Below are 42,164 nucleotides of genomic sequence, written 5' to 3'. Positions count from 1 at the left end.
CGGCGGAGACCACCACGGTGTGGGACACCCCGGGGGTGTTGTCCACGAAATTGGTGATCAGCCAGTTCAGGTTCTGTGCGGCCTGGCTCATCTGATTCAACTCAACGCTCCTGATGCTCTGCGCCGTTGCCGTCGGTCCGGCCACCGAAACTATCGAATCCGCCCTGCTGGGCACCATGCTGGAAGCCCGACGGGTTGGTCTGCTCGGCCCCGGCGCGGCGACCCTGCTGGATGCCGCGGCGCAGGTTGGTGAGCCGGCCGCGGACCTCCTCGGGTGCCCGGGAGACCTGCGGACCGGTCATCGGCGAGGCCTCGGCGGTACCGGAGACCAGGTTGGCCTGCGGGGTCCGCCGGGGGAGACCGGACATGGTGACACCGTTGGTCGAGGGCTCGCGGACCTGCTCGGCCCGGCGCCAGCGCTCGTCGTTCGCGGACGGGCGCCACGGGGCGTCGCCGGGGCCGGGCTGCGGCTGCTGCGGGGGCTGCTGCTGGCCCTGCGGGGCCTGCTGTCCCTGCGGTGCCTGCGGAGCCTGCTGTCCCTGCTGGGGCTGGGGCTGGCGGGCCTGCGGGGCCTGGCCCTGCTGCTGGAGCTCCGGGGCGGAGGTGCCGGGCCGGCGCGGCTGGTACGTCCGCTGCCGCGCCTGCTGCTGGCCCTGCTGGCCGGCGTCCTGCGGCTGCCACGGCTGGTCGGCCGCGCCCTGGGACGGACCGGTCGGCAGCGCCATCGGCTCCGGACGGACCGGCTCCTGACGGACCTGCTCGGGGCGCACCTGCTCCGGACGCGCCGGGTTCGGCACGTTCGGCAGCACCGGCTCCACCAGACCGAGGCCCAGCGGGTCGCGCGGGTCGATCTGGCTGGCCTCGAAACGGGGCCGGGCGAGCTGCTGGGTGCTCTCCAGCGGGGCCGGCTCGGCCGCGGGCAGCGGCTGGGGCTGCTGCTGCGGGGGCAGCTGCGGCTGGCGGTCGCGCTGCGGCATGTCCGGTCCCGGGCGCTGCGGGCGGCGCTGGCCCTGCGGCCCGGGGCGGCCCTGCGGCGCACCCGGGCCCTGCGGACCGGGCTGGCCCTGCGGACCGCCCTGGCCCTGCGGGACCGGCCGGCGCTGCGGCAGCCCGTCCTGCGGACGGTTGCCCGGGCGGGCGCCCTGCTGCGGCGCACCCGGCCGACCCGGCCGGCCGTGCTGCGGCTGCTCGCCGGTGCGGGGGCCCGGAGCGCCCTCGAACTCGCCGTTCGGGCGCGGACGCTCCTGGCCGGGGCGGCCCTGGGCGGGCGGCTGCTGGCCGCGGCGGGGCAGGCCGCCGGGGCCGCCCTGGGCCGGGCCCTGGCCGTTGCCGCCGCGCTGCGGCAGGCCGCCCTGCGGGGCCTGCTGGGGCTGCTGGGACTGCGGGGCCTGCTGGGCCGGGCCCTGGCGGTTGGCGCCGCGCTGGGGCAGGCCGCCCTGCGGGGCCTGCTGGGGCTGCTGCCCCTGGCCCTGCGGGATCGGGTTCTCGCGCAGCGACTGACCGGCCTGGCGGGTCGGCAGACCGCCCGCGCGGCCGCCGGGCGCACCCGGGCCAGCCGGCGCACCGGGGCCACCCGGCGCGGCCGGACCGCCCTGACCGAGCTGCGGGCGGCCGCCCTGCGGGGCGCCGGCCTGGCCCTGGCCGAGCGCGGCCGGGCCGCCCTGGCCGGGCGGCACCTGGCGCTGCTGGCGCGGCGTCGGGGCGACCCCGCGCTGCTGCTTGGCCTGCGCGGAGCCGGGGCGGGCGGCGCCGCGGCGGTCGGCGGAGGTGGTGACGTCCACCGGGAGCATGACGAGCGCGGTGGTGCCACCGGAGTCGCTGGGGCGCAGCTGGATGCGGATGCCGTGTCGCAGGGACAGGCGGCCGACCACGAAGAGGCCCATGCGGCGGGAGACGGAGACGTCCACCGTCGGCGGGTTGGCGAGGCGCTCGTTGATGTCCGCGAGGTCGTCGGGGCTCAGGCCGATGCCGGTGTCGTGGATCTCGACCAGCACGCGGCCGTCGGGCAGCGCGTGGCCGGTGACCCGGACGCGGGTCTGCGGGCTGGAGAACGAGGTGGCGTTCTCGAGCAGCTCGGCGAGGAGGTGGACGAGGTCGTTGACGACGCGGCCGGCGACCTCGGCCGACGGCACGGTGGCGAGCTCGATGCGCTCGTACTGCTCCACCTCGGAGGCGGCGGCGCGGAGCACGTCGACCAGCGGGACGGGCCTGGTCCAGCGGCGGCCCGGGTCCTCACCGGCGAGGACGAGGAGGTTTTCGCCGTTGCGGCGCATACGGGTCGCGAGGTGGTCCAGCTTGAAGAGGTTGGCCAGCTGGTCCGGGTCCGCCTCGCGGCTCTCCAGCTCGGAGATGAGCGACAGCTGGCGCTGGATGAGGCCCTGGCTGCGGCGGGAGAGGTTGGTGAACATCGCGTTGATGTTGCCTCGCAGGAGGGCCTGCTCGGCGGCGAGGCGGACGGCCTCGCTGTGCACCATGTCGAACGCGTGCGCCACGTGGCCGATCTCGTCGGTCGAGTCGACGGCGACCGGCTCGACCGTGGTGTCGACGTCGTGCGGGTCGCTCTCGGAGAGGGTCTTGACCAGCTCGGGCAGGCGGCGCTCGGCGACGTCCTCGGCCGCGGCCTGCAGGCGGGTCAGCGAGCGCACCATCGAGCGGGCGATCAGACCGGCGCCACCGAGGGCGACGAGCAGCACGAGGGCGACGGCGGCACCGATGATGATGGCCTCGGTGTCGGCCTGGGACTGCAGGTCCTGGGCCTTTCCGTCGAGGTCCTCGATGAGCTTGGACTCGATCCGGCGCTCGGCGGTGATCTTGGCGCTGGCCTTCTCGTACCAGTCCTTGTAGGTCACCGGGTCGGTCTGGTGGATACCGCTCTGCTGGAGGATCGAGCGCGCGTAGCGGTCGGCGTCGGCGACCACCGAGTTGTAGCTGAGCTGGCCGCGCAGGTTGTCCAGGTCGTGGGCGGTGTAGATGTTGTTGAAGCTGGTGAGCGCGTTGTCGTAGGAGGCGCGCAGGCGGATGCCGAAGGACTCGTCGCTCAGGCTGAGGTCGGGGCCCTTGGGGTTGGCGAGCGCGGCGCTGATCAGGGCGCGCTGCTGCGAGGTGGCGTTCTTGGCGAGCGAGAACTGCTGGAGCGCCCGGGTCGCGACGACCAGGTCCTTGTTGTTCGACGCGAGCGCGATGTCCTGGGTGATGGAGAGCAGGTCGCGGATGATCACGTCGTAGGCGGTGATCGTCGACTGGATGTTCTGGTTGTTCTGGTACGGCGTGTTGCGCGCGTCGGAGATCGAGTTCAGGTCCTTGCGGATCTGGAAGAGCAGCGCCTTGCCGCCGGAGAGCTCGAGGTTCTCGAACTTGTCCGAGGACGCGGTGAAGGTGCGGCTGAGGTCGTCCGTCTCCTTGCGGGCGGTGACGATGTCGTCGTCGAGCGGGTCGTTGGGGCGCGCGGTGATCGGGCCCGCGCTGATGTCGCGTTCCTTCTGCAGCGCGTCCGCGAGGTTGGTCGCCTTCTTGGCCAGGTCGGAGAGGTTGGCCATCTGGGCGAGTTGCTGCGAGGCCTCCATCGAGGTCTGGATCCGCAGGCCACCGAGGACGAGGGAGACCAGGACGGGGAGGGCGAGCAGCGCGATCAGTCGGGTCCGGATGCGCCAGTTGCGCATCGCGAGCCGGCTCAGACCGGTGGCGCGGCGCCTGGTCAGGGTCGTCCGGAGTTTGTCCCGGGTGGACTTGCGCTCCTGGCCGTCGCCGTCCGGGCGGCCGGGGGCCTCGGGCGCCACCGGCTCGGCCGGGCCGCCGGGGGCCGCCGCCTGCTGGGGGGCTGCCACAGGCTCACGCGACTCCGGGTTTCCCGCGGCGCCGCTACCCCTTTTGAAACGTCCCTGCACTGGCGTCGCAACCTCTGGACCGGGCGTCCCACCGCGTCGCCGCGGCCTGGACGGTGTCGAGTTTCCATCCGCTCCCCGGCCGGTCCGGGTGAGCGGGTCACCGGGGTGGACTTCTCCCTACCCACGGTCCGTGGCATTCCAGCACAGCCGGGGAATCCCAACAAGGGCCGCCAGGGCACACCTCCCGGCGCTACCGACCGCGTGCGCGGTCTCACTGACTGTGCGGTAACCGGACCGGAATACCGCCTTTTTCGGACACTCGCCGGATACATGCCAAGCGAGCCCTAGATCGAAAAGAGTCACAGACCTTCCGGAATGCCCGGAATCTGCCGTATGTCGGGAAATTCCGATGCGGCGATATGTCGGATATCTGCGTTTTGCTCATGAATTTGTGAGCAAAATCACAGCCGTATGTATAGCTTTGGTCACGGTGCCTGTGGAATGAGATCTCGTAACCTGGGCTGTCTCCGGAGCACGGCCCCGATCAGCCTGCCCAGAACCCCTCCGAATCAATCGGAATCACTCAGGCCGGTGCCGATCCGCCGCGATCCCCGGCCGCTACCACGAGGTGCTCTCGATGTCCCTGGCGAAGAAGAAGGCCACCCAGTCCACGCTGTCCTGCGGCTCCACGGCGAACCCGCGCCGCACGACGCTGGCCTCGGTCGCGGACTTCGCCGCGATCCCGGGCGCCCGCAAGCCCGAGGACGTCGTCACGTACGCCACCGAGCTGCCGACCAGCACGGCCAACCCGCGCCGCACCCAGCTGATGGTCGCCCCGGTCGTCGCCGTCCCGCAGGACTGACCGGACCGCGCCGGGACCGGGCGCCGCGGCCACCCCCCGGGGGCGGCCGCGGCGCCCGTTCGCGCTTCCCGGGGCCGCACCCGCGGCTCCCGCCCCGACCGGGCTGAACAGGGGCAAAGCGGTCCGCCGGGGCCGCGCGCGATAGCCTGGACGACGATTGACGGGACCGCGCCCACCACGGGCGGGGCGCCCACCAGCGCCCGGGCGCGCCCCGGGCGGCCGACGAAGCGAGGGGTAGCCCAGCCGTGCGCATTGCCAGGTTTTCCGTCCGGGAAGGGAGCCCTGCCGCCGGCAGCGTCTCCTTCGGCGTCGTGGAGGGCGATCCCTCCCAGCCCGACTCGCTGGTCGTCCACGCGCTGGCCGGCCACCCGTTCGGCCAGCCCCAGCCCACCGGCGAGAGCTACCGCTTCCAGGACGTCCGGCTGCTCAGCCCGATGCTCCCCAACAAGATCGTGGCCGTCGGCCGCAACTACGCGGCGCACGCGGCCGAGCTGGGCCACGACGTCCCGGACCTCCCGCTCACCTTCTTCAAACCGTCGACCTCGGTGATCGGCCCGACCGAGAACATCGCGTACCCGCCGTTCTCCTCGGACGTCCACCACGAGGCCGAACTCGCCGTGGTGATCGGCCGGATGTGCCGCGAGGTGCCGCTGGACCGGGTGCCCGAGGTGATCCTCGGCTACACCTGCGCCAACGACGTCACCGCGCGGGACGTCCAGCAGCGCGAGGGCCAGTGGGCCCGGGCCAAGGGCTTCGACACCTCCTGCCCGCTGGGCCCGTGGATCGAGACCGACGTGGACCCGGCCGACCTGGCCGTCACCTGCACGGTCAACGGCGAGCTCCGGCAGGCCGGCCGCACCTCCCAGATGGTCCGCTCGGTCGCCGAGCTGATCGTCCACGTCTCCGAGGCCATGACGCTGCTGCCCGGCGACGTCATCCTCACCGGCACGCCCGCAGGGGTGGGCCCGCTCAACGTCGGCGACGAGGTCGCCGTCTCCATCGAAGGCATCGGCACTCTCACCAACAAGGTGATCAAGCGTGGCTAACTCAAACCCGGCCGTCCGGGTTCGCTTCTGTCCGTCCCCGACCGGGAACCCGCACGTGGGCCTGGTCCGCACCGCCCTCTTCAACTGGGCCTTCGCCCGCCACAACGGCGGCACGCTGGTCTTCCGGATCGAGGACACCGACTCGGCCCGCGACTCCGAGGAGTCGTACGAGCAGCTGCTGGACGCCATGCGCTGGCTGGGCTTCGACTGGGACGAGGGCCCGGAGGTCGGCGGCCCGCACGAGCCGTACCGCCAGTCCCAGCGGATGGACATCTACGCCGACGTCGCCCGCCGCCTGCACGAGGCCGGCCACGCGTACCACTGCTACTGCAGCACCGAGGAGCTGGACGCCCGCCGCGAGGCCGCCCGCGCGGCCGGCAAGCCCTCCGGCTACGACGGCCACTGCCGCGACCTGACCGACGAGCAGGTCGCGGTCTACAAGCTGGAGAAGCGCGAGCCGATCCTGCGCTTCCGGATGCCCGACCGCACCATCAGCTTCGACGACCTGGTGCGCGGCACGCTCACCTTCGAGCCGGAGAACGTGCCGGACTACGGCATCGTCCGGGCCAACGGCGCGCCGCTGTACACCCTGGTCAACCCGGTGGACGACGCCCTGATGGGCATCACCCACGTGCTGCGCGGCGAGGACCTGCTGTCCTCCACCCCGCGGCAGATCGCGCTGTACGCCGCGCTCGCCGAGATCGGCGTCGGCGACGGCGGCACCCCGCGCTTCGGCCACCTGCCGTACGTCATGGGCGAGGGCAACAAGAAGCTCTCCAAGCGCGACCCGCAGGCCTCGCTCAACCTGTACCGCGAGCGCGGCTTCATCCCCGAGGGCCTGCTCAACTACCTGTCCCTGCTGGGCTGGTCGCTGGCCGAGGACCGGGACCTCTTCGGCGTGGACGAGCTGGTCGCCGCCTTCGACATCGCCAAGGTGAACGCCAACCCGGCCCGCTTCGACCTGAAGAAGTGCGAGGCGATCAACGCCGAGCACGTCCGCCGGCTGGCCCCGGAGGACTTCGTCCGCCGCCTGGTGCCGTACCTGCAGGCCCCCGGCCTGCTGCCGGCCGAGCCGACGGCCGAGCAGCTGGACCTGCTCGCGAAGATCGCGCCGCTCACCCAGGAGCGGATGGTCGTGCTGAGCGAGATCGTGAACATGGCCGGCTTCCTGTTCGTCGAACCGGCCGACTTCACCGTCGACCCGGACGACGCCGCCAAGGCGCTGACCGCCGACTCCCGCCCGGTGCTGGAGGCCAGCGTCAAGGCGCTGGAGGCGCTCGGCGACTTCAGCCCGGAGCCGATCCAGGCCGCGCTGCGCGAGGCGCTGGTGGACGGGCTGGGCATCAAGCCCAAGTTCGCGTTCACCCCGCTGCGGGTGGCCGTCACCGGCCGCCGCGTCTCCCCGCCGCTGTTCGAGTCGATGGAGCTGCTCGGGCGCCCCGAGACGCTGCGCCGGCTGAACGCCGCCCTGGAGGCGCCCCCGGCCGCCTGAGCGGGTCGTGGAGCAGGTCGCGGGCCCGGCTTCGTGCCGGGCCCGCGGCGTACCCGGACGTCACCGGACGGCCGCCCGGCGGCTGCCTGGGGTTATCGATTTTGGAGCCAGGGCAGACGTCGGGTAATGTTCTTTCTGCGCCGCCCGGGAGGGAACGGACGAGGGAGCGAAAGCCCCCCGGCCGGGACGGAACGAGAGGCGCAACGCCTGAGAAGATCCCGACGAGGGTTCAACTCTGGTGGGGTATGGTGTAATTGGCAGCACGAGTGATTCTGGTTCATTTAGTCTAGGTTCGAGTCCTGGTACCCCAGCGCAGTACGCAAGTACCGCAGTACAAATGAAGATCAAGCCCCCGTTGTGTAGCGGCCTAGCACGCTGCCCTCTCACGGCAGTAGCGCCGGTTCGAATCCGGTCGGGGGTACGGATCCCGCAAGGGATCACCTGGAAAGCCCCCGTTGTGTAGCGGCCTAGCACGCTGCCCTCTCACGGCAGTAGCGCCGGTTCGAATCCGGTCGGGGGTACGGATCCCGCAAGGGATCGCCAGGAAGCCCCCGTTGTGTAGCGGCCTAGCACGCTGCCCTCTCACGGCAGTAGCGCCGGTTCGAATCCGGTCGGGGGTACTTCAGAGCAGGAAGCCGGTGGGTCACCCCATCGGCCCTTGCTTTGTGTTGGGGTATGGTGTAATTGGCAGCACGAGTGATTCTGGTTCATTTAGTCTAGGTTCGAGTCCTGGTACCCCAGCCAGAAAAGGAAGGCCCCGGTTCCCGGGGTCTTTTTGCATTTCCGGACGGGGCTCCGCTCCGGACGGGGTTCCGCTCCGGACGGGGTTCCGCAATTCCCCGCGGACCCGGAACGGCCGAAGGGCCCCGCTCCACGAGCGGGGCCCTTCCCGGTGTTCCGGGGTGATCAGCTGCGGCGGAGGGCCTCGGTCAGCCGGTTCGCGGCCTCGATGATGGCCTGGGCGTGCAGCCGGCCCGGGTGGCGGGTCAGCCGCTCGATCGGGCCGGAGACCGAGACGGCGGCCACCACCCGGTTGGAGGGGCCGCGCACGGGGGCGGAGACGGACGCGACGCCCGGCTCCCGCTCGCCGATCGACTGGGCCCAGCCGCGCCGCCGGACGCCGCTGAGGGCGGTGGCGGTGAAGCGGGCGCCCTGGAGGCCGCGGTGCAGCCGCTCGGGCTCCTCCCAGGCCAGCAGGACCTGGGCCGCCGAGCCGGCCTTCATCGGCAGGGTGCTGCCGACCGGGACGGTGTCCCGCAGGCCGGAGAGCCGCTCGGCGGCGGCTACGCAGATCCGCATCTCGCCCTGGCGGCGGTAGAGCTGTGCGCTCTCGCCCGTGACGTCGCGCAGGTGGGTCAGGACCGGGCCCGCGGTGGCGAGCAGCCGGTCCTCGCCCGCCGCGGCGGAGAGTTCGGAGAGACGGGGGCCGAGGATGAAGCGCCCCTGCATGTCCCTGGTGACCAGACGGTGGTGTTCGAGTGCGACGGCGAGTCTGTGGGCCGTGGGGCGCGCCAGACCGGTGGCGGCGACCAGCCCCGCCAACGTGGCGGGGCCCGACTCCAGTGCGCTGAGCACCAGAGCGGCCTTGTCGAGAACGCCGACGCCGCTAGAGTTGTCCATGCCCTAAGACTGCAGTCTCAGTCCGCGAGACGCAAGTTCAATCTTCCGGGAAAAGCGCCACTCTGGATGCAGCAGCCCGGGAGACATCCAGGATGCGGCCTCACCAAGGTGTCCGCATCGTGGACAGCGATCCGGCGTGCAGGTCGCGCGGACCGTGCCCCCTACAGGGTGGCGGCAACTTCGACCTCGACGACACGAGAAGGCCGGCAACGCGGCCGGCTGGAGGGAATCCGATGGGACGGACACTCGCAGAGAAGGTCTGGGACGACCACGTCGTGCGGCGCGCGGAGGGGGAGCCCGACCTGCTCTTCATCGACCTGCACCTGCTCCACGAAGTGACCAGCCCGCAGGCCTTCGACGGGCTGCGGCTGGCCGGGCGGAAGGTCCGCCGCACCGATCTGACGATCGCGACCGAGGACCACAACACCCCCACCCTCGACATCGACAAGCCCATCGCCGACCCGGTCTCGAAGGTCCAGCTGGAGACCCTGCGCCGCAACGCCGCCGAGTTCGGCGTCCGGATCCACTCGCTCGGCGACGTCGAGCAGGGCGTCGTGCACGTGGTCGGCCCCCAGCTGGGCCTGACCCAGCCCGGCATGACCGTGGTCTGCGGCGACTCCCACACCTCCACCCACGGCGCCTTCGGCGCGCTGGCGTTCGGCATCGGCACCAGCCAGGTCGAGCACGTGCTGGCGACCCAGACCCTGCCGCTGGCACCGTTCCGGACGATGGCGATCACCGTCGAGGGCGAGCTGCCCGAGGGCGTCACCGCCAAGGACCTGATCCTGGCCGTCATCGCCAGGATCGGCACCGGCGGCGGCCAGGGGTACGTCCTGGAGTACCGCGGTTCGGCGATCCGGGGCCTGTCCATGGAGGCCCGGATGACCATCTGCAACATGTCGATCGAGGCGGGCGCCCGGGCCGGCATGATCGCCCCGGACGAGACCACCTTCGCCTACCTCAAGGACCGTCCGCACGCCCCGCAGGGCGAGGACTGGGACGCGGCCGTCGCGTACTGGGAGACCCTGGGCACCGACGAGGACGCGGTCTTCGACCACGAGATCTTCATCGACGCCGCCGAGCTGACCCCGTTCGTCACCTGGGGCACCAACCCCGGCCAGGGCGCCCCGCTGGGCTCCCGGGTACCGGACCCGGCCTCCTTCGCCGACCCGCAGGAGCGGACGGCCGCCGAGAACGCCCTGGCCTACATGGGCCTGGAGGCCGGCACCCCGCTGCGCGAGGTCAAGGTCGACGCGGTCTTCGTGGGCTCCTGCACCAACGGGCGGATCGAGGACCTGCGCGCCGCCGCCGCCGTGCTGGAGGGCCGCCGGATCGCGGACGGGGTGCGGATGCTGGTCGTCCCCGGCTCCGTCCGGGTCGCCCTGCAGGCCGTCGAGGAGGGCCTGGACAAGGTGTTCACCGCGGCCGGCGCCGAGTGGCGGCACGCGGGCTGCTCGATGTGCCTGGGCATGAACCCCGACCAGCTCGCCCCCGGCGAGCGCTGCGCCTCCACCTCGAACCGCAACTTCGAGGGCCGGCAGGGCAAGGGCGGCCGCACCCACCTGGTCTCCCCGCAGGTCGCCGCGGCGACCGCCGTCCTGGGCCGCCTGGCCGCCCCTTCCGACCTGACCAGCACCGTGGCTGTGGAGGCCTGAGAACCATGGAGAAGTTCACCACCCACACCGGCCGGGCCGTCCCGCTGCGCCGCTCCAACGTGGACACCGACCAGATCATCCCGGCGCACTGGCTGAAGAAGGTCACCCGCTCCGGCTTCGAGGACGGCCTGTTCGAGGCCTGGCGCAAGGACGAGTCGTTCATCCTCAACCGGCCCGAGCGCCAGGGGGCCACCGTGCTGGTGGCCGGCCCCGAGTTCGGCACCGGCTCCTCCCGCGAGCACGCCGTCTGGGCGCTGCAGAACTACGGCTTCCACGCGGTCATCTCGTCCCGCTTCGCCGACATCTTCCGGGGCAACTCCCTGAAGAACGGCCTGCTGACGGTGGTCCTCCCGCAGGAGACCGTGGAACAGCTCTGGGCGCTCACGGAGAGTGACCATTCGGCCGAGATCACCGTCGACCTGGAGGCCCGCGAAGTGCGCGCCGAAGGCGTCACGGCCTCCTTCGAACTGGACGACAACGTCCGGTGGCGGCTGCTCAACGGGCTGGACGACATCAGCATCACTCTGCAGAACGAGGCCGACATCGCGGCCTTCGAGACCACCCGTCCCGCCTTCAAGCCCCGTACTCTGCCGGTGGCCTGAGATCCCCTCAGAACAAGCATTCTGACGATCCGCCGGATGGCCCGCCTCCCCTTCGGGGGGGCGGGCCATCCGCCGTTCCGGAGCACGAGTTACCGCCGGGGCCCGCCCCGGATTGCCCATTTGGCTTTGCCGGAGAGGGCCCCGCGCAAGTACAACTGCGGGTAGATGGCACAATCAGTACATGCACCGGCACCATGAACCTCCGTACGCGGGCGGCGAACCCGCGGCCCCGGAGTCCGTGGGCCGGGGATCCGAACGCCGAATTGACGATCGGCCGGACGTCACCTCCGCACCAGCTGAGGGGCCGGACGACCAGGAAGTCGCAGCGCTCTACGCGCTTGTGGCCGAGCGGTTGAAGCAAGCTCACGCCCGCGTGCATGCGCTGAACGTGTCTGCCGATGCAAAGACCGCTCTCACCCGTCAACTCCTCATCGTCACCGAGACCGCCAAGCGCGATCTTCCGGAGGCGGCAAGGCGGTTGAGTCGCTTTGTACATGACCTCGACGAGGGGCGCCCGCCCGTCGCCTGAGGTCGCCGACGCGCAAATCCATTGCGACACTAGGGTGATTCGCGCGTTTGGTAATTGAAAGTCCGCAGATACATACCTAACGTGCGAAAAGAACGGATGGAATCATCCGGCGCCCGTTTCCGAAGGGGAAGACGTGAACAAGGCTCAGCTTGTCGAAGCGGTGGCCGAGCAGCTGGGCGGTCGCAAGGCTGCCGCAGAGGCCGTCGACGCAGTGCTCGACACCATGGTCCGCGCCGTTGTGGCCGGTGACCGTGTCTCGGTCACCGGGTTCGGCACCTTCGAGAAGGTGGAGCGCTCCGCGCGCTTCGCCCGCAACCCGCAGACCGGCGAGAAGGTCAAGGTCAAGAAGACCTCGGTGCCCCGCTTCCGTCCCGGCCAGGGCTTCAAGGACCTGGTCAGCGGCAGCAAGAAGCTGCCGAAGGAAGGCCCCTCGGTGAAGAAGGCCCCCAAGGGATCCCTCACCCCGGGCAAGAGCGGCGTCGCCGCCACCCCGGCCGCCAAGCGCGCGGCCACCAAGCGTGCTGCCACGGCCGCGAAGACCACCGCCGCGAAGACCGCCGCCGCTCCGGCCGCGACCAAGAAGGCCGCCGCGAAGAAGGCGACCACCACGGCCGCCGCCAAGAAGACCACGGCCACCGCCGCCAAGACGACGGCCGCCGCGGCGAAGAAGGCGACCGCCACCAAGAAGGCGACCACCGCCGCCGCGAAGAAGACCTCCGCGGCCGCGACCAAGAAGTCGGCCGCCACCGCCGCCAAGAAGGCGACCACCACGGCCGCCGCCAAGAAGACCACCACCGCCGCCGCCAAGAAGGCAACCGCCACGGCCAAGAAGACGGCTCCGGCGAAGAAGACCGCCACCCGCAAGACCACCGCGCGCAAGACCACTGCCAAGTAGTCCCGCCCGGCGGTCCCCGGACGGCCTCCGGCCTTCGGCCCTGAGCCGCGGCACCCCCCTCCGTGACGCACGGGGAACGGGTCGCCGCGGCTCTCTCGGTTTCCGGGCGCTCAGTCGGCAATCCGGGGCGGCCGTCGGCCGGGCCCCGTCGGCCGGGCCGCGGGGCCGCTCAGCCGTCGGCTGGGTCCGGGAAGGTCTGGAGCGTCAGGAAGACCACCCGGCGGGTGCCGCCGTTGCCCTCGGTGCGGATCCGCACCCGCTGGCCGGGGCGCAGCAGCCGCAGGCCGCCGGCGTCGAAGGCGGCCGCGTCGAACGGCACCGGGGTCCCGTCGTCGAGCAGCACGGAGCCGGCCCGGGTGGCGGGGTCGAAGGTGAACGCGGTGGCCTGCATGGCAGCAGCATATCGAGCGGCACCGACAGTCCCGGGGCTTGTCCGTCGATCGGCGCGCCCGCCGGTCGCCGTCAGGCGGGAGCCGCCGGCAGGCCCGGCCCCGGGGCGTGCCCCAGGCGGGCGAAGAGCGGGCCGGTGTGCGGGCCGAGGCCGAGCGCCGCGGCCTCGCCCAGGTCCGTGCCGTTGTCCACGTCGCGGCGCACCGACTCCACGCCCGCCAGGCGCAGTTCGAGCGCCCCGCCGGCCGCGTGCCGGGCCCGGGAGCCGTCCCCGAAGGCGGGGGCGAGCGGACGGCCGGGGGTGCAGGCCAGCAGGGTGGTGCCGAAGCCGGGGGAGTCCGGCAGGAAGGCCCGGCCGTCGGGCGGCACCGCCCCCAGGACCCGGGCCAGTTCGGCCGGGCGCAGGGCCGGCAGGTCCGCCGAGAGGACGGCCAGCGGCGAGCGCGGGGCGAGCGCCCGGGCGGCGGAGGCGCCGTGTGCCAGCGCCGCGTTGAGGCCGCCGCCGGGTTCGTCGGCGACCACCCGTGCGCCGAGCGCCGCCAGCCGGGCGCCGGCCGCGGCGTCCCGCGTGACCACCAGGACGCGGGCGACGCCCGGGGTGGCCAGCGCGGCGGTGACGGTGTCGAGCGCGAAGGACAGTGCGAGGACCGCCCGGTGCGCTCCGGCGTACGGGGCCAGCCGGCTCTTCGCCAGCGCGAGCGGCTTGAGCGGCAGTACGAGCGACCAGCCGGCGGCGGGTGCGGCGGGCGCGACGGGCCCGCTGGGGCGTACGGTGTCCTGGGTCATCGGCGTCATTGTGACGCCGGTCCCGGAGCCCTCGCCAGGCCGTCCGAGCTGTGCGGACGTGCGTTTGATCACGCCTGCCGGGCGCGTTGGCGCGGTCGCTCGACAGCCGGTGAGCAGCCGGGCGACACTGGTCCGCGCCCGCGGCCCGGGCGCCGGTCCACACCGGTGCGCGGCACCGGGAGGCCATGACCGCGGCACCCCACGTGCCGCACGGAAAGAGGAGGAGCCGGGGTGGCCCGCCGCTCGTACGCCAAGTTCGGCAACGCCGACTACGGCATCTGGTACCGCTTCGCGGCCGTGCTGGTGAAGCCGGTGACGACCGCCCTGGTGAAGCCCGACTGGCGGGGCTGGGAGCACCTTCCGAAGGAAGGCGGCTTCATCGCCGCGGTGAACCACAATTCGATCATCGACCCGGTGATCTACGCGCACTGGCAGTACAACAGCGGGCGTCCGCCGCGCATTCTCGGCAAGTCCTCGCTGTTCTCGATTCCCTTCATCGGATTCATGCTGCGCAAGACCGGCCAGATTCCGGTGTTCCGCGAGTCCACCGACGCCGCGCAGGCGTTCCGGGCCGCCATCGACGCCGTCGACAACGGCCAGTGCGTGCAGTTCTACCCGGAGGGAACGCTCACCCGGGACCCGGACCTGTGGCCGATGACCGGCAAGAGCGGCGTCGCCCGGGTCGCGCTGATGACCGGGGCGCCGGTCATCCCCGTCGCGCACTGGGGCGCGCACGAGATCATCCCGCCGTACGGCCGGGCCGGCTACGGGAAGGGCAGGTTCAACCTCTTCCCGCGGCACCGGGTCACGGTGGCCGCCGGGCCCCCGGTGGACCTGAGCCGCTACCAGGGCCAGGAGCTGACCGCCCAGGTGCTCAACGACGCCACCGAGGACATCATGGCGGCGATCACCGAGGTGCTGGCCGGCATCCGCGGCGAGGAGCCGCCCGCCGAGCGCTTCGACATGCGCAAGGCCGCCCGGCAGCGGGCCGCCGCGGCCGTGGCCGAGCGGCGGCGCGCCAAGGGCGGCGACGGCGTCGAGGAGGCCGGCCGGTGACCCGGGTCGCAGTGTTCGGGACGGGGTCCTGGGGGACCGCCTTCGCGATGGTGCTGGCGGACGCGGGCTGCGAGGTGACGCTCTGGGGCCGCCGCTGGGAGCTGGTGGACGCGATCCACACCACCCACGAGAACCCGGACTACCTGCCCGGCGTCCGGCTGCCGTCGTCCATCACGGCCACCGTCGACGCCGCCGCGGCGCTGGCCGGGGCCGACTTCGCGGTGCTCGCGGTGCCCTCGCAGACGGTGCGCGACAACCTGGCCGGCTGGGCGTCCCTGATCGAGCCGCAGACCGTCCTGGTCAGCCTCATGAAGGGCATCGAACTCGGCACCGCCAAGCGGATGAGCGAGGTCATCGCCGAGGTCGCCAAGGTCGGCCCGGAGCGGGTCGCGGTGGTCAGCGGGCCCAACCTGGCGAAGGAGATCGCCAACCGGCAGCCGGCAGCCAGCGTGGTGGCCTGCGTCGACGAGGCGGTCGCCAAGCGGCTCCAGGCGGCCTGCCACACGCCGTACTTCCGCCCGTACACCAACACCGACGTGGTGGGCTGCGAGCTCGGCGGGGCGGTCAAGAACGTCATCGGCCTGGCGGTCGGCATGGCCGCCGGCATGGGCCTCGGCGACAACACCAAGGCGACGCTGATCACCCGGGGGCTGGCCGAGACCACCCGGCTCGGCGAGGTGCTCGGCGCCGACCCGCACACCTTCGCCGGGCTCGCCGGGATGGGCGACCTGGTCGCGACCTGCTCGTCCCCGCTGTCGCGCAACAACACCTTCGGCATGAACCTGGGCCGGGGCATGTCGCTCGCGGAGACCATCGCGGCCACCCGGCAGACCGCGGAGGGCGTCAAGTCCTGCGAGTCGGTGCTCGACCTGGCCCGGCGCAACGGGGTCGACATGCCGATCGTCGAGGCGGTGGTGGACGTGGTGCACAACGGCCGGCCCACCCAGGAGGCGCTGCAGGCCCTGATGTCCCGCTCGGCGAAGGCCGAACGGCGCTGAGGCGGTGCCGGGGAGGGCGGCCGGCACCGTTCCCGGGGCGGCTGACGTCCCGGAAACACGTCGCACGGTAGTCTCAATCGCGATATGAGCATCGAACAGACCTCCCCGAACCCGTCCGCTGCGAAGCCGCGCGTCGCGCTGGTCTTCGGCGGCCGCAGCTCCGAGCACGCCATCTCGGTCTCCACCGCGGGCAGCGTGCTCAGGGCGATCGACCGCGACACGTACGACGTGCTGCCGATCGGCATCACGCACGAGGGCCGCTGGGCGCTGGCCAGCGACGAGCCCGCCCGGATGGCCATCACCGACGGCGTGCTGCCGGACGTGGCGCACGTCGCCGAGTCCGTGGCCGGCCAGGTCGCGCTGCCGATCGCCCCGGGCGACCGCGAGGTCGTCCTGAGCGAGCCGGGGAGCGCCCCCAAGGCCCTCGGCGAGGTCGACGTGGTCTTCCCGCTGCTGCACGGCCCCTGGGGCGAGGACGGCACCCTGCAGGGCCTGCTGGAGCTCTCCGGCGTGCCGTACGTCGGCAACGGCGTGCTCGCCAGCGCGGTCGGCATGGACAAGGAGTTCACCAAGCGGGTCCTGGCCTCGCACGGCCTGGGCGTCGGCCGGTACACCGTCGTCCGGCCGCGCGAGTGGGAGAGCGAGCAGGGCCGCGCCGCGGTGCGCGAGCGGGCCGCCGAGCTGGGCCTGCCGCTGTTCGTGAAGCCGTGCCGGGCCGGTTCCAGCATGGGCATCACCAAGGTCAAGGACCTGGCCGACCTCGACGCCGCGATCGAGGAGGCCCGCCGCCACGACCCCAAGCTGATCATCGAGGCCGGTGTGACCGGCCGCGAGATCGAGTGCGGCGTCCTGGAGTTCGAGGACGGCCCGCGGGCCAGCGTGCCCGGCGAGATCATGGTCGGCGGCGGCTACGAGTTCTACGACTTCGAGGCCAAGTACATCGACTCCTCCGAGGTGCGCATCCCGGCGGAGCTCGGCGCTGAGGAGACCGCCGAGATCCGCCGCCAGGCGCTGGCCGCGTTCGAGGCGCTGGGCTGCGAGGGCCTGGCCCGGGTGGACTTCTTCCTGCTGGAGGACGGCACCTGGATGATCAACGAGGTCAACACGATGCCCGGCTTCACCCCGATCTCGGCCTTCCCGAAGATGTGGGAGGCCACCGGGGTGCCCTACCCCGAGCTGATCGACCGGCTGCTCCGCGCCGCGCTGGACCGTTCCACCGGTCTGCGGTAGCGGCCCGACCGCGACAACGGAGGGTGGGCCGGGAGGAGTCCCGGCCCACCCTCCGCGGCGTACCGGTCAGCCCGGGACGGTGGCCTTCACCGCCGGGGTGACGGCGGCGGCCGGGTCGAAGGGGTTCTGCGCGGCGCCGGCCGGGACGGTCACCTCGACGTAGGCGGCGCGCATCGTCGTCACGAAGCGGTAGCCGCCGTCGGAGAGCCGCTGCGACCACCAGGTGACGTCGTCCACGGTCGGTGACCAGTCCTTGGCGTGCTCGCCGTCCAGCTGTTCGGGGCGGTCGACGCCGCAGCGCAGCACGGTGCGCGGCGAGCCGCCCCACGCCGCCACGTACGGGGAGGCGGGGGACGGGTCCTTCCGGGGGTGGCCGAGCAGCTCCTGCGGCAGCGCCGCGGCGAGCGCACGGCAGTACCCGGCCGCCCGGCCGCCCGGGCTGGGCACCGCCACGCTCTCGTCGGGGGAGCTCCAACTCCCCAGCAGCACCACGAGCGTGCAGGTCAGCGCGAGCGGCAGGGCCAGCCAGCGGAGCGGCGCGGGCAGCGCCGCCAGCGCCCGGGTGATGCGGAGTTCTGTGGCCACCCGCCGATGGTAGCCGGGGCTTACAGGTGGACCACCGGACAGGTCAGGGTGCGGGTGATGCCCTCGACCTGCTGGACCTTGGCCACCACCAGGCGGCCCAGGTCGTCCACGGTGTCGGCCTCGGCCCGGACGATCACGTCGTACGGTCCGGTGACGTCCTCGGCCTGGAGCACGCCGGGAATCTTGGAGATCGACTCGGCCACTGCGGTGGCCTTGCCGACCTCGGTCTGGATCAGGATGTATGCCTGTACCACGGGGGCCTCCCGGCGGCCGGTTACGGGGATCGCCGCCGTGATCGCCCGGTCAGGCGTCGGGTGGGACCGGGCTCACCGGCAGTCTGATCACCACGCTACCGCGCGGTGGGCCGGGGAGGGGAGACCCCGACACCCCCGAAGGGCGTACGCTGCGCGCGGGGGAGCGCGACGGGGACCAGTTCTGAGGGAAACGCGAGAGGACGGCAGATGCAGGGGACCGTGGGCGAGCTCGGCGAGTTCGGTCTCATCAGGGAGCTCACCGCCCGGGTGCCGCTCACCGACGCGGTCGACCTCGGCCCGGGTGACGACGCCGCGGTGGTGAAGGCGCCGGACGGCCGGGTGGTGGCCACCACGGACGTCCTGATCGAGAACCGGCACTTCCGCCGGGACTGGTCCACCGCCTACGACGTGGGCCGCAAGGCCGCCGCCCAGAACCTCGCCGACGTGGCCGCGATGGGCGCGGTGCCGACCGCGATACTGCTCGGCCTGGTGGCCCCCGCGGACCTGCCGACCACCTGGGCCACCGAGCTGATGGACGGGCTGCGCGACGAGTGCCAGGTCGCCGGGGCGACGGTGGTCGGCGGCGACGTGGTGCGCGGCGACACCGTCACCCTGGCGATCACGGCGCTCGGCGACCTGCAGGGGCGCGCGGCGGTGACGCGCTCCGGCGCTCAGGTCGGCGACGTGGTCGCGGTGACCGGCTGGCTCGGCTGGTCGGCCGCCGGGCTGACCGTGCTGCAGCGCGGCTTCCGCTCCCCGCGGGCCTTCGTCGAGGCGCACCGCCGCCCCGAGCCGCCGTACCACGCGGGCCCGGCCGCCGCCGAGTTGGGCGCGACCTCGATGATCGACGTGAGCGACGGACTGGTCGCCGACCTCGGCCACGTGGCCCGCGCCAGCGAGGTCGACATCGACCTCAAGGCCGCCGACTTCGACGTCCCGGCGCAGATGGCCGACATCGGCCAGGCCGTCGGCGTGGACCCGCTGGTCTGGGTGCTGTCCGGCGGCGAGGACCACGCGATCGTGGCGACCTTCCCGCGCGGGGTCCAACTCCCCGCCCGCTGGCGGGTGGTGGGCGAGGTGACCGGCCGCCCCCGGGGCAGCCGCAGCGGCCGGGTGACGGTGGACGGCGCGCCCTGGGACCGGGTCGGCGGCTGGGACCACTTCGCCGAGTGACGGACGGCGCCGGACGCCCGCGCCGACTCTCCTACGGCGCACGGGGGATGGCGTCCGGACACGGGTGCAGTGGATCGCGCGCCGGACGTGCGGCGGACGGGCTTCGCCGGGGGGTTTTGCGTAGTCTTCCGACTACCGAGAGTCTTGCGACTACCGGGCCCGCCCGCCGTCCGGCGCGGGTGGTCCGAGCCACTGCGAGCGGGAGCACGTCAACCATGCGCATCGGGGTACTGACAAGCGGCGGCGACTGCCCCGGCCTGAACGCGGTGATCCGCTCCGTGGTGCACCGCGGGACGGACGTGCACGGGGACGAGATCGTCGGCATCGAGGACGGCTTCCTCGGTCTCATCGAGGGGCGCACCCGGCCGGTCTCGCACGACGACGTCACCGGTCTGCTCACCCTCGGCGGCACCATCCTGGGCTCCGCCCGGGTCCAGCGGGACCGGATCGCCTGGGCGGTGGACAACGCCCGCACGCTGGCCCGGGACATCGGCATCGACGCGCTGATCGCGATCGGCGGCGAGGGGACGCTGACCGCGGCCCGGCTGTTCAGCGACGCCGGGCTGCCGGTCGTGGGGGTGCCCAAGACCATCGACAACGACATCGACGCCACCGACGTCACCTTCGGCTTCGACACCGCGGTGCACGTGGCGACCGAGGCGATCGACCGGCTGAAGACCACCGCGGAGTCCCACCAGCGCGTCATGGTCGTCGAGTTGATGGGCCGGCACACCGGCTGGATCACCCTCACCGCGGGCATGGCCGCCGGCGCGCACGGCATCCTCATCCCGGAGAAGCCCTTCGACATCGAGGCGGTGGCCCGGATGGTCGAGGACCGGTTCGCCCGCGGCAAGAAGTTCGCCATCATCGCCGTCGCCGAGGGCGCCGCCCCGCAGCCCGGCACCATGCGCTTCGACCACGGCGACGTCGACCAGTTCGGGCACCGGACCTTCGGCGGGATCGGCAACCGGCTCGCCCACGAGCTGGAGGACCTGCTCGGCAAGGAGGCCCGGCCGGTCATCCTCGGGCACACCCAGCGCGGCGGCACCCCGACCGCGCGGGACCGGGTGCTCGCCTCCCGCTTCGGCTGGCACGCGGTCGAGGCCGTCCACAAGGGCGCGTTCGGGCACTTCACCGCGCTGCGCCGGACCGGGATCGAGCTGGTCCCGATCGCCGCCGCGGTGACCAGGCTCAAGACGGTGCCGGAGGACCGCTGGGCGGAATCCGAGGCCGTGCTCTGAACCGCCGGAGGTAGGTTGGCCCCATGGCCCTCCCGTCTCCCGCCCCCGCCCCCGGTCGACCCGCTCCGCACGACCCCTCCGGCGCCCCGCCCCGCGTCCTCACCGTCGCCGGCTCCGACTCCGGCGGCGGCGCCGGCATCCAGGCCGACCTCAAGGCGATGCTCGCACTCGGCGTCCACGGCATGAGCGTGATCACCGCCGTCACCGCGCAGAACTCGCTCGGCGTCCAGGGCTACTGGGAACTGCCCGCCGAGGCCGTCCGGGCCCAGTTCCGCAGCGTGGTCGACGACATCGGGGTCCAGGCCGTGAAGACCGGCATGCTCGCCTCGATCGAACTCGTCGAGACCGTCTCCGACCTGCTCGCCGGGGTGGACGCCCCGGTGGTGGTCGACCCGGTCGGCGTCTCCAAGCACGGGGACGCCCTGCTGGCCGCCGAGGCCGTCGCCACCGTCCGCGAGCGGCTGCTGCCGGTCGCCACCCTGGCCACCCCCAACCTGCACGAGGTGACGCAGCTCACCGGCCGGACCGTCGACGACGAGGCCGGGATGCTGGACGCCGCCAGGGCCCTGCTCGACCTCGGGCCGCGCTGGGTGCTGGTCAAGGGCGGCCACCTGGAGGGCGAGGCCGCCGACCTGCTCTACGGCGGCCCCGGCGAGGAGCACTGGTACCGGGCGCCGCGCTACGACAACCGGCACACCCACGGCACCGGCTGCACGCTGGCCAGCGCGATCGCCGCCGGACTGGCCAAGGGGCAGCCGCTGCCCGAGGCGGTCGGCTCGGCCAAGGAGTACATCACCGGCGCGATCGCCGGGGGCTTCGCGCTCGGCGCGGGGATCGGCCCGGTCGACCACGCCTGGCGCTGGCGCTGACCACGGCGGTGGGGGGGGGCGCGGGGCCCCCCCCCCCCGGGGGGGGCCCCCGGGGGCAAACCCGGACCCCCGGGCCACCGCGGGGCCGCCGCGGAAAACGCGGGGGCGCCCGCGCGGGGGGGGGGGGGGGGGGGGGGGGCGGGGGGGGGGGGCGCGGGGCCCGCCCCCCCGGGGGGGGGGGGGGCCGGCGGCGGGGGGGGGGGCGGCCCCCCCCCCCCCCCCCCCGCGGGGGAGGCCCCGGGCGGAAAACAGTGAAGCCGGTCCATCCGAGGATGGACCGGCTTCACTGGAGGACCGGCATGCCGGTCTGCGCGTCAGCGCGAGACCTTACCGGCCTTGATGCACGAGGTGCAGACGTTGAGCCGCTTCGGCGTCCGCCCAATCACAGCGCGCACCGTCTGGATGTTGGGGTTCCAACGACGGGGGGTACGGCGGTGCGAGTGGGAGATGCTGTTGCCGAAGCCCGGCCCCTTGCCGCAGACGTCGCAGTTGGCAGCCACAGGAGTCACTCCAAGACTTCAGATCATTTACGTTCGACAACCCCTGTGAACCAGCGGAACACTCGCGTGAACCGGACCGGGCCGAGGGGTGCGCCCGGATTGTTCCAGGCAACCGGAAGAGCATACAACGCTTGCTCCCGTTCAACGAAACTACCATGACCGGCCGGGTGATCGCCCCGGTCGGCCGTCCCGGCGGCCCTCCCCGGCCCCCGATAACCTGCCGGTATCACCCCTCGCCGCAGCCCTGGCTGTGCTGCTGCCCCGCAGGGCGTCGCGGCGTCCGATCCGGAGGAGACCCGGTGCTGCACACGCTCGACGCCCCGGCCGTGCGCACCTGGTGCCAGCTCGCCCTGCGCGCGCTCGGCCAGGCCCGGGAGGAGATCGACGCGCTCAACGTGTACCCCGTCCCGGACGGGGACACCGGCACCAACCTCTACCTCACCGTCGAGTCCGCTGCCGCCGAGGTGGAGAGCCGCTTCACCGACCCCGCCGACGGGCCCGCCCCGGGCCTGGCCGACACGGTGCGGGCGATGGCCCGCGGTGCGCTGGTCGGCGCCCGCGGCAACTCCGGGGTGATCCTCGCCCAGTGGCTGCGCGGCACCGCCGAGACGCTCGCCGAGGGCGGCGGCGCCGACCAGCTGCGGGCCGCCCTGCAGCGGGCCGCCGACTCCGCCTACCAGGCCGTCGCGGAGCCCGTCGAGGGCACCCTGCTCACCGTCGCCCGGGTCGCGGCCCGGGAGGCCGTCCGGGCCGGGGACGGGCTCGCGCAGGTCGCCGACACCGCCCACCGGGCCGCCCGGGACGCCCTGCGGCACACTCCGGAACAGCTCGCCGTGCTGGCCGAGAACGGCGTCGTGGACGCGGGCGGGCGCGGACTGGTGGCCGTCCTCGGGGCGCTCGCCGACGCCGTCGCCGGCCAGCAGCCGATGGGCCCGGTCGCGCTGCGCGACGACGTCCGGGCGGTCGACAGCTGCGAGGTGCACGTGCGACCGCCCGGCCCCGGCCACCCCGCCTTCGAGGTCATCTACCTGCTGGACGCGGCCGACGAGGCCCTGCCCGCGCTGCGCGAGCGGCTCGGCGGCCTCGGCGACTCGCTGGTGATCGGCGGCGGCGACGGCCTGTGGAACGTGCACGTCCACGTGGACGACGCGGGCGCCGCCGTCGAGGCCGGGGTGCGGGCCGGGCGGCCGCACCAGATCCGGATCACCCACTTCGCCGAGGCCGCCGCCCGGGCCGGCCGCGCCGCGGAGCGCGGCGAACGCGAGGAGCGCGCCCGCGCGGTGCTCTCCGTGGTCTCCGGCACGGGGCTCGCCGAGCTGTGCGAGCAGGCCGGCGCCCTGGTGCTGCACGCCGACCCGGACCGCCCGCCGGCCAGCGCCGAACTCGCCGCGGCCGTCCGCCGCTCGGCCGCCCGCGAGGTCGTCCTGCTGCTCAACGACCCCGAACTGCGGGCCGCCGCCGGGGCCGCCGCCGACCAGCTGCGCGAGGAGGGCGTGCGGATCGCCGTGCTGCCCACCCGCTCGCCGGTGCAGGGGCTGGCGGCGCTCGCGGTGCACGAGGCGGGCCGCCGCTTCGACGAGGACGTGGTCGCCATGACCTCCGCGGCCGGTGCCACCCGGTACGCCGAACTCGCCGTCGCCGAGGGGGAGTCCTGGACGATGGCCGGGGTCTGCCAGGCCGGGGACGTGCTCGGCCTGATCGACGGCGACGTGGCGGTGATCGGCACGGGCCTGGACGAGGTCGGGACGAGCGTGCTGGACCGGATGCTCGGCGCGGGCGGCGAACTCGTCACCCTGGTGCTCGGCGACGGCGCCGACGAGGCGCTCGCCGGGCGCCTCGTCGCGCACGCCCGGCACCGGCGGCCGGAGGTGGACGCGGTGGTCTTCCACGGCGGCCAGGAGTCCGCGCCGCTGCTCATCGGCGTCGAGTGAACCCGCCGCCCGGGTCGGCGCGGGTCGGCCGCCGGAAGGCCCGGACTGTCGGCCCCGTGGTGTAAACAAGGGCCTGATGGGCGCTCTCGATGAACCACTGACCAAGCTCGTCGGCGACCGCACCGCGAAGGTGCTGGCCGACAGCCTGAAGCTGCGCACGGTCGGGGACCTGCTGCACCACTACCCGCGCCGCTACGTCGAGCGCGGCCAGCTGACCAGCCTGGACGAGCTGGAGATCGACGAGCACGTCACCGTGCTGGCCCGGATCGAGAAGGTCACCCTGATCCCGTTCCGCGGGCGCAAGGGCGACCGGCTGGAGGTCGTCGTCACCGACGGCCGCAGCCGGCTCTCGCTGGTCTTCTTCAACCAGGGCTGGCGCCAGAAGGAGCTCAGGGCCGGCGCCCAGGGCCTGTTCGCGGGCAAGGTCGGCGTCTTCAACCGCAGCCGGCAGCTGGTCTCCCCGGACTACCAGCTGCTCGACGAGGACGCCGGGTCGGACGCGGCGAAGCAGTTCGCCGGCCGGCTCATCCCGGTGTACGGCGCCAGCGCGCAGATGCCCAGCTGGAAGCTGTCGATCTGCATCGAGACGGCGCTCACCAAGCACCTCGCCGACGTCGGCGAGCCGCTGCCCGCCGAACTGCGCGAGCGGCACGAGCTGATCCCGCTGCCCGAGGCGCTGGAGCTGATCCACCGCCCGCGCGGCCAGGCCGACCGCGAGCGCGCCCAGAGCCGGCTGCGCTGGGACGAGGCCTTCGTGCTCCAGGTCGCCCTGGCCCGGCGCCGGGCCGCCGAGTCCGCGCTGCCCGCCGTCCCGCGCCGGGCCCGCGAGGGCGGCCTGCTGGACGCCTTCGACGCCCGGCTGCCCTTCACCCTCACCGAGGGCCAGCAGAAGGTGTCCGCCGAGATCGCCGCCGACCTGGCGACCGAGCACCCCATGCACCGGCTGCTCCAGGGCGAGGTCGGCTCCGGCAAGACGCTGGTCGCGCTGCGCGCCATGCTCGCCGTGGTCGACGCGGGCGGCCAGGCCGTCCTGCTCGCCCCCACCGAGGTGCTCGCCCAGCAGCACCACCGCTCGATCGTCGAGATGATGGGCGACCTCGCCGAGGGCGGCATGCTCGGCGGATCCGACCTCGGCACCCGGGTGGTGCTGCTGACCGGCTCGATGGGCGTCCCGGCCCGCCGCCAGGCGCTGCTCGACATGGCCTGCGGCGACGCCGGCATCGCCATCGGCACCCACGCGCTGATCGAGGACAGGGTCCAGTTCCAGGACCTCGGCCTGGTCGTGGTCGACGAGCAGCACCGCTTCGGCGTCGAGCAGCGGGACGCGCTGCGCGCCAAGGGCGACCAGCCGCCGCACCTGCTGGTGATGACCGCCACGCCGATCCCGCGCACCGTCGCGATGACGGTCTTCGGGGACTTGGAGACCTCCGTCCTCGACCAGCTGCCGGCCGGCCGCTCGCCGATCTCCACCCACGTCGTCCCCGCCCTGGAGAAGCCCAACTTCCTCACCCGGGCCTGGGAGCGCGTCCGCGAGGAGGTCGCCAAGGGCCACCAGGCGTACGTGGTCTGCCCCCGGATCGGGGACGAGGAGCCCGCCGCCGAACCGAAGAAGCGGCGCAGGGCGGCCGAGGAGGACTTCGAGGAGGTCGCCGACGCCGGGGCCGCGAGCGACGAACGGCGGCCCCCGCTCTCGGTGGTGGAGACGGCCGGGAAGCTGGCCACCGGCCCGCTCGGCGGCCTGCGGGTGGAGATCCTGCACGGCCGGCTCGCCCCGGAGGCCAAGGACGACGTGATGCGCCGGTTCGCGGCCGGCGAGGTGGACGTCCTGGTGGCCACCACCGTCATCGAGGTCGGCGTCAACGTGCCCAACTCCACCGCGATGGTCATCATGGACGCCGACCGCTTCGGCGTCTCGCAGCTCCACCAGCTGCGCGGCCGGGTCGGCCGCGGCAGCGCGCCCGGCCTGTGCCTGCTGGTCAGCGACATGCCCGCGGGCAGCGCCGCCCGCTCCCGGCTGGACGCGGTGGCCGGCACCCTGGACGGCTTCGAGCTGTCCCGGATCGACCTCGAACAGCGCCGCGAGGGCGACGTGCTGGGCCAGGCGCAGTCCGGGGTGAAGTCCTCGCTCAAGGTGCTCTCGGTGCTGGAGGACGAGGAGGTCATCCTGACCGCCCGGACGGAGGCCACCCGGCTGGTCGCCGAGGACCCGGACCTCACCGCCCACCCGGAGCTGCGCACCGCGCTGGAGAGCCTGCTCGACGAGGACCGCGCGGCCTACATGGAGAAGGGCTGAGCGGCCGCCGCCGGCCCCGGAATTGTCAGACCCCCGGGAGAGAATGAAGGTGTTCAGGACGCACCCTCAAGGTGCGTACCTGGCGCGACACTTGGGGGTCCTGCCATGGCATTCCGTCATCTCAACGAGCTCCCGCTCGGTGACAAGGTCTTCCGGATCGAACTCGCCAGCGACGACGACCGCGAGGTCACCCTCACCCTGACCGGCTGGCGCGAGGGGGCGGCCGCCCAGCCGCTGGCCTCGGGCAAGCTCCGCCTGCCGGTCGAGGACGTCGCCTCGCTGCGGATCGCGCTCAACCGCGCGCTGCGGGCGCTGGCGATCGTCGCCGACGTCTCCGAGCCCATCCCCGACCGCGACGTGCTGCGCGAGCTGTACCCCGGCCACGGCGCCCCCTGGGTGCCGCAGCACGAGGAGGAGCTGGTCCGGCGCTTCCACGACGGCGAGACCGTCGCCCGGATCGCCGCCCGCTTCGGCCGCACGCCCGACTCCGTCCGCACCAAGTTGCGCGAGCTCGGCCACGACCCGCGCCGCCCCGAGTTCTGCCCGCCCGACGGCTGCCTGTCCTGGTCCCGCTACGCCTCGCCGGCGCTGCTCGGCGCGGCCGTCCCGGCCCAGTCGGCGGGCTCCGAGGCGAGCTGACGCCGGTCCGGCCCGCGGGGCCCCGCCGATCCACCGGTGGGGCCCCGCGGGCCGGGGCGGGATAGCGTGGTCGGGCAGCGACGAAAGGACCTCCCACCACCATGACCCGCGTGATCGCCGGGGCGGCCGGTGGCCGCCGACTGGCCGTACCGCCAGGCCGGGGCACCCGCCCGACCTCCGACAAGGCCCGCGAGGCGATGTTCTCCACCCTGGAGGCGCTGCGGGGCACCCTGCACGGGGCCCGGATGCTCGACCTGTTCGGCGGATCCGGCGCGGTCGGCCTGGAGGCGCTGTCGCGCGGCGCCGACCACGTCCTGCTGGTCGAGGCGGACGGCCAGGCGGTCCGGGTGATCCGGGAGAACGTCCGCACGATCGGCCTGCCGGGCGCCGAGGTGAGGTCCGCCCGCGCGGAGAAGGTGGTCGAGGGCCCGGCCCCGGAGACCCCGTACGACCTGGTGTTCCTCGATCCTCCGTACGCCGTGACGGACGAGGAGCTGCGCGAGATGCTGATCACACTCCTGGCCGGGGGCTGGCTCGCGGAGGACGCACTCGTCACCGTGGAGCGCAGCACCCGCGGCGGAGAGTTCGGCTGGCCCGAGGGCTTCGAGGTGTTGCGCTCCCGCCGCTACGGCGAGGGCACGCTCTGGTACGGTCGCGCCGCCGCCGAGGCCCGCCAGCACGAGTAGCGGGCCGAGGCCCGCCGAGCAGCCGTCACCCCACGAGGGAGCACACACGCCATGCGCCGCGCCGTCTGTCCCGGATCGTTCGACCCGATCACCAACGGTCACCTCGACATCATCGAGCGGGCCTCGAAGCTGTACGACGTGGTGCATGTCGCGGTCCTGATCAACCGGAACAAGCAGGGCATGTTCACCGTCGAGGAGCGGATTGGCCTGATCGAGGAGGTCACCGCGCAGTTCGGGAACGTGGTGGTCGAGTCGCACCACGGCCTGCTGGTGGACTTCTGCCGCGAGCGCGGGATCCCCGCGATCATCAAGGGCCTGCGCGCGGTCAGCGACTTCGACTACGAGCTGCAGATGGCGCAGATGAACCACGGCCTGACCGGGGTGGAGACCCTGTTCGTGCCGACCTCGCCGACGTACAGCTTCCTGTCCTCGACGCTGGTCAAGGAGGTCGCCTCCTACGGCGGCGACGTCTCGCACCTGCTGCCGGAGACGGTGCACCGACGACTGGTCGAGCGGATCGCGGAGCGCCGCGCACAGCAGTAGCGGACGGGCCGCGGGAGGGCCGTCGCGGTCGGGGCGGCCGGCGGGATCGGAGGAACCGTCCGTTTCTGCCGGTTCGTCACGACTTGTCCTCCACCTCCCGCGGCGGGTTCCGCCCGGGCGTTGTGTCCTCGCAGCGCGGTGGCCGTACAGTCTGTAGTCCTGCCCTGCGGTGAGGTCCACCGCGCCGGGCCTGCCTCCGCCGGACCGTCGGCGGCACACGGAAAGACGAAGCCCCGTGGACGTGCAGAACAAGGTCGACGAGATCGTCGCGGCCGTCGAGGGCGCCCGCTCGATGCCCATGTCGGCCTCCTGCGTGGTGAACCGGGCCGAGCTGATCGGCCTGCTCAACGACCTCAAGGCGGCGCTGCCCGCCGAACTCGCCCAGGCCCAGTCGGTGATGGCCGACCACGAGCAGGTGGTCGCCGGCGCGCAGGCCGAGGCCGACCGGATCATCCAGGGCGCGCACGCCGAGCGCGGCTCGCTGATCTCCGACACCGAGGTGGTCCGCCGGGCGCAGGCCGAGGCCGACCGGATCCTCGCGGAGGCCCGCAACGAGGTCGAGACCAAGCGCGTCGAGGCCGACGACTACGTGGACAGCAAGCTGGCCAACTTCGAGGTCGTGCTGACCAAGACGCTCGGCGCCGTCGGCCGCGGCCGCACCAAGCTGCGCGGCGACTCCAGCGTCTTCGAGACGGAGTTCGACGGCGAGAGCGACGGCGAGGAGTTCCAGCCGCAGCGGATCAGCCCGAGCCCCGAGGTCGACGAGTACGTCGACGTGAAGCTCGCCACCCTGGAGAACGTCCTCAGCGCCACCCTGGAGGCCGTCGGCAAGGGCCGCGACAAGCTGCTCGGCAAGCGGCCGATCGACGAGCTCGGCGCTTACCTGGCCGCCGCCGACGAGGCCCAGCAGGCCAAGGAGCGGGCCGAGGCCGTCGCCGCGGGCTTCTCCGAGGCGGAGGGCGACGACATCGCCTGGTACCGCGAGGACGTGCCGCAGCAGCAGACCTGGCCGGAGCAGACCCCGGCCGCGGCCGGCTGGCAGGCCCCCGGCGCCGACCAGTACGCCGCCGCGCAGCAGCAGGGCGGGCAGTACGCCGAGGTGTACGGCGGCGGCTTCGACCCGGCCGGCCAGGGCGACCCGTACGGCACCCAGTGGGGGCACCCGCAGCAGGGCGCCGCGGGCGGCTACCAGCAGCAGCCGGACTACCAGAACCAGCAGCACGGCGACTACGGCTATCCCCAGCAGCAACAGGGGTACGGCGCCCAGCAGTACGACGGCTACGCCTACCCGCAGCAGCCCGCCGCCCCGTCGGCCGTGCCGCAGCAGCAGCCGGGCCTGGACGAGACCAGCTTCTTCGACACCAGCATGATCGACATGACCCGGCTCCGGGAGCTGGGCGGCCGCTGAGTCGGTTCCGGCCGGGCCCGGCGGGCGTCCCTGACGGGACCGAAGTTGGGCCTGGCGGGAGACTCCGGTAGGCTGACCACTCCGGCCATCTCGTGTCGGACTCTCGGCTTGCCCGCGCACCGTCGGTGCGTAGGCACCGCAATCGATGAATCCCATGGAAGTCAGGACACCTTGAACCGCCTCGACCACCGCGACCCCCTCGTGTTCGACACGCACGAACTGGGACGTCGCCCGGGCTCGCTGCGCAAGGTGTCCCGCACCCTGGAGGCCCCCGAGGGCCTGGGCATCATCGACGTGATCGGAGTCCCCGAGAAGAGCGAGATCCGGCTGGAGCTCCGCCTGGAGTCGGTGGTCGAGGGCGTGCTGGTGACCGGCACCGCCGAGGCCCACGTCGAGGGCGAATGCGTCCGGTGCCTGGAGCCCGTCGACGACGACATCGACGTGGACTTCCAGGAGCTGTACTACTACCCGGAGTCCGACGAGCGCCACCGCGCCCGGACCGCCGGGGCCGAGGACCTCGACGAGGACTCGGAAGAAGAGACTTACCGTCTGGAGGGCGACTTCTTCGACCTCCAGCCGGTGCTGCGTGACGCGGTGGTGCTCGCACTGCCGCTGCAGCCGGTGTGCCAGGAAGACTGCCTGGGCCTGTGCTCCGAGTGCGGAGCGCGCCTGAGCGACGACCCGGCCCACCACCACGACGCCGCCGACCCCAGGTGGGCGGCTCTGCAGGGACTCTCCGCCGCCCCCGGCGACGAGGGTGACGGGATCAAGAACAGCGACACCCGTGAGGGTCTCGCCGAGAACCAGGAGAAGTAGCCGTGGCTGTTCCGAAGCGGAAGATGTCGCGCAGCAACACGCGCCACCGCCGGTCCAACTGGAAGGCCGTCGTTCCGGCCCTCGTGGCGTGCGACCGCTGCCACGAGCCGAAGCTCGGCCACATCGCGTGCCCGAGCTGCGGCACGTACAACCGTCGCCAGGTCCTCTCGGTCTGATCGGCGGGGTGCACGGATCGATGTCGGACGGTAACTCCACCCGCAAGGCGTCCACCGCCCCGAAGGGTTCCTCTTCGAGCGGTGGCAGGGCCGGCGGGCCGGCTTCGACCGAATACGACGTCCTGGAAGGGCGCCTCGGGTACACGCTCGAGCGCGCCCTTCTGGTACGCGCCCTGACCCACCGCTCGTACGCGTACGAGAACGGTGGCCTGCCCACCAACGAGCGCCTCGAGTTCCTCGGCGACTCGGTGCTGGGCCTGGTGGTGACCGACACCCTCTACCGCGTCCACCCGGACGTCCCCGAGGGCACGCTCGCCAAGCTCCGCGCCGCGGTGGTCAACTCCCGCGCGCTCGCGGACGTCGGCCGGGGCCTCGACCTCGGTGCGTTCATCCGGCTCGGCAAGGGCGAGGAGGGCACCGGCGGCCGCGACAAGTCGTCGATCCTCGCCGACACCGTCGAGGCCGTGATCGGCGCCGTCTACCTGGACCAGGGGCTGGACGCCGCCACCGAGTTCGTCCACCGCCTGTTCGACCCGCTGATCGAGGAGTCCTCCCAGCTGGGCGCGGGCCTGGACTGGAAGACCAGCCTCCAGGAGCTCACCGCCTCGGTGGGCATCGGAGTGCCCGAGTACGTGGTCATGGAGTCCGGACCGGACCACGAGAAGACCTTCACCGCCGCGGCCCGGGTCGCCGGCGAGGACTTCGGCAGCGGCGTCGGCCGCTCGAAGAAGGAAGCCGAGCAGAAGGCCGCCGAGAGCGCCTGGCGCGCGATCAAGGAGAAGTACGCCGACCGGCTGCCCGCCGGCGCGTGAGTCCGCAGTAGCCTTCCTCCTGCCGTCGTCTGCCGCAGGAGGCCTGTTCCCGTGCCCGAACTCCCCGAGGTCGAAGTCGTCCGCCGCGGTCTGGCGAACTGGGTCGCCGGGCGCACCGTCGCCGACGTCCAGGTGCTGCACCCGCGCGCGGTGCGCCGACAGCCCGCCGGCGCGGCCGACTTCGCCGCCCGGCTGACCGGCACCGTCCTCGGCGCCGCGCAGCGCCGCGGCAAGTACCTGTGGCTGCCGCTGGGCGGCACCGGCACCGGCTTCTCGCTGATCGGCCACCTCGGGATGAGCGGCCAACTCCTCGTCCAGGAGCCCTCGGTGCCCGACGAGACGCACCTGCGGGTGCGGCTGCGGTTCACCGACGGCGGGCGCGAGCTGCGCTTCGTCGACCAGCGGACCTTCGGCGGCCTCGCCGTCGAGGAGGCCGAGGAGGGGGACCCGGAGGGCACCCCGCTCTCCATCGCGCACATCGCCCGCGACCCGCTGGACGCGCGCTTCGACGACGCCGTCTTCCTGGCCGCGCTGCGGGCCAGGCGCACCACCGTGAAGCGGGCGCTGCTCGACCAGACGCTGATCAGCGGGGTCGGCAACATCTACGCCGACGAGGCGCTCTGGCGCTCCCGGCTGCACTACGACCGCCCGACCGCGACGCTCACCCGGGCGCAGGCCGCCGAACTGCTGGCCAACGCCCGCGCGGTGATGACGGCGGCGCTCGCCGTCGGCGGCACCAGCTTCGACAGCCTGTACGTCAACGTGAACGGCGAGAGCGGCTACTTCTCCCGGGACCTCGACGCCTACGGCCGCGAGGACGAACCGTGCCGCCGCTGCGGCACCCCGATGCGGCGGGCCGCCTGGATGAACCGGTCCAGCTACTTCTGCCCCCGCTGCCAGCGGGTGCCGCGGGTCCGCAGCGGGGGCTGAGGCTCCGGGCGCGGCCCGCGGACCCGGTGCGGACCCGGTGCGGACCGGATCCGCGGGCCGCGCGCCCGTCGGTGCCCGTCAGCGCCGTCAGTGCTCGGCGAGGGCCGGCCGGTCCTCGGCCGGTTCGTCCGGTGCGCCGTGGGTGTCCTGGCCGAAGTAGGCGACGCCGACCGCGGAGACCACCGCCAGCAGGAAGCCGACCACGCCGAGCCAGCCCAGGCCGGGCTTGGAGGAGTCGCCGAGCCAGATCACCCCGACCGCGCCGGGCAGCACCGTCTCGCCGACCACCAGCGCGGCCGTGGCACCGTTCACCGAGCCGATCTGCAGCGCCACCGTGTGCACGTACATGCCGCCGATGCCGCCGATCAGGATCGCGTACAGCGCGGGGTCGGAGAGCAGCGAGGCGAGGTCGAACGGGTCGACGCCGTTCAGGATGCGCACGCCGACGCCGAGCGCGCCGAAGCCAAGGCCGGAGAGCAGACCGGCGACGATCGCGCCCTTGGCGCCCATCCGGCGCACCAGCAGGCTGCCGCCGACCAGCAGCACGGTGGTGATCAGCAGCAGCCACCAGTGGAAGGACATCGCCGCGTGGTGGCCGCCCTCCGGGCCGGCCGAGACCGCCAGCAGCACCAGCGCCGAGCACAGCACGCCGATCGACGCCCACTCCAGTTGCTTGAGCCGGATGCCGAGCAGCTTGATGCTCAGCACCGCGGTGATCACCAGGTTGGCGCTGATGATGGTCTGGGAGAGGAAGAGCGGCAGCAGCCGGGCGGCCAGCGCGCCAAGCCCGAAGCCGATGAAGTCCAGCACCGTGCCGAGGATGAACTCCCAGGTGACGGCGGCCTTCGCGGTCGAGGAGAGGCTCGGACCGCCGTGCTCGGTGGTACCGGTGGTGGCGCCCTTGGCGGCCTCCTCGCGGGCGGAACGGCGGGATCCGACGGCCTGCAGGACCGAGCCGGTGCCGTAGCAGGCGGATGCCGCCACGGCGGTGACGAGGCCGATGATCACCGGGTGCTCCGATCGGGAGATGGGTCAAGAACGGGTCATGGGACCAGCGGTCCGGGTCCACTATGCCCGCCCGCGCGGTACGGTCGGCACGCCCCCGGAACCCCCGGCCCGCCGGGACGTACGACCGGGCGCCCGCCGCGGTTCCCGCAGGCCACCGGCGTCAGGGGCGAGTGGGGGAAACATCATCCCCGAGGAGGGGCACGGCCCCGGCGGTCGGCGGGGAACCCCGCAGTCACCAGTATGCGAAGGGTATGCCGTCCTCCGGCGCCGGTCACGGTAGCGTCGGGGACATGAGAACCCTTGCACGACGTTCCCGGGGCGCCGGGCCGCTTGCCCTGGTGGCGGCGCTGCTCGGGCTGTTGCTCCTGCTGGCTCCGGCGGCCTCGGCCGCCGGCGGGCTGGACGACGCCGCCTCCACCCTGAAGCAGGGCAAGGTCTACGTCGACCCGGCGATGACCGGCCGCTTCAGCCAGAGCCAGGCGGACGCCCTGACCGAGAAGATCAAGAAGGCCGACAAGCCGATCTTCGTCGCGGTCGTCCCGGCCAGCCAGGCCTACGGCGCCCAGACCGTCTTCAAGGACCTGCGCACCAAGGTCGGCATCGACGGCGCCTACGCGATCTGGCGCGGCGACCAGTTCGCCGCCCACGCGGACCGCGGCGCGATGGCGAACGGCAGCGCCGAGCGGATCGCCGGCGCGGCCTTCCGCTCCCACGGCGGCGACATCGACGCCACCCTGAACGACTTCGTCGACACCGCCGCCCCGCAGGCCAAGGGCAGCGGGGTCGACAGCAGCACCTCGATCGCCTGGGTCGTCATCCCGGTCGCGCTGCTCGCCCTCGCCGGCGCCGGTGTCTTCCTCCTCTTCCGCCGTGCCAAGAAGCGCAAGGAGGAGCAGGCCCGCGCCGAGCTGGAGCAGCTCCGCCGGGTCGTCGACGAGGACATCACCGCCTTCGGCGAGGAGCTGGACCGCCTGGACTTCAGCCCGGGCGCGGCCGACGCCGACGACACCCAGCGCGCCGACTACACCCACGCCCTGGACTCGTACGAGAAGGCCAAGCGCCTGATGGACGAGGCCAAGCGGCCCGACGACGTCAGGCCGGTCACCGAGGCGCTGGAGGACGGCCGGTTCGCCCTCGCCACCCTGGCCGCCCGGCGGGACGCCCGCCCGCTGCCCGAGCGCCGCCCGCCGTGCTTCATGGACCCGCGCCACGGCCCGTCCGTCAAGGACGTCGACTGGGCCCCGGCCGGCGGCGCCGCCCGCACCGTCCCGGTCTGCCAGGCCGACGCCGACCGGCTGGCCGCCGGCCTCGACCCGGTCGTCCGCACCGTCGACACCGACCACGGCCCCCAGCCGTACTGGAACGCCGGCCCGGCGTACGGCCCCTGGGCGGGCGGCTACTTCGGGGGCTTCGGCGGCGGCCTGCTGCCGGGCCTGCTGGTCGGCACCGCGCTCGGCTCGATGATCAGCTCCCCGGCCTACGCCGCGGCCCCGATGGGCGGCCACGGTTACCAGGACCAGTACGAGGGCGGCGACTACACCGGCGCCGACTTCAACGCCTCGGACTTCAGCGGCGGCTTCAGCGACAGCGGGAGCGGCTTCGGCGGGGGCGACTTCGGTGGCGGGGGCGACTTCGGCGGCGGCGACTGGTGACGCGCTGACCGTTGCCCCTGACGCCCCGTCCCCGCGGTCCCGCCGGCTCCCCGGCGGGGCCGTGGCGCGTCCGGGTCGGCCGCGGCGACCGCCCGGGCCACGGCGACCGCCCCGGGTTAGGGTCGGGGCATGCACGGTCGTGACGCCCACAGTGATGAACCGGTCCGGGTGACCGCCTGGGTCCGGGGGAAGGTCCAGGAGGTCGGCTTCCGCTGGTGGACCAGGGCGCGGGCGCTGGAGGTCGGGCTGACCGGCTACGCGAGCAACCTCGGCGACGGCCGGGTCCAGGTGGTCGCCGAGGGCCTGGCCACCGACTGCGAACTGCTGCTCGCCCTGCTCCGCGGCCCCGACACGCCCGGGAGCGTCAGCGGTGTCACCGAGATCTGGACGGCCGTCGGCACCGGTTACGAGGGCTTCGAGATCCGCTGAGCCGGGCCCCGCGGGGGCCGCCCGGAAATGATCCGCAACTGCCGGTGTCATACGGTTGCCATTCGGGCAGACTCGTGGTTGACTCCGCATCGAACGATGATCCACGAGCACGTGGTGGACCCGGCCCGAGCCCCCCTAGGCGTGACGACACCGCCAGGCAGGTGACAGGGGCGCGGTAGCGTGCGGTGATCGTGTTGACCCTTTCCGTCTTTGGTGAGACGCTTGAAGCCCGCGCACACGACCGCGTTTATCCGGTAGGCGCATGCCCTCGTGAGCCCAGCTCACGACGGTTGTGCCGTGGTGTCCAGCCAGCACTGCCGGTGGCGCGCCGCGCGTGCGTCCCCCTTCCCCCTAGACCCATACCGTTCCGGTTCGGTCACTCAGCGTGGAGGACCATTCATCATGGCAAAGGCGCTTCTCGGGTACGTCGGCGGCCCCGACCCGCGAATGCTCTCCGAGATGCGACGGCTTCAGCAGCGCGTCCAGGACCTGGAGTCCGAGCTCCTTCGGATGCAGGCTGAGAACGACGCTCTCACCGCTGTCGCTGACGAGCACTCGCTGCTCAACAGCATCGATCTGGATCAGCGGGAGCCGGCTCTCACCTGAGTCCCGCACGGTCCTCGCAGATCGACGCCGCTGTGCACTGAGCCGCCCCGAAAGGGACGCTGCATGCAAGGGACGCCCGGTTGTGGCGTCCCTTCGTCGTGTCCGGGCCCGGGGCGCACCGCCCGCCGGGGTTACAGTCGCCGCTGGGCCCCCGCGAGCGATGAGGAGACCGGCCGCGTGCACCTGAAGAGTCTGACGCTGCGCGGGTTCAAGTCCTTCGCCTCCAGCACCACCCTGCGCTTCGAGCCCGGCATCACCTGCGTCGTGGGCCCGAACGGCTCCGGCAAGTCGAACGTGGTCGACGCGCTGTCCTGGGTGATGGGGGAACAGGGCGCCAAGTCGCTGCGCGGCGGCAAGATGGAGGACGTCATCTTCGCCGGGACCAGCGGGCGCGCCCCGCTCGGCCGGGCCGAGGTCAGCCTCACCATCGACAACACCGACGGCGCCCTGCCGATCGAGTACGCCGAGGTGACCATCACCCGGACCATGTTCCGCAACGGCGGCAGCGAGTACGCCCTCAACGGCGAGACCTGCCGACTGCTGGACATCCAGGAGCTGCTCTCCGACTCCGGCATCGGCCGCGAGATGCACGTGATCGTCGGCCAGGGCCAGCTCGACTCCGTCCTGCACGCCGACCCGATGGGCCGCCGCGCCTTCATCGAGGAGGCGGCCGGCGTCCTCAAGCACCGCAAGCGCAAGGAGAAGGCGCTGCGGAAGCTGGACGCGATGCAGGCCAACCTCAACCGCGTCCAGGACCTGGTGGCCGAACTGCGCCGCCAGCTCGGGCCGCTCGGCCGGCAGGCCAGGATCGCCCGCCGCGCCGCCGGCATCCAGGCCGACCTGCGCGACGCCCGGCTGCGACTGCTCGCCGACGACCTGCTCACCCTCCGCCGGGCCGTCGAGGCCGAGATCGCCGACGAACTGGCGCTGCGGCTGCGCCGCACCACCGTCGAGCAGGAACTCGCCCGGGCGGTGCAGCGCGAGGCCGTCCTGGAGGCGCAGGTCCAACAGCTCGGACCGGGCCTGGAGGCCGCCCGGCAGACCTGGTACCGGCTGTCCGCGCTCGCCGAGCGCACCCGCGGCACCGTCGGCCTGGCCGAGGCCCGGGCCCGGCACGCCGCCGCCGGCGGGCGGACCGAGGAACGGCGCGGGCGCGACCCGGAGGAGCTGGAACGGGAGGCCGAACGGGTCCGCGAGGAGGAGGCCGCGCTCGCCGAGGCCCTGGAGGAGGCGCAGTACGCGCTCGCCGAGGCGGTCGAGCACAAGGGGGAGCTGGAACGCGCCCTGGCCGCCGAGGAACGCCGGCTGCGGGACGCCGCCCGGGCCATCGCGGACCGCCGCGAGGGCCTGGCCCGGCTGCAGGGCCAGGCCGCGGCCGCCCGCTCCCGGGCCGCCTCCGCCGAGGCCGAGACCGGCCGGCTCGCCGAGGCCAGGGACGAGGCGCTGCTGCGCGCCGCGGCCGCCCGGGCCGAACTCGACGAACTCCAGCAGCAGGTGGACGGGTCGGCGGGCGAGGACGACCGGGTCGAGGACGCCCACCGGCAGGCCCGGGACCGGCTCGCCGCCGTCGAACACGACCTCGCCGCCGCCCGGGAAACGGCCGCCGCCGCCGAGCGCGAACGCGCCGCGCTCACCGCCCGGCACGAGGCGCTCTCGCTCGGGCTGCGCCGCAAGGACGGTACCGGCGCGCTGCTCGACGCGGGGGACCGGCTGGCCGGGCTGCTCGGCCCGGCGGCCGGGCTGCTGCGGATCGCCCCCGGCCACGAGGTGCCCGTCGCGGCGGCGCTCGGGGCGGCGGCCGACGCGGTGGCCGTCGACTCGCCCGGCACCGCCGCCGCGGCGCTGCGGCTGCTGCGCGCCGAGGACGCCGGCCGGGCCGCCCTGCTGATCGCCGGCGCACCCGAGCCCGGGGCCGCACCGGTCGAGCCGCCCGCCGGGGCCCGCTGGGCGGCGGAACTCCTCGAGGGCCCGGCCGACCTGACGGGCGCCGTCCGGAGCCTGCTGGCCGGCGTGGCGGTCGTCGACACCCTCGACGCGGCGCTGCGACTGGTCACCGACCACCCCGGGCTGACCGCCGTCACCGCCGACGGCGACCGGCTCGGCAGCGGCCACGCGCACGGCGGATCGGGTGGTGCGCCAAGCCTGCTGGAGACCCGGGCCGCGGTGGACGAGACCGCCCGGGCGATCGACGAACTGGCCGCCCGCTGCGCCGAGTCGGCCGCCCGCCTGGCCGAACTCACCGAACTGCGCCGGGAGTCGGTCGCGGTCGTCGAGCAGCTCGCGGAACGGCGGCGTCAGGCTGAGCGGGAACGCGCCCGGGTCGCCGGTGCGCTGGGCCGCCTCGGCGGTCAGGCCCGGGCCGCCGCCGGTGAGGCCGAGCGGCTCTCGGCCGCCGCCGCGCGGGCCGACCGGGGCCTCGCCGAACTGCTGTCCGCCGCCGAGGAGTCGGCCGAACGCCTGGCCGCGGCGGAAGGCACGGCGGAGGCCGGGGAGGAGGAGCCGGACCGGGCCGAGCAGCAGCGGCTGGCCGACGGCGCCTCCGCGGCCCGGCAGACCGAACTGGAGGCCAGGCTCGCGGTGCGCACCCACGAGGAGCGGGTCCGCGCGCTCGCCGGCCGGGCGGACCAGCTGGACCGGGCCGCCCGAGCCGAGCGCGAGGCGCGGGACCGGGCCGCCGAGCGCCTCCGGCGCGCCGAGCACGACGCGGGCGTGGCGAACGCCGTCGCGGCGGGCGCCCGGCAGCTGCTGGCCTGCCTGGAGGTGTCGCTGACCCGCGCGGACGCCGGGCGGGCGGCCGTCGAACAGGAGCGCGCCGAGCGCGAGAGCGAACTGCGCGCGCACCGGGAACAGGGCCGCGGCCTCAAGGAGGAACTGGACAAGCTGGTCGACGCCGGCCACCGCGACGAGGTGCTGCGGGCCGAGAAGCGGCTGCGGATCGAGCAGCTGGAGGCCCGTGCGCTGGAGGAGTTCGGCATCGACGGCGGTGAGCTGCTCGCCTCGTACGGCCCGGACCAGCCGGTGCCGCCGTCCGCCGCGGACGCCGCCGAGGAGGGCCGGGACGGCGGGGACGGCGGGGAGCCCGGCGCGCCGCGCCCGTACGACCGGGCCGAGCAGGAGAAGCGACTGAGGGCCGCCGAGAAGGCCTACCAGCAGCTCGGCAAGGTCAACCCGCTGGCGCTGGAGGAGTTCACGGCGCTGGAGGAGCGCCACCGCTTCCTCGGCGAGCAGCTGGACGACCTCAAGCGCAGCCGGCGCGACCTGCTGGACATCGTCCGGGAGGTCGACGATCGGGTCGAACAGCTGTTCACCTCGGCCTACCACGACACCGCGGCACAGTTCGAGGGCGTCTTCGCCCGGCTGTTCCCCGGCGGCGAGGGGCGGCTGGTGCTGACCGACCCCGACGACATGCTCACCACCGGCGTCGAGGTCGAGGCCCGCCCGCCGGGCAAGAAGGTCAAGCGGCTGTCACTGCTCTCCGGCGGTGAGCGCTCGCTCACCGCGGTGGCGCTGCTGGTGTCGATCTTCAAGGCGCGGCCCAGCCCGTTCTACGTGATGGACGAGGTGGAGGCGGCGCTGGACGAGACCAACCTGCGCCGGCTCGTCGGGATCATGGAGGAGCTGCGGGAGTCCTCCCAGCTGATCGTGATCACCCACCAGAAGCTCACCATGGAGTCGGCGGACGCCCTCTACGGCGTGACCATGAAGGGCGACGGCATCTCGCAGGTGATCAGCCAGCGGCTGCGCGGGGGAGTGCCCGCGCGCCGCCGGGCCGGGGAACGGCACGGGGCCGTCGCCGCCGCCCCCACCGCATCGGCGTAGTCCGGCTGCGGTCCATCCGCGCTCCGGTCACGGATACTGGAGCGGATATGGAATACGTGATCCTTGCCGTAGTCATCGCCGTGATCGCCGTCGGCGCGATCGCGGGCCTCGTCGTTTCCGGCAGACGACGCCAGCAGCTCCCCCCGAAGTCGCAGGCGCCGGTCATCACGGCGCCGAAGCCCACCCCGGCGGAGCCCCAGGTCGGCGACGAGTCCGCGCCGCCCACCGAGGAGCCCCGCCGCACCGTCGAGGAGGTGGAACTCCCCCTTCCCGAGGCCGGGACCACCGAGGCCGGGACCGCAGAGGCCCCCGCCGAGATCGAGGTCGAGGCGGCCGAGGCCGAGGCGCCCCCGGCCGTCGAGGTCCCCGAGCCCACCGCGGGCCGGCTGGTCCGGCTGCGCTCCCGGCTCTCCCGCTCGCAGAACTCGCTCGGGAAGGGCCTGCTCACGCTGCTCTCCCGCGAGCACCTGGACGAGGACACCTGGGAGGAGATCGAGGAGACCCTGCTCACCGCCGACGTCGGCGTCGCCCCCACCCAGGAGCTGGTCGAGCGGCTGCGCACCCGGGTGAAGGTGCTCGGCACCCGCACGCCCGACGAGCTGCGCGCGCTGCTGCGCGAGGAACTCGTCGAGCTGGTCGGCAGGGACCTCGACCGCACCGTCCGCTCCACCAGGCACGAGGACGGACCGGCCGTGGTCCTGGTGGTCGGCGTCAACGGCGTCGGCAAGACCACCACCACCGGCAAGCTGGCGCGCGTCCTGGTCGCCGACGGCCGCAAGGTGGTGCTCGGCGCGGCCGACACCTTCCGTGCCGCGGCCGCCGACCAGCTGCAGACCTGGGGCGAGCGGGTCGGTGCCCGCACCGTGCGCGGCCCGGAGGGCGGCGACCCGGCCTCCATCGCCTTCGACGCCGTCAAGGAGGGCATCGCCGAGGGCGCCGACACCGTGCTGGTGGACACCGCCGGCCGGCTGCACACCAAGACCGGCCTGATGGACGAGCTGGGCAAGGTCAAGCGGGTCGTCGAGAAGCACGGCCCGGTGGACGAGGTGCTGCTGGTGCTGGACGCCACCACCGGCCAGAACGGCCTGATCCAGGCCCGGGTCTTCGCCGAGGTGGTCGAGATCACCGGCATCGTGCTGACCAAGCTGGACGGCACCGCCAAGGGCGGCATCGTGGTCGCGGTCCAGCGCGAGCTGGGCGTGCCGGTCAAGCTGGTGGGTCTGGGCGAGGGCGCGGACGACCTGGCGCCGTTCGAGCCGGGCGCGTTCGTGGACGCGCTGATCGGGGACTGAACGCCCCGCGCACGAAGGGTCCGCTCCCGACGGGGGCGGGCCCTTTCGCGTGCCCGGCCAGGTGCGGCGGAGGCGGGGAGCCCTGGCGGGGAGTGCGGGCTAGGACGCCAGCCAGGCGGGTTCGGCGGTGCGCTCGCGGCCACGGTGGCAGGCGTAGGCGAGGGTGCCGAGCAGCAGCCGGGCCTCCGGCGGGCAGCCGGCGTTGTCGCGGGTGGGGCGGCGCAGCCAGCGGACCGGGCCGAGCGTGCCGAGCACGGTGGGCGGGGCGGCCACGTAGCTGCCCTCGCCGTGGCAGGTGAGGTCGAGGGCGGCGTCGTCCCAGCCCATCCTGTAGAGCAGGTCCGGCAGCCGGCGGGCGGTGCCGGCGGCGACCAGGAACTGCAGTCGACCGGTGGGTGCGGCTAGCACCGGGCCGACCTGGGTGCCCATGCGTTCCAGCCGGACCAGCGCCTGCAGGCCGGCCTGCTCGGGGACGTCCAGGACGTCGAAGGCGCGGCCGGTGGGGAACAGCACCGAGCCCTCGGCGCCGGCGGCGCGGGCCCGGCCCGCGGTGCCCGGCACGGGGTGCAGACCGGGTGCGGCGCAGCGTGCGGAGCCGCAGGGACAGCGGGTCGGGGCGGTGGCGGAGTCGGCCGGGGCGCCGGTGGCGACCGTCCAGCCCCAGCGGCCGGTGTACTCCGCGGCGGCCTGGGACGCGGTGACCTTGGTGCGGCGGCGCGCGCCCAGCGGTGTCAACCGCAGGTGTCCCAGTCGAAGTTCGCCGAACAGGTTGTCCATGCCTCCCCCAACAGGTTCTGGTTGCCGATGGTTACGGGATCGTGACTTTGTGTTGATTGTCCGTTGCGTGACGCGTTGTGCGGTGGCGGCGCGCAGCGCGCGGTGCGCGCCTGTTGCGGTGGTGCGCCTCGGGCGCCGCCTTGTGGCGGGCGGCACCGGTGCAGGATCGTCGGGTGCGCGGGGCGGGTGCCGACCGGTGCGGTCGGCGAACTCGCCCGTGGCCGCTGTGGATTGCCGGTACCACCGGGTTTCGCCGGAGGACTTGGCGGCCCGCATATGCCGGACCGTCGGTCCATCCAGTGAAGCGTGTGGGTCCTTGCTTCGGTTCACTCCTGGGGGTGGCGAAAGGTGGCGTTTCGCCAGGGTCGCTCCCGCGGGTGCCGGGCGGGGCATTACGTTCAGCACACGGACGTGGTCGTCGAGTCGACTCCAGGCCCTCGGGGAACGGGAGTTGGGGATCTGACGACTCGTCCGCGACGATGGCACACCAGTGCGACGGCACGGTACGGCACCACCTCAGGCACGGCACGCCTGGCAAGAGCCCGCAACCGTCGGGCGTCACGATCGGGGCCCCGGCAGGGGCCGGGCGGGATGGGGACGTTCCCATGGCAGAGAAGCAACCCAACGAGAAGCTGACCACGTGGTTCGCCCGCAGCGGCTGGTCCAAGGGCGAGCTGGCCCGCCAGGTCAACCGTCGGGCCCGGCAGATCGGCGCCCACCACGTGTCCACCGACACCTCG

General features: G+C 73.5%; 38 protein-coding genes, 5 tRNA genes and 1 pseudogene (1 of these 44 only partly in view). 34 read left to right on the top strand and 10 right to left on the bottom strand.

Annotated features, from left to right (window positions below; translation table 11 throughout):
• Together ACIRS1_RS32145 and ACIRS1_RS32140 are read right to left on the bottom strand one after the other, a co-directional pair.
• A pseudogene (locus ACIRS1_RS32145) lies at positions 1-91 on the bottom strand (roadblock/LC7 domain-containing protein); the annotation flags it as partial.
• Between the two features lie 10 nt (positions 92-101).
• A complete protein-coding gene (locus ACIRS1_RS32140; RefSeq protein ID WP_402845666.1) occupies positions 102-3,824 on the bottom strand; it encodes a nitrate- and nitrite sensing domain-containing protein in 3,723 nt (1,240 codons plus the stop codon).
• A 637-nt stretch (positions 3,825-4,461) separates the two neighbouring features.
• Here ACIRS1_RS32140 and ACIRS1_RS32135 point away from each other — a divergent pair.
• The 8 genes from ACIRS1_RS32135 to ACIRS1_RS32100 all read left to right on the top strand — a co-directional run bounded on the left by ACIRS1_RS32135 (position 4,462) and on the right by ACIRS1_RS32100 (position 7,968).
• Positions 4,462-4,686, top strand: coding sequence for a hypothetical protein (locus ACIRS1_RS32135; protein ID WP_360222121.1), 225 nt, complete (start codon positions 4,462-4,464; stop codon positions 4,684-4,686).
• Positions 4,687-4,931: 245 nt separating this feature from the next.
• Positions 4,932-5,732, top strand: a complete 801-nt coding sequence (locus ACIRS1_RS32130) for a fumarylacetoacetate hydrolase family protein (RefSeq protein WP_360222118.1) — start codon at positions 4,932-4,934, stop codon at positions 5,730-5,732.
• Complete coding sequence (gltX, locus tag ACIRS1_RS32125; RefSeq protein WP_402845665.1) at positions 5,725-7,224, top strand: glutamate--tRNA ligase; 1,500 nt, start codon at positions 5,725-5,727, stop codon at positions 7,222-7,224. Before ACIRS1_RS32130 ends, gltX begins: the two co-directional genes overlap by 8 nt.
• A gap of 239 nt (positions 7,225-7,463) precedes the next feature.
• Positions 7,464-7,535: transfer RNA gene (locus ACIRS1_RS32120), tRNA-Gln, on the top strand.
• Positions 7,536-7,572: 37 nt separating this feature from the next.
• A tRNA-Glu gene (locus tag ACIRS1_RS32115) sits at positions 7,573-7,645 on the top strand.
• A gap of 27 nt (positions 7,646-7,672) precedes the next feature.
• Positions 7,673-7,745, top strand: a tRNA-Glu gene (locus ACIRS1_RS32110).
• Positions 7,746-7,771: 26 nt separating this feature from the next.
• A tRNA-Glu gene (locus ACIRS1_RS32105) sits at positions 7,772-7,844 on the top strand.
• 49 nt (positions 7,845-7,893) lie between these two features.
• Positions 7,894-7,968 (top strand) — tRNA-Gln (locus ACIRS1_RS32100).
• 162 nt (positions 7,969-8,130) lie between these two features.
• Here the strand turns inward: ACIRS1_RS32100 and ACIRS1_RS32095 are convergent.
• On the bottom strand, positions 8,131-8,844 hold the full coding sequence (locus ACIRS1_RS32095) for an IclR family transcriptional regulator (RefSeq protein WP_030306825.1): 714 nt from the start codon (positions 8,842-8,844) through the stop codon (positions 8,131-8,133).
• A gap of 233 nt (positions 8,845-9,077) precedes the next feature.
• On the opposite strand from ACIRS1_RS32095, the gene leuC reads away from it, so the two are divergent.
• The 4 genes from leuC (at position 9,078) to ACIRS1_RS32075 (ending at position 12,525) form a co-directional block, all read left to right on the top strand.
• Positions 9,078-10,499 (top strand): 3-isopropylmalate dehydratase large subunit, encoded by a 1,422-nt coding sequence (gene leuC, locus ACIRS1_RS32090; protein ID WP_360222112.1) that lies wholly within the window; start codon positions 9,078-9,080, stop codon positions 10,497-10,499.
• 5 nt (positions 10,500-10,504) lie between these two features.
• Positions 10,505-11,101, top strand: coding sequence for a 3-isopropylmalate dehydratase small subunit (gene leuD, locus ACIRS1_RS32085; RefSeq protein WP_360222109.1), 597 nt, complete (start codon positions 10,505-10,507; stop codon positions 11,099-11,101).
• 181 nt (positions 11,102-11,282) lie between these two features.
• Positions 11,283-11,630, top strand: a complete 348-nt coding sequence (locus ACIRS1_RS32080; RefSeq protein ID WP_396318281.1) for a hypothetical protein — start codon at positions 11,283-11,285, stop codon at positions 11,628-11,630.
• A gap of 133 nt (positions 11,631-11,763) precedes the next feature.
• The gene (locus ACIRS1_RS32075) at positions 11,764-12,525 is read left to right on the top strand and encodes an HU family DNA-binding protein (protein WP_396318280.1); all 762 of its coding nucleotides are present in this window, start codon (positions 11,764-11,766) and stop codon (positions 12,523-12,525) included.
• 169 nt (positions 12,526-12,694) lie between these two features.
• Here ACIRS1_RS32075 and ACIRS1_RS32070 read toward each other — a convergent pair whose 3' ends face one another.
• On the bottom strand, positions 12,695-12,916 hold the full coding sequence (locus ACIRS1_RS32070) for a hypothetical protein (protein ID WP_402845664.1): 222 nt from the start codon (positions 12,914-12,916) through the stop codon (positions 12,695-12,697).
• A 71-nt stretch (positions 12,917-12,987) separates the two neighbouring features.
• Positions 12,988-13,701, bottom strand: a complete 714-nt coding sequence (cofC, locus tag ACIRS1_RS32065) for a 2-phospho-L-lactate guanylyltransferase (RefSeq protein WP_402845663.1) — start codon at positions 13,699-13,701, stop codon at positions 12,988-12,990.
• A 231-nt stretch (positions 13,702-13,932) separates the two neighbouring features.
• Here cofC and ACIRS1_RS32060 point away from each other — a divergent pair, with 231 nt between their 5' ends.
• From ACIRS1_RS32060 to ACIRS1_RS32050, 3 genes are all read left to right on the top strand, one after another.
• The gene (locus tag ACIRS1_RS32060; RefSeq protein WP_360222097.1) at positions 13,933-14,757 is read left to right on the top strand and encodes a lysophospholipid acyltransferase family protein; all 825 of its coding nucleotides are present in this window, start codon (positions 13,933-13,935) and stop codon (positions 14,755-14,757) included.
• Positions 14,754-15,755, top strand: coding sequence for an NAD(P)H-dependent glycerol-3-phosphate dehydrogenase (locus tag ACIRS1_RS32055; RefSeq protein ID WP_360222094.1), 1,002 nt, complete (start codon positions 14,754-14,756; stop codon positions 15,753-15,755). The genes ACIRS1_RS32060 and ACIRS1_RS32055 overlap by 4 nt, the downstream gene beginning before the upstream one ends.
• 84 nt (positions 15,756-15,839) lie before the next feature.
• A complete protein-coding gene (locus tag ACIRS1_RS32050) occupies positions 15,840-16,985 on the top strand; it encodes a D-alanine--D-alanine ligase family protein (protein WP_402845662.1) in 1,146 nt (381 codons plus the stop codon).
• 66 nt (positions 16,986-17,051) lie between these two features.
• Here ACIRS1_RS32050 and ACIRS1_RS32045 read toward each other — a convergent pair whose 3' ends face one another.
• Complete coding sequence (locus ACIRS1_RS32045; RefSeq protein ID WP_360222088.1) at positions 17,052-17,570, bottom strand: DUF3515 domain-containing protein; 519 nt, start codon at positions 17,568-17,570, stop codon at positions 17,052-17,054.
• Between the two features lie 20 nt (positions 17,571-17,590).
• Entirely contained in the window at positions 17,591-17,824 is a 234-nt protein-coding gene (locus ACIRS1_RS32040) for an Lrp/AsnC ligand binding domain-containing protein (RefSeq protein WP_360222085.1), read from the bottom strand.
• A 207-nt stretch (positions 17,825-18,031) separates the two neighbouring features.
• On the opposite strand from ACIRS1_RS32040, the gene ACIRS1_RS32035 reads away from it, so the two are divergent.
• From ACIRS1_RS32035 to thiD, 3 genes are all read left to right on the top strand, one after another.
• Complete coding sequence (locus tag ACIRS1_RS32035) at positions 18,032-18,997, top strand: thiamine-phosphate kinase (protein WP_360222082.1); 966 nt, start codon at positions 18,032-18,034, stop codon at positions 18,995-18,997.
• Positions 18,998-19,212: 215 nt separating this feature from the next.
• A complete protein-coding gene (locus ACIRS1_RS32030; protein WP_360222079.1) occupies positions 19,213-20,238 on the top strand; it encodes an ATP-dependent 6-phosphofructokinase in 1,026 nt (341 codons plus the stop codon).
• A gap of 23 nt (positions 20,239-20,261) precedes the next feature.
• Positions 20,262-21,107: a bifunctional hydroxymethylpyrimidine kinase/phosphomethylpyrimidine kinase gene (gene thiD / locus ACIRS1_RS32025; RefSeq protein ID WP_402845661.1), complete on the top strand. Its 846-nt coding sequence runs from the start codon at positions 20,262-20,264 to the stop codon at positions 21,105-21,107.
• Positions 21,108-21,421: 314 nt separating this feature from the next.
• On the opposite strand, the gene rpmB is transcribed toward thiD, so the two are convergent.
• Positions 21,422-21,607 (bottom strand): 50S ribosomal protein L28, encoded by a 186-nt coding sequence (gene rpmB / locus ACIRS1_RS32020; RefSeq protein ID WP_014138233.1) that lies wholly within the window; start codon positions 21,605-21,607, stop codon positions 21,422-21,424.
• 167 nt (positions 21,608-21,774) lie between these two features.
• Here rpmB and ACIRS1_RS32015 point away from each other — a divergent pair, with 167 nt between their 5' ends.
• From ACIRS1_RS32015 to mutM, 10 genes are all read left to right on the top strand, one after another.
• The gene (locus ACIRS1_RS32015) at positions 21,775-23,538 is read left to right on the top strand and encodes a DAK2 domain-containing protein (RefSeq protein WP_402845669.1); all 1,764 of its coding nucleotides are present in this window, start codon (positions 21,775-21,777) and stop codon (positions 23,536-23,538) included.
• A gap of 76 nt (positions 23,539-23,614) precedes the next feature.
• A complete protein-coding gene (recG, locus tag ACIRS1_RS32010; RefSeq protein WP_402845660.1) occupies positions 23,615-25,831 on the top strand; it encodes an ATP-dependent DNA helicase RecG in 2,217 nt (738 codons plus the stop codon).
• A gap of 105 nt (positions 25,832-25,936) precedes the next feature.
• Positions 25,937-26,470 (top strand): hypothetical protein, encoded by a 534-nt coding sequence (locus ACIRS1_RS32005; protein ID WP_280686268.1) that lies wholly within the window; start codon positions 25,937-25,939, stop codon positions 26,468-26,470.
• 101 nt (positions 26,471-26,571) lie between these two features.
• The gene (rsmD, locus tag ACIRS1_RS32000) at positions 26,572-27,156 is read left to right on the top strand and encodes a 16S rRNA (guanine(966)-N(2))-methyltransferase RsmD (RefSeq protein ID WP_360220892.1); all 585 of its coding nucleotides are present in this window, start codon (positions 26,572-26,574) and stop codon (positions 27,154-27,156) included.
• A 51-nt stretch (positions 27,157-27,207) separates the two neighbouring features.
• On the top strand, positions 27,208-27,699 hold the full coding sequence (gene coaD, locus ACIRS1_RS31995) for a pantetheine-phosphate adenylyltransferase (RefSeq protein WP_360220895.1): 492 nt from the start codon (positions 27,208-27,210) through the stop codon (positions 27,697-27,699).
• Positions 27,700-27,934: 235 nt separating this feature from the next.
• A complete protein-coding gene (locus tag ACIRS1_RS31990) occupies positions 27,935-29,107 on the top strand; it encodes an ATP synthase F0 subunit B (RefSeq protein WP_402845659.1) in 1,173 nt (390 codons plus the stop codon).
• A gap of 171 nt (positions 29,108-29,278) precedes the next feature.
• The gene (locus ACIRS1_RS31985) at positions 29,279-29,923 is read left to right on the top strand and encodes a YceD family protein (RefSeq protein ID WP_402845658.1); all 645 of its coding nucleotides are present in this window, start codon (positions 29,279-29,281) and stop codon (positions 29,921-29,923) included.
• A 2-nt stretch (positions 29,924-29,925) separates the two neighbouring features.
• Positions 29,926-30,099, top strand: coding sequence for a 50S ribosomal protein L32 (rpmF, locus tag ACIRS1_RS31980; protein WP_030056747.1), 174 nt, complete (start codon positions 29,926-29,928; stop codon positions 30,097-30,099).
• A 20-nt stretch (positions 30,100-30,119) separates the two neighbouring features.
• Positions 30,120-30,911 (top strand): ribonuclease III, encoded by a 792-nt coding sequence (gene rnc / locus ACIRS1_RS31975; RefSeq protein ID WP_387906133.1) that lies wholly within the window; start codon positions 30,120-30,122, stop codon positions 30,909-30,911.
• A gap of 51 nt (positions 30,912-30,962) precedes the next feature.
• Entirely contained in the window at positions 30,963-31,841 is an 879-nt protein-coding gene (gene mutM, locus ACIRS1_RS31970) for a bifunctional DNA-formamidopyrimidine glycosylase/DNA-(apurinic or apyrimidinic site) lyase (protein ID WP_402845657.1), read from the top strand.
• A gap of 87 nt (positions 31,842-31,928) precedes the next feature.
• Here mutM and ACIRS1_RS31965 read toward each other — a convergent pair whose 3' ends face one another.
• The gene (locus ACIRS1_RS31965) at positions 31,929-32,849 is read right to left on the bottom strand and encodes a hypothetical protein (RefSeq protein WP_360220910.1); all 921 of its coding nucleotides are present in this window, start codon (positions 32,847-32,849) and stop codon (positions 31,929-31,931) included.
• Positions 32,850-33,139: 290 nt separating this feature from the next.
• On the opposite strand from ACIRS1_RS31965, the gene ACIRS1_RS31960 reads away from it, so the two are divergent.
• From ACIRS1_RS31960 to ftsY, 5 genes are all read left to right on the top strand, one after another.
• Positions 33,140-34,501, top strand: a complete 1,362-nt coding sequence (locus ACIRS1_RS31960; protein ID WP_402845655.1) for a hypothetical protein — start codon at positions 33,140-33,142, stop codon at positions 34,499-34,501.
• Between the two features lie 129 nt (positions 34,502-34,630).
• Positions 34,631-34,930 (top strand): acylphosphatase, encoded by a 300-nt coding sequence (locus ACIRS1_RS31955; RefSeq protein ID WP_360220916.1) that lies wholly within the window; start codon positions 34,631-34,633, stop codon positions 34,928-34,930.
• 402 nt (positions 34,931-35,332) lie between these two features.
• Complete coding sequence (locus ACIRS1_RS31950) at positions 35,333-35,536, top strand: hypothetical protein (protein ID WP_030243474.1); 204 nt, start codon at positions 35,333-35,335, stop codon at positions 35,534-35,536.
• 177 nt (positions 35,537-35,713) lie between these two features.
• Positions 35,714-39,355, top strand: a complete 3,642-nt coding sequence (gene smc / locus ACIRS1_RS31945; RefSeq protein WP_402845653.1) for a chromosome segregation protein SMC — start codon at positions 35,714-35,716, stop codon at positions 39,353-39,355.
• Between the two features lie 47 nt (positions 39,356-39,402).
• Positions 39,403-40,647, top strand: a complete 1,245-nt coding sequence (ftsY, locus tag ACIRS1_RS31940) for a signal recognition particle-docking protein FtsY (RefSeq protein ID WP_402845652.1) — start codon at positions 39,403-39,405, stop codon at positions 40,645-40,647.
• A gap of 99 nt (positions 40,648-40,746) precedes the next feature.
• On the opposite strand, the gene ACIRS1_RS31935 is transcribed toward ftsY, so the two are convergent.
• Positions 40,747-41,424 carry a bifunctional DNA primase/polymerase gene (locus ACIRS1_RS31935; protein WP_360220925.1) on the bottom strand — a complete coding sequence of 226 codons (678 nt, stop codon included), beginning with the start codon at positions 41,422-41,424 and terminating at the stop codon, positions 40,747-40,749.
• A 605-nt stretch (positions 41,425-42,029) separates the two neighbouring features.
• Here ACIRS1_RS31935 and ACIRS1_RS31930 point away from each other — a divergent pair.
• Positions 42,030-42,164, top strand: the 5' portion of a protein-coding gene (locus tag ACIRS1_RS31930) for a hypothetical protein (protein WP_360220928.1). 1,320 nt of this gene lie beyond the right edge of the window; only the first 135 of its 1,455 coding nucleotides appear in the window; it begins with the start codon at positions 42,030-42,032; the stop codon falls past the right edge of the window.

It is taken from the genome of Kitasatospora sp. NPDC101176, from assembly GCF_044768035.1.
Classification (GTDB): domain Bacteria; phylum Actinomycetota; class Actinomycetes; order Streptomycetales; family Streptomycetaceae; genus Kitasatospora.
This window is presented reverse-complemented; position numbering and strand designations above follow the sequence as displayed.

Coding starts and splice junctions, on each gene's coding strand:
- ACIRS1_RS32135 (WP_360222121.1), top strand. CDS start 4,462: ATGTCCCTGGCGAAGAAGAAGGCCACCCAGTCCACGCTGTCCTGCGGC.
- ACIRS1_RS32095 (WP_030306825.1), bottom strand. CDS start 8,844: ATGGACAACTCTAGCGGCGTCGGCGTTCTCGACAAGGCCGCTCTGGTG.
- leuC (WP_360222112.1), top strand. CDS start 9,078: ATGGGACGGACACTCGCAGAGAAGGTCTGGGACGACCACGTCGTGCGG.
- leuD (WP_360222109.1), top strand. CDS start 10,505: ATGGAGAAGTTCACCACCCACACCGGCCGGGCCGTCCCGCTGCGCCGC.
- ACIRS1_RS32080 (WP_396318281.1), top strand. CDS start 11,283: ATGCACCGGCACCATGAACCTCCGTACGCGGGCGGCGAACCCGCGGCC.
- ACIRS1_RS32070 (WP_402845664.1), bottom strand. CDS start 12,916: ATGCAGGCCACCGCGTTCACCTTCGACCCCGCCACCCGGGCCGGCTCC.
- cofC (WP_402845663.1), bottom strand. CDS start 13,701: ATGACCCAGGACACCGTACGCCCCAGCGGGCCCGTCGCGCCCGCCGCA.
- ACIRS1_RS32050 (WP_402845662.1), top strand. CDS start 15,840: ATGAGCATCGAACAGACCTCCCCGAACCCGTCCGCTGCGAAGCCGCGC.
- ACIRS1_RS32035 (WP_360222082.1), top strand. CDS start 18,032: ATGCAGGGGACCGTGGGCGAGCTCGGCGAGTTCGGTCTCATCAGGGAG.
- ACIRS1_RS32030 (WP_360222079.1), top strand. CDS start 19,213: ATGCGCATCGGGGTACTGACAAGCGGCGGCGACTGCCCCGGCCTGAAC.
- thiD (WP_402845661.1), top strand. CDS start 20,262: ATGGCCCTCCCGTCTCCCGCCCCCGCCCCCGGTCGACCCGCTCCGCAC.
- recG (WP_402845660.1), top strand. CDS start 23,615: ATGGGCGCTCTCGATGAACCACTGACCAAGCTCGTCGGCGACCGCACC.
- ACIRS1_RS32005 (WP_280686268.1), top strand. CDS start 25,937: ATGGCATTCCGTCATCTCAACGAGCTCCCGCTCGGTGACAAGGTCTTC.
- rsmD (WP_360220892.1), top strand. CDS start 26,572: ATGACCCGCGTGATCGCCGGGGCGGCCGGTGGCCGCCGACTGGCCGTA.
- coaD (WP_360220895.1), top strand. CDS start 27,208: ATGCGCCGCGCCGTCTGTCCCGGATCGTTCGACCCGATCACCAACGGT.
- rnc (WP_387906133.1), top strand. CDS start 30,120: ATGTCGGACGGTAACTCCACCCGCAAGGCGTCCACCGCCCCGAAGGGT.
- ACIRS1_RS31960 (WP_402845655.1), top strand. CDS start 33,140: ATGAGAACCCTTGCACGACGTTCCCGGGGCGCCGGGCCGCTTGCCCTG.
- ACIRS1_RS31955 (WP_360220916.1), top strand. CDS start 34,631: ATGCACGGTCGTGACGCCCACAGTGATGAACCGGTCCGGGTGACCGCC.
- ACIRS1_RS31950 (WP_030243474.1), top strand. CDS start 35,333: ATGGCAAAGGCGCTTCTCGGGTACGTCGGCGGCCCCGACCCGCGAATG.
- ftsY (WP_402845652.1), top strand. CDS start 39,403: ATGGAATACGTGATCCTTGCCGTAGTCATCGCCGTGATCGCCGTCGGC.
- ACIRS1_RS31935 (WP_360220925.1), bottom strand. CDS start 41,424: ATGGACAACCTGTTCGGCGAACTTCGACTGGGACACCTGCGGTTGACA.